The organism is Moraxella sp. CTOTU46934, from assembly GCF_031979465.1.
In the GTDB taxonomy this organism is placed as follows: Bacteria; Pseudomonadota; Gammaproteobacteria; order Pseudomonadales; family Moraxellaceae; genus Faucicola; species Faucicola tetraodonis.
The window spans coordinates 173015-230249 of record NZ_DALZEG010000003.1; the positions used below are offsets into that span (position 1 = coordinate 173015).

Annotated in this window: 48 protein-coding genes and 1 pseudogene (1 of these 49 only partly in view); 14 read left to right on the forward strand and 35 right to left on the reverse strand. The window is 43.7% G+C overall.

The annotated features are described in order from the left end of the window. From aceE to RTN07_RS04485, 6 genes are all read right to left on the reverse strand, one after another. Window positions 1-1676: the 5' portion of a pyruvate dehydrogenase (acetyl-transferring), homodimeric type gene (gene aceE, locus RTN07_RS04460; RefSeq protein WP_312176111.1), read on the reverse strand. Its footprint begins 1138 nt before the window's first position; the window shows 1676 of its 2814 coding nt (coding positions 1-1676); the start codon lies at window positions 1674-1676; its stop codon lies beyond the left edge, outside the window. A 280-nt stretch (window positions 1677-1956) separates the two neighbouring features. After that, window positions 1957-2652 carry a glutathione S-transferase gene (locus RTN07_RS04465; protein WP_312176114.1) on the reverse strand — a complete coding sequence of 232 codons (696 nt, stop codon included), beginning with the start codon at window positions 2650-2652 and terminating at the stop codon, window positions 1957-1959. A 172-nt stretch (window positions 2653-2824) separates the two neighbouring features. Further along, on the reverse strand, window positions 2825-5653 hold the full coding sequence (gene gyrA / locus RTN07_RS04470) for a DNA gyrase subunit A (RefSeq protein ID WP_312176117.1): 2829 nt from the start codon (window positions 5651-5653) through the stop codon (window positions 2825-2827). A 487-nt stretch (window positions 5654-6140) separates the two neighbouring features. Then, window positions 6141-7805: an alpha/beta hydrolase family protein gene (locus RTN07_RS04475; protein ID WP_312176119.1), complete on the reverse strand. Its 1665-nt coding sequence runs from the start codon at window positions 7803-7805 to the stop codon at window positions 6141-6143. A gap of 168 nt (window positions 7806-7973) precedes the next feature. Beyond that, a complete protein-coding gene (gene pssA / locus RTN07_RS04480; protein ID WP_312176120.1) occupies window positions 7974-8903 on the reverse strand; it encodes a CDP-diacylglycerol--serine O-phosphatidyltransferase in 930 nt (309 codons plus the stop codon). Window positions 8904-9031: 128 nt separating this feature from the next. Then, window positions 9032-9919, reverse strand: coding sequence for a 23S rRNA (adenine(2030)-N(6))-methyltransferase RlmJ (locus RTN07_RS04485; protein WP_007116651.1), 888 nt, complete (start codon window positions 9917-9919; stop codon window positions 9032-9034). 132 nt (window positions 9920-10051) lie between these two features. Between RTN07_RS04485 and RTN07_RS04490 the strand changes: the two genes are divergently transcribed. Beyond that, the gene (locus RTN07_RS04490; protein ID WP_312176121.1) at window positions 10052-10666 is read left to right on the forward strand and encodes a 2OG-Fe(II) oxygenase; all 615 of its coding nucleotides are present in this window, start codon (window positions 10052-10054) and stop codon (window positions 10664-10666) included. Here RTN07_RS04490 and RTN07_RS04495 read toward each other — a convergent pair. Continuing rightward, window positions 10652-11266, reverse strand: coding sequence for a LysE/ArgO family amino acid transporter (locus RTN07_RS04495; RefSeq protein WP_227716754.1), 615 nt, complete (start codon window positions 11264-11266; stop codon window positions 10652-10654). The two genes, RTN07_RS04490 and RTN07_RS04495, sit on opposite strands and share 15 nt — an antisense overlap. Before the next feature lie 197 nt (window positions 11267-11463). Between RTN07_RS04495 and dapE the strand changes: the two genes are divergently transcribed. After that, window positions 11464-12702: a succinyl-diaminopimelate desuccinylase gene (dapE, locus tag RTN07_RS04500; protein ID WP_312176124.1), complete on the forward strand. Its 1239-nt coding sequence runs from the start codon at window positions 11464-11466 to the stop codon at window positions 12700-12702. A gap of 250 nt (window positions 12703-12952) precedes the next feature. Here the strand turns inward: dapE and iscX are convergent, their stop codons facing one another. The 6 genes from iscX to RTN07_RS04530 all read right to left on the reverse strand — a co-directional run bounded on the left by iscX (window position 12953) and on the right by RTN07_RS04530 (window position 17966). Beyond that, window positions 12953-13153, reverse strand: coding sequence for a Fe-S cluster assembly protein IscX (gene iscX, locus RTN07_RS04505; RefSeq protein WP_007116656.1), 201 nt, complete (start codon window positions 13151-13153; stop codon window positions 12953-12955). A 12-nt stretch (window positions 13154-13165) separates the two neighbouring features. Continuing rightward, window positions 13166-13678, reverse strand: a complete 513-nt coding sequence (locus RTN07_RS04510; RefSeq protein WP_007116657.1) for an acyl-CoA thioesterase — start codon at window positions 13676-13678, stop codon at window positions 13166-13168. A gap of 88 nt (window positions 13679-13766) precedes the next feature. After that, the gene (locus RTN07_RS04515; protein WP_312176208.1) at window positions 13767-15155 is read right to left on the reverse strand and encodes an NAD(P)(+) transhydrogenase (Re/Si-specific) subunit beta; all 1389 of its coding nucleotides are present in this window, start codon (window positions 15153-15155) and stop codon (window positions 13767-13769) included. A gap of 11 nt (window positions 15156-15166) precedes the next feature. After that, window positions 15167-15529, reverse strand: a complete 363-nt coding sequence (locus RTN07_RS04520; RefSeq protein ID WP_050324454.1) for a proton-translocating transhydrogenase family protein — start codon at window positions 15527-15529, stop codon at window positions 15167-15169. Window positions 15530-15572: 43 nt separating this feature from the next. Next, window positions 15573-16694, reverse strand: coding sequence for a Re/Si-specific NAD(P)(+) transhydrogenase subunit alpha (locus tag RTN07_RS04525; RefSeq protein ID WP_099833975.1), 1122 nt, complete (start codon window positions 16692-16694; stop codon window positions 15573-15575). A gap of 222 nt (window positions 16695-16916) precedes the next feature. Further along, a complete protein-coding gene (locus RTN07_RS04530) occupies window positions 16917-17966 on the reverse strand; it encodes a ribonuclease Z (protein WP_312176129.1) in 1050 nt (349 codons plus the stop codon). 414 nt (window positions 17967-18380) lie between these two features. Here RTN07_RS04530 and RTN07_RS04535 point away from each other — a divergent pair, with 414 nt between their 5' ends. Both RTN07_RS04535 and RTN07_RS04540 read left to right on the forward strand, forming a co-directional pair. Then, window positions 18381-18662, forward strand: a complete 282-nt coding sequence (locus RTN07_RS04535; protein ID WP_312176131.1) for a subtilase-type protease inhibitor — start codon at window positions 18381-18383, stop codon at window positions 18660-18662. Between the two features lie 159 nt (window positions 18663-18821). Beyond that, window positions 18822-20519 (forward strand): sigma 54-interacting transcriptional regulator, encoded by a 1698-nt coding sequence (locus RTN07_RS04540; protein ID WP_312176134.1) that lies wholly within the window; start codon window positions 18822-18824, stop codon window positions 20517-20519. Here RTN07_RS04540 and RTN07_RS04545 read toward each other — a convergent pair. The 7 genes from RTN07_RS04545 to pheA all read right to left on the reverse strand — a co-directional run bounded on the left by RTN07_RS04545 (window position 20516) and on the right by pheA (window position 28144). Then, window positions 20516-21052, reverse strand: coding sequence for a 2-amino-4-hydroxy-6-hydroxymethyldihydropteridine diphosphokinase (locus tag RTN07_RS04545; protein WP_312176136.1), 537 nt, complete (start codon window positions 21050-21052; stop codon window positions 20516-20518). The genes RTN07_RS04540 and RTN07_RS04545 overlap by 4 nt on opposite strands. 40 nt (window positions 21053-21092) lie before the next feature. Then, window positions 21093-21620, reverse strand: a complete 528-nt coding sequence (gene folB / locus RTN07_RS04550) for a dihydroneopterin aldolase (RefSeq protein ID WP_312176138.1) — start codon at window positions 21618-21620, stop codon at window positions 21093-21095. An 11-nt stretch (window positions 21621-21631) separates the two neighbouring features. After that, window positions 21632-22615, reverse strand: coding sequence for an EamA family transporter RarD (gene rarD, locus RTN07_RS04555; protein WP_312176141.1), 984 nt, complete (start codon window positions 22613-22615; stop codon window positions 21632-21634). 125 nt (window positions 22616-22740) lie between these two features. Next, window positions 22741-24975, reverse strand: coding sequence for a bifunctional prephenate dehydrogenase/3-phosphoshikimate 1-carboxyvinyltransferase (locus tag RTN07_RS04560; RefSeq protein WP_312176144.1), 2235 nt, complete (start codon window positions 24973-24975; stop codon window positions 22741-22743). Beyond that, the gene (locus RTN07_RS04565; protein ID WP_312176146.1) at window positions 24976-25890 is read right to left on the reverse strand and encodes a DMT family transporter; all 915 of its coding nucleotides are present in this window, start codon (window positions 25888-25890) and stop codon (window positions 24976-24978) included. A 4-nt stretch (window positions 25891-25894) separates the two neighbouring features. Beyond that, window positions 25895-26980 (reverse strand): histidinol-phosphate transaminase, encoded by a 1086-nt coding sequence (gene hisC / locus RTN07_RS04570; RefSeq protein WP_312176149.1) that lies wholly within the window; start codon window positions 26978-26980, stop codon window positions 25895-25897. A 54-nt stretch (window positions 26981-27034) separates the two neighbouring features. Continuing rightward, complete coding sequence (gene pheA / locus RTN07_RS04575) at window positions 27035-28144, reverse strand: prephenate dehydratase (protein ID WP_312176152.1); 1110 nt, start codon at window positions 28142-28144, stop codon at window positions 27035-27037. Between the two features lie 407 nt (window positions 28145-28551). On the opposite strand from pheA, the gene RTN07_RS04580 reads away from it, so the two are divergent. Next, window positions 28552-29490, forward strand: coding sequence for a transaldolase (locus RTN07_RS04580; protein ID WP_312176155.1), 939 nt, complete (start codon window positions 28552-28554; stop codon window positions 29488-29490). A gap of 115 nt (window positions 29491-29605) precedes the next feature. Here RTN07_RS04580 and RTN07_RS04585 read toward each other — a convergent pair whose 3' ends face one another. Further along, complete coding sequence (locus RTN07_RS04585) at window positions 29606-30142, reverse strand: adenine phosphoribosyltransferase (protein WP_099808028.1); 537 nt, start codon at window positions 30140-30142, stop codon at window positions 29606-29608. Window positions 30143-30510: 368 nt separating this feature from the next. Between RTN07_RS04585 and rubA the strand changes: the two genes are divergently transcribed. The 3 genes from rubA to RTN07_RS04600 all read left to right on the forward strand — a co-directional run bounded on the left by rubA (window position 30511) and on the right by RTN07_RS04600 (window position 33202). Next, complete coding sequence (gene rubA / locus RTN07_RS04590) at window positions 30511-30675, forward strand: rubredoxin RubA (protein ID WP_036589380.1); 165 nt, start codon at window positions 30511-30513, stop codon at window positions 30673-30675. 20 nt (window positions 30676-30695) lie between these two features. After that, window positions 30696-32147, forward strand: a complete 1452-nt coding sequence (locus RTN07_RS04595) for an FAD-dependent oxidoreductase (protein WP_312176160.1) — start codon at window positions 30696-30698, stop codon at window positions 32145-32147. A gap of 92 nt (window positions 32148-32239) precedes the next feature. Next, on the forward strand, window positions 32240-33202 hold the full coding sequence (locus RTN07_RS04600) for an alpha/beta fold hydrolase (RefSeq protein ID WP_409455542.1): 963 nt from the start codon (window positions 32240-32242) through the stop codon (window positions 33200-33202). 4 nt (window positions 33203-33206) lie between these two features. Here the strand turns inward: RTN07_RS04600 and RTN07_RS04605 are convergent, their stop codons facing one another. The 4 genes from RTN07_RS04605 to RTN07_RS04620 form a co-directional block, all read right to left on the reverse strand. Further along, window positions 33207-34871 carry an ABC1 kinase family protein gene (locus RTN07_RS04605; protein WP_312176166.1) on the reverse strand — a complete coding sequence of 555 codons (1665 nt, stop codon included), beginning with the start codon at window positions 34869-34871 and terminating at the stop codon, window positions 33207-33209. 132 nt (window positions 34872-35003) lie between these two features. After that, window positions 35004-35642 carry a ubiquinone biosynthesis accessory factor UbiJ gene (locus tag RTN07_RS04610; RefSeq protein ID WP_312176167.1) on the reverse strand — a complete coding sequence of 213 codons (639 nt, stop codon included), beginning with the start codon at window positions 35640-35642 and terminating at the stop codon, window positions 35004-35006. 55 nt (window positions 35643-35697) lie between these two features. Next, window positions 35698-36729 (reverse strand): bifunctional demethylmenaquinone methyltransferase/2-methoxy-6-polyprenyl-1,4-benzoquinol methylase UbiE, encoded by a 1032-nt coding sequence (ubiE, locus tag RTN07_RS04615; RefSeq protein ID WP_312176170.1) that lies wholly within the window; start codon window positions 36727-36729, stop codon window positions 35698-35700. An 86-nt stretch (window positions 36730-36815) separates the two neighbouring features. Then, on the reverse strand, window positions 36816-37514 hold the full coding sequence (locus tag RTN07_RS04620) for a DUF8198 family protein (RefSeq protein ID WP_312176173.1): 699 nt from the start codon (window positions 37512-37514) through the stop codon (window positions 36816-36818). 222 nt (window positions 37515-37736) lie between these two features. Here RTN07_RS04620 and RTN07_RS04625 point away from each other — a divergent pair, with 222 nt between their 5' ends. Further along, the gene (locus RTN07_RS04625; RefSeq protein WP_282849472.1) at window positions 37737-39392 is read left to right on the forward strand and encodes an ATPase; all 1656 of its coding nucleotides are present in this window, start codon (window positions 37737-37739) and stop codon (window positions 39390-39392) included. A 193-nt stretch (window positions 39393-39585) separates the two neighbouring features. Further along, entirely contained in the window at window positions 39586-41454 is a 1869-nt protein-coding gene (locus RTN07_RS04630; protein WP_312176176.1) for a SurA N-terminal domain-containing protein, read from the forward strand. Window positions 41455-41589: 135 nt separating this feature from the next. Here the strand turns inward: RTN07_RS04630 and fdx are convergent, their stop codons facing one another. The 8 genes and pseudogenes from fdx to RTN07_RS04670 all read right to left on the reverse strand — a co-directional run bounded on the left by fdx (window position 41590) and on the right by RTN07_RS04670 (window position 48365). After that, window positions 41590-41928: an ISC system 2Fe-2S type ferredoxin gene (gene fdx, locus RTN07_RS04635; RefSeq protein ID WP_036597564.1), complete on the reverse strand. Its 339-nt coding sequence runs from the start codon at window positions 41926-41928 to the stop codon at window positions 41590-41592. Window positions 41929-41967: 39 nt separating this feature from the next. After that, the gene (gene hscA, locus RTN07_RS04640; RefSeq protein ID WP_312176178.1) at window positions 41968-43917 is read right to left on the reverse strand and encodes a Fe-S protein assembly chaperone HscA; all 1950 of its coding nucleotides are present in this window, start codon (window positions 43915-43917) and stop codon (window positions 41968-41970) included. Window positions 43918-44095: 178 nt separating this feature from the next. Beyond that, window positions 44096-44728, reverse strand: a complete 633-nt coding sequence (locus RTN07_RS04645; protein WP_312176180.1) for a Fe-S protein assembly co-chaperone HscB — start codon at window positions 44726-44728, stop codon at window positions 44096-44098. A 52-nt stretch (window positions 44729-44780) separates the two neighbouring features. After that, window positions 44781-45101 (reverse strand): iron-sulfur cluster assembly protein IscA, encoded by a 321-nt coding sequence (iscA, locus tag RTN07_RS04650; protein ID WP_050324431.1) that lies wholly within the window; start codon window positions 45099-45101, stop codon window positions 44781-44783. Between the two features lie 108 nt (window positions 45102-45209). Then, window positions 45210-45593: a Fe-S cluster assembly scaffold IscU gene (gene iscU, locus RTN07_RS04655; RefSeq protein ID WP_188875562.1), complete on the reverse strand. Its 384-nt coding sequence runs from the start codon at window positions 45591-45593 to the stop codon at window positions 45210-45212. A 101-nt stretch (window positions 45594-45694) separates the two neighbouring features. After that, a complete protein-coding gene (locus RTN07_RS04660; protein WP_312176183.1) occupies window positions 45695-46912 on the reverse strand; it encodes an IscS subfamily cysteine desulfurase in 1218 nt (405 codons plus the stop codon). Window positions 46913-47064: 152 nt separating this feature from the next. Next, window positions 47065-47496, reverse strand: a pseudogene (locus RTN07_RS04665) (Rrf2 family transcriptional regulator); the annotation flags it as partial. A gap of 206 nt (window positions 47497-47702) precedes the next feature. Further along, window positions 47703-48365, reverse strand: coding sequence for a hypothetical protein (locus RTN07_RS04670; protein WP_312176186.1), 663 nt, complete (start codon window positions 48363-48365; stop codon window positions 47703-47705). 449 nt (window positions 48366-48814) lie between these two features. Here RTN07_RS04670 and RTN07_RS04675 point away from each other — a divergent pair, with 449 nt between their 5' ends. Then, window positions 48815-49087, forward strand: coding sequence for an HU family DNA-binding protein (locus RTN07_RS04675; protein ID WP_007116691.1), 273 nt, complete (start codon window positions 48815-48817; stop codon window positions 49085-49087). Between the two features lie 167 nt (window positions 49088-49254). Here the strand turns inward: RTN07_RS04675 and RTN07_RS04680 are convergent, their stop codons facing one another. Both RTN07_RS04680 and RTN07_RS04685 read right to left on the reverse strand, forming a co-directional pair. Further along, a complete protein-coding gene (locus RTN07_RS04680; protein WP_312176187.1) occupies window positions 49255-52311 on the reverse strand; it encodes a lytic transglycosylase in 3057 nt (1018 codons plus the stop codon). A gap of 227 nt (window positions 52312-52538) precedes the next feature. Continuing rightward, entirely contained in the window at window positions 52539-53048 is a 510-nt protein-coding gene (locus RTN07_RS04685) for a hypothetical protein (protein ID WP_312176191.1), read from the reverse strand. A 346-nt stretch (window positions 53049-53394) separates the two neighbouring features. Here RTN07_RS04685 and yajC point away from each other — a divergent pair, with 346 nt between their 5' ends. From yajC to secF, 3 genes are all read left to right on the forward strand, one after another. Continuing rightward, the gene (gene yajC / locus RTN07_RS04690) at window positions 53395-53739 is read left to right on the forward strand and encodes a preprotein translocase subunit YajC (RefSeq protein ID WP_081454568.1); all 345 of its coding nucleotides are present in this window, start codon (window positions 53395-53397) and stop codon (window positions 53737-53739) included. Window positions 53740-53893: 154 nt separating this feature from the next. Further along, complete coding sequence (secD, locus tag RTN07_RS04695) at window positions 53894-55789, forward strand: protein translocase subunit SecD (protein ID WP_312176195.1); 1896 nt, start codon at window positions 53894-53896, stop codon at window positions 55787-55789. Window positions 55790-55799: 10 nt separating this feature from the next. Then, a complete protein-coding gene (gene secF, locus RTN07_RS04700; protein WP_312176198.1) occupies window positions 55800-57050 on the forward strand; it encodes a protein translocase subunit SecF in 1251 nt (416 codons plus the stop codon). The last annotated feature ends 185 nt before the right edge of the window (window positions 57051-57235 follow it).

The window sequence follows — 57235 nt, forward strand, 5'->3', positions numbered from 1 at the left end:
TTGGCTTCTTTATAACCCATCAAGGCTTCATGGTCTTCAGGGGTATAATTTTGGCCCGAGGCCGAGTAGATACCCAATTGGCGGAACATACCTTCAAGACCAAAAGTACGGGCTTCATCAGGCACAATCGGCACCACACGCTCTTGCAGCGCTTTATTTTTTAGCAGTGCCGCTAGCAAGCGTACAAATACCATGGTGGTAGATTGTTCTTTGCCTGCACTACCTTGTAGTAATTTGTCAAAAATCTCCAATCCTGGTACATCCAGTGGAATATGACCACTACGGCGATTGGGCAAATGTCCGCCCAGTGCTTGACGGCGACCTTTCAGATATTGGATTTCAGCAGAATTTTCATCAGGACGATAAAACGGCAATTCTTCAAGCTGAGTATCGGTAAATGGCAAATCAAAACGATCACGGAAGTATTTTAATGAGTCAATTTCGAGTTTTTTGATTTGGTGGGTTTTGTTGACCGCTTGGCTTTGGTTAGATAAGCCATAACCTTTGACGGTTTTAACCAAAATCACTGTCGGCTGACCTTTGGCTTTCATGGCTTCACTAAATGCGGCATACACCTTCATCGGGTCGTGACCACCACGGTCTAAATTTTGGATTTCTTGGTCAGTCCAATCTTTGACCATCTCAGCAAGTTCTGGGTATTTACCAAAGAAATAATCACGGACAAATTTACCATCACGCGCTTTATACACTTGGTATTCACCATCGAGGGTCTCAAGCATACGGTGTTTGAGCGCGCCTGTATGGTCTTTATCTAGAAGCGTATCCCATTTACCACCCCAAATGACTTTAATTACCCGCCAGCCTGCACCGCGAAACACAGATTCAAGCTCTTGGATGATTTTACCGTTACCACGTACCGGACCATCTAGACGCTGTAAGTTACAGTTAATCACCCAAATCAGATTTTCTAGGTTCTCGCGACCGGCTAGTGAGATAGCACCTAAGCTCTCTGGCTCATCGGTTTCACCATCGCCCAAGAATGCCCAAATCTTGCGACCTTCTTTTGGAATCAAGCCACGATTTTCAAGATATTGGTGCACATGCGCATGATAAATTGACATAATGGGGCCTAAACCCATCGAAACGGTTGGGAACTGCCAATAGTCAGGCATCAAATAAGGGTGTGGGTAGCTAGATAGCCCCTTGCCGCCTACTTCACGGCGAAAATTCGTCAGCTGCTCTTCAGTCAATCGACCTTCTAAAAATGAGCGAGCATACATCCCTGGCGAACCGTGACCTTGATAATAAATCATATCACCGCCAAAGCTTTCACTCGCTGCGCGCCAAAAATGGTTAAAACCTGTTTCGTATAACGTTGCGCTTGAGGCAAACGTCGCTAAATGACCGCCTAAGTCGTCGTCATTTTTGTTGGCACGCATCACCATCGCCACCGCATTGTAACGAATGATAGCGCGAATTTTACGCTCTAGGGTTAAATCACCGGGATACGAGGGTTGATCTTCTACAGGAATAGTGTTGATATAAGCGGTGTCAAGGCGATTAACGCGTAACCCTTCTTGTACCGCCTTATCATAGATGGCTTTTAGTAAAAAAGTGGCACGTTTTTTTCCCACTGACTTGATCACCGAATCAAAGGCGTCAAGCCATTCTTGGGTTTCTTGACTATCAGGGTCTTTAAAATACTGATATTGCATTTTTCGTTCCTTCTGGCAATGGCATCCATCCATGGAAATAACCTAGAATGGAGCTAGGTTGTAAACGACTCAAAGTATTCAACTATTACACACAAAACATTGTTATAAATAGCGATAGCAATATTTTACATGAAAACAATATTTATGTATTTTCGCTAATTTTTAATAGGTATTTAGCTATGAAATAAAGGTGAAAAAAACAACTGTTTTTTCTGACCGCCTAGTAAATTTATCGACAAGGTAAAGCAATAAAAGCGTTAAGTCGCTTGACAGTCAACCATCAACACTTATCAACCGCTTTATGATAAGCTGGGCGAGCTTGGCATTTTTTTAGCCAATTGTGAATATTGGCGTATTTTGCCTCTAAACTATGGGTTTCATGCATGGCGTTTATGGCAAATTCAAGCTGTATATCAGCGCCGCTAAATTGGTTGCCAGCCAGCCATTCATTATTTCCCAAATGCTTATCTAGCATTTTGAGCTGTTCGGTTAATGAATGATTCAGGTAAGATTTGTCTATCCCCGATTTGAGTAATTTTGCCACTTGTTTGATACCTATCGGTGATTTTTCTATCATGGTAGCAAATATTAGTCGGATAATAAGCAAGGGCATCAACGAGCTTTCGGTAAAATGCAGCCAATATCGATACTGCTCATACGCCTCACTGCCATAATCTGGGCGAAATTTTTTATTCACCACCAGTTGTGAGATTGGCTGTGCATCTTGCTGGTCGGTTGGATGGTCATAGTTGTCAATCAAATACTCAATGATATTGGCTGATTCAATCAGCGTTTTTCCATTATCTTGCAGGATAGGTGCCTTACCCATCGGGTGAATTTTTTGCAAAGACTTGGGCGCCAAACCATGATGGCGCTCGTACTTAGTCAACTGATAAGGCAGTTCTAATTCCTCTAATAGCCAAAGAATTCGGAATGAACGTGATTTTTCAAGGTGATGTAGATGCAGTTTTGACATGGGTATACTCGTCTTTTAATGTAATAGGATTGTTGGAACAAAGTAACTTTAAATTTTATAAGGCTTTAAACTTGCTGGCTGTTGCGAAATTGTAGAATTGATCGAAAAAAACCAGCTTATTGATTGATAAGCTGGTTTGATAAAGCGAGGTTATAAATAGCAAGGCTACAAATTAGTCATCTAGCTGTTGTGCATCGGCTTCTAGTAAACCATCTTGCTGCAAGGCTTCAGACAACTCGATGTTTTGTAAATCAGCGCTGTGCAAATCCGCACTGTTTTGTAACTTAGTACCATCTTGCGCGATATTGTCAGCTAATTCTGACGCTACAATATCTTCGTCCAGCTCGTCTTCACTACCGCCTTCAACCAAAGCGATGGAAACCAATGATTCATCTTGTGAAATACGAATCAGGGTGACGCCTTGCGCATTACGACCTGTTTGCGCGATTTGTCCGACAGGTGTACGCACCAGCGTGCCTGCATCAGAAATCAGCACAATATCATCGGCATCGGTTACCGCTAATGCCTGCACCAGCTCGCCATTACGCGCCGTGGTTTTGATGGCGATAATGCCTTTACCGCCACGACCTTTGACAGGGAAATCAGAGACAGGTGTGCGTTTGCCAAAGCCACGCTCACAAGCACATAAAATCTCGCCTTGCTGCGGCGCAACAACCAACGACACCACACGGCTAACCGCAACGACACTGTCATTGTCTTGGTCATCTTGGCTATCGTCTTCAAGCTCGGTGTCCTCGTCTTCTATACCTTGATTGGCCAGTAGCGTCACCCGCATACCGCGTACCCCTTTTGCGGTACGACCCATCGCACGGATTTTACTTTCATTAAAGCGAATCGCTTTACCTTCATTGGAAAATAACATGATGTCTTGCTCGCCATCGGTAATGGCAACGCCAATTAAGTTATCGCCGTCGTTAAGTTCAACAGCGCGAAGTCCGTTGGCGCGAAGGTTTTTAAATTGTGACAATTGGACGCGTTTTACCATACCCGATGCGGTTGCAAAGAACACATAGCTATTGTCATTTTGCTTGTCGTCTTCGGTCACAGGCAAGATGGCGGTGACTTTTTCATCGGCATCCAATGCAATTAGATTGACCATCGGACGGCCACGCGAACCACGGCTGGCAATAGGCACTTCAAACACTTGTAACCCAAACACACGGCCCCGATCGGTAAAAATCATCACGTTGTTGTGCGTCGATGTGACCACCATATGGTCAATGACGTCATCTGCTTTCATGGCAGTGGCTGACTTTCCTTTACCCCCGCGTTTTTGGGCGATGTAGTCACTGATAGGCTGGGTTTTGGCATAACCGGTGCGTGAAACAGTCAACACAACGGTCTGTTCAGGAATCAAATCTGCACGACTAAAGTCACTGCGGCTATCGACGATTTGGGTTTTGCGTGCATCGCCAAAATCCTCACGGATTTGGATTAATTCGTCTTTGATGACTTGCATTAATTGGTCAAAGTTATCCAAAATGCTTTGTAATTGCGCAATGAGTGCCAAGATTTCTTTGAATTCTTGCTGTAGCTTGTCTTGCTCTAGCCCTGTTAAACGGTGCAGCTGCATATCCAAAATAGCATTGACTTGGTCAGGCGATAGACGATAATGTTGGTTGTCATCAATCAGGCCATATGGGGCGTTTAGGTCTTCGCCTTCAATCACATCAGGGCGAATCGAATGACTGCCTGCTGCCTCTAACATGGCAATCACGCCACCTGACTGCCAAGTATTGGTTAGTAAGTTATCGCGGGCTTCTTGGCGGTTTGCCGATGCCTTGATAGTGTCAATAATACCATCAATGTTGGCAAGAGCAATGGTAAGACCTTCGAGCAAATGACCACGCGCCTGCGCTTTTCTGAGTTCAAAAATAGTACGGCGAGTGACGACTTCTTGGCGGTGACGCACAAAGGCGGCAATTAAATCACGCAACGTCATGATTTTAGGTTGACCTTCATCTAAGGCAACCATGTTAATGCTAAAACTCGATTCTAAAGGCGTCTGGATAAATAAATTGTTAACGATGACTTCCGCGTTTTCACCGCGTCTTAAGTCAATGGCGATACGCATGCCATCTTTATCTGACTCATCACGAATCTCGCTAATGCCTTCAAGTTTTTTATCGCGTACCAATTCTGCGATTTTTTCAATCAATTTTGCTTTATTGGTTTGATACGGAATCTCGGTAAATACAATACGTTCACGTTCTTTATTGGCGCCCGTTTCACTCATCGGTTCGATGTGATATTTGCCGCGCAAATGCAGGCGACCTTTACCGGTGCGATAAGCATCGACAATGCCTGAGCGACCATAAATAATACCGCCTGTTGGGAAATCAGGACCGGTGATATGCTGCATGAGCATTTCACCAGAGATGTGCGGGTCATCGGCATAGGCCAAACAGGCATTAATCACTTCCGTCAAATTATGTGGCGCCATATTGGTCGCCATACCCACCGCAATCCCTGTGGCACCATTGACGAGCAAATTTGGAATACGGGCTGGCATGACGCTTGGCATTTGCTCCGAGCCATCATAGTTTGGCTCCCAATCCACAGTGTCTTTATCCAAATCACCCAGCATTTGGTGGGTCAGTTTTTGCATGCGCACTTCGGTATAACGCATCGCTGCGGCGGGGTCGTCATCCACTGAACCAAAATTACCTTGACCATCGATGAGCATATAGCGCATTGAGAACGGCTGCGCCAAGCGCACAATTGCGTCATAAACTGCAGTATCGCCATGCGGGTGGTATTTACCGATAACATCACCGACCACACGCGCCGATTTTTTGTAAGGTTTGTTAAAGTCGTTTGATAATTCATGCATCGCGTATAACACACGGCGATGAACAGGTTTCAGCCCATCACGCACATCAGGTAAAGCACGGGAGACAATTACGCTCATGGCATAGTCGAGATAAGATTGTTTTAATTCATCGACGATGCCAATGGGGCTAACGGAATCGGTGGACATGCACGCTCCTTTTATCAAGCTACTTAAATATACGAGTCATCTTATTTATTTTACTTTTCAAGGCGATAGCTAAGTTAACAACCATGCGTTTAAAAGCAATGCGCAATTTTGACCAAAAGTTGCAAAAAAACCCAATCAAAACTTTTAGAAAAGTAACACAGATGACTTAATATTTTTAGGATAGTAAAAAGGAATAATTATAGCATAAAACGCATGATTTAGCAGTTAACCCACCGCCAAATGTCGACGGTAACATCAAAATATCATGCTTTAATGGGTGTTATTTTACCCCCATGGCAAACTGCCCAAACTTTACCAGTTATTTTTACAAGCTATAAAATAATCAGATTAAATCTGAGGCTCGATATCAAACTGTCTAATGACAAAGCCTGTTGATAAACAGGCTTTGTTAAATGGGTATCAGTTAAGTGCGTGTTGGTTAATTGGCTATAGCTTCAGGCTATCGCAAATTCAGAACTGGCTAAACTTAGAACTGGCTAAACAATGTCTGTGCCACACCCATACAATACGGCGTGACTAAACCATGATATTGCATAGCGACGGCTTGTGATGGATTGCCCCCGTTGGCGGCAGCAATCGCGGCAATATTTTGCACTTTGCTAGCAAATCCTGCCTGCATTTTTTCTGATTGAGACTGGATGCTATTATTGTTGACGGTATCAAAACCTAACGTTTGATAAACCGGTTTTTGACGCGTGGCGCGATTGGTGACATCGATATCAATAATTCCCAACTTGGTCGCGCTAGTTTTATTAGTATCTGTGTCCCATAGCGTTTTCATCAAGCTAGTATTTACGTCAAAGAACACCATCGGATCTTGGTTACCACCACACATAATGACAGGCATTGTTGGTAAATAGCCACGCAAGTCATTGGCTTTCAACGCTTTACGCAGGGGATGTTCAGGCAGTGTGGCAGGCACTGGGCTATAGTTGGTATAGCCTTGTAAATAAGGCACTGCCCAATCGACATTTTTTTGGGCATCCGCCAAGTACCCTAATCGGTAGTCATTTTTGACTAAATACTGCGTCGTATCAAAACCAAAACTAAATGCTGGGTCAGACGGTGATAACGCATCCAGCGTTGAATTTCCCGTTGGGGCTTTTTGAAACATCGCTGAGGCAGGCAATTTACCACTTAAAACGAGCTGCATATCAGTCATGCTGGCGCTAGGCAGTAGCGAGGGGATTTCATCAGCATTGGCTGGCGCGAACATGTCACTGGGTTTGGCATAAATATTGCCATACTGCTCTTGATAGTTGCGAGCCATCAGCGGGGCAAAAAACGTCGCACCGAGCATAACTTTGCCACCAAATACCACATCACCAAAGGCTTCCATAGCATAGGGTCCAGAAATTGGCAGTGCTGCTGTCACAGGCTCTTTGAGCGTTTCAAGATAGCGCGTGGTTGCCATGGTGACATAGCCACCTTGAGAATAACCTGTGATAAACAATTTGCCATTGTCAGCGACATTGGTTGCACTGCCTGTGCGGCGTACCACTTCCCTGCCTGCTTTTAACGCATCTGCCATCTCGTGTGACTGCTGCTGGGCATTGAGGTACGGATGATAAGCTAGGCTTGATTTGTCATAACCTGCATAATTGGGTGAGATAACCACATAGCCTTGCCCTGCAAACAAAGCCGCTAACAATGTCGCCGCCGGTCCTGCTTCATTATTGGCATTACCGACTTCTGCAAAATTATAGGCTTTGGTCGTTGCCGTACCGTGGGCATTGAGTACAATGGGTCGATTGCCGCTACAGCTTGCATCCGTGCCTGTTGGAATAAACACAGCACCCGTCGCATCGGTCTTATTACCTTTGACATCGACGGTATCATATTGCATGTATTCAACACGCACACCGCACTTGGGCGTGGCTGCAACTTGGCTAAAATCGGGATCTGTGGTATTAAATAACTGGGTTAAGGCGCTGGGGGTGAGATTTTTGGTCGTTAATGGATCTTTGATTAAATTACCTGTGGGCAGTGAAGCAACGCCTGTTTTGGCAGGTGGCGTTGTCGCGGAATCATTATCGCTACCACAAGCGGCTAAGGTTGAAGCCAGCCACACCGAGATAAAAATTTTGGTTAGGTTAAAAGCAGGGTGGATTAAATCAGACTGACGGTGCATCTCATACTCCTTATGAGGAAATTAATGGTTCATATCCTTGAACAACGCATCATATTACCCAAAAAAAACGGGCATGAAAGCGATACACTCATCATGCCAGTTTTTATACTATTTGAACATCCGTTTCTAAAAAAAATTACTACTGAAACAAAAAAACCTAAAGTAGCTCTAAACAGGTTTGCGTTTAAGCTTGCTCCAAACCGCAGTTACTGGGCCCGATAAGGCGTAAATCACGCTAATCGCGAGCAATCCTGCAGGAATATTATACAGTACGATACCGAGCGCAAACACAATCAAAATCAATACCACAAACGGGACACGCTTTTTATCAAATTCTTTAAAGCTATAGTATTTTAAATTACTCACCATCAAAAAGCCGGCTATCACCACCCAAATGGCTGCCAAGATTTGAAAAGCGGGACTGGTCGCAGGCAATTCAACTTGCCAATCCATATGTACCATCACAAACGTCGTGACTAAAATAGCGGCTAACGGACTTGCTACCCCGACAAAGTATTTTTTATCAACGACACCAATTTGTACATTAAAACGCGCCAGTCTCAGCGCGGCACAGGCAGCATACACAAAGGCGCAAGCGATACCAATACGCCCCAACGGCTCTAACGCATAATGATAAATCAATAACGCAGGCGCCAGTCCAAACGCGATGCAGTCGGCTAGCGAATCTAGCTGCTCGCCAAAGGGACTTTGTGCATTGAACAGCCTTGCAGCCCGACCATCTAACCCATCTAGCAATGCCGAGATAAAAATCGCCACACAGGCACGCATATAATGCCCTTCCCCCAACGCGCTTTGGGTAATCGAATAAAATGCCGCAAGCAGCGACAATAGCGTAAATGAATTGGGAATTAAATAAACGCCTTTTTGCGCAATCGTTTTGTCAGCGACACGCGCATTTTCAATGACTTCAAAGGTGAGCCCATCGTAGTCATCGGTTTCTGCCAATTCACGGTTACGCTGATGCTCAAGCTGAATTGGATTGATATCCTTAGTGTGCTGTTGCGGCTGTTGCAGCTGTTGTAATGCGTCGATGGGTGCCTTGATAAGGGTTGGTTGGTTATTATTATCGTTATTCATTGATTATCCTTGCAGGTTGTCTCTTGCAGGTCGTCTATAATAAATCGTCTGTTGCTAGGTGCATCGAGCTCGGTAAAAAATTGCAAATTTAGCGGGTTTTGTGACCAGTTAACCCGCCAAGTGTGAAATTATTCGCCAACCAACCATTGTACTTTGGTGCGCTGCTCCACACTCATTTGTGGGCTTTCAGGATGCTGCAAAATTGGCTGTAGATATTGCAAAATTTCTTCGGCTTTAGCATCAAATTGCCAAGGTGGGTTAATCACCAACATGCCTGTCCCATTTAAACCCATCGGCAAATCGGGTGGGAAAATATTCAGCTCAAGCACTAACTGACGACGGATTTCGGTGCGTTTCATTTTTTTATAAAACAGCTCAACCGCATCGTTGTTTTTGATGGGGTACCAAAGAGCCAACACCCCGGTTGACCATTTTTTATGCGCTTTGACCAACAAATCTACCAATGCGCTAAAATCACGGTGTTCCTGTTCAAAGGGGGGATCGATTAAAATCAACCCGCGTTTTTCTTGGGGTGGTAACACCGCCAAAATCCCTTCATAGGCGTTGCGATGTTGCACGCCAATGGGCAATTGGTGCAGTTGGTAGTTGAGCGCATCAAACTCGCTTGCTTTCCATTCAAACGCTTCGGCGCGATTGTTAATCTCTGGGTGCGCGTCTTGTTGTTTTTCGATGTGATGGGCAATAAACCAAGGCGAACCTGGATATACATGCTTGTCGTAGAATTTTTTGGCGTAGCCAATATCTTGTAGATAGGTTTGCACCGCCTGTGGTGCTTGGCTGTTATCTTGCGCTAGCAGTTTGGTAATGCCATGGATGGCTTCGCCCGTTTTTTTGGCTTCATCACTGGCAAGTGAATATAAACCACGCCCACCATACGCATCCAAAATATAATAAGGTTTTGGCTTGGCGCTCATCATCTCAAGTAATTGGAGTAATAAAACGTGTTTTACCACATCAGCGAAGTTGCCCGCGTGGTAGCTGTGTTGATAATTCATAATAAATTTTTCGTAAACAAATTAGCAGGTATGGTAGCATAGCTATCAAAAATTGGCGAAGTTTTTGCTAGAAGTTTTTGCTAAAAATTGCCCAGTTAAATGTTAAACAATGCTGGAGGAAACACAGCGCACATGCCAGAGTTGAATTTTATCCCGCCCAACTGGTTTGAAAAAATAAACGATACACAGCTTGACGGTCTGGTTAATGACGGGTTTATCGTGCTAGATGACTGTTTTGACGTCAATTTTTTTCAGGCGTTACAAAAAGAGAGTGGCTTGATTGACTATCAAGCTGCCAATTTGACGCAGGGTGAGCGAATCACTAGCATTCGCGGGGATAGCACCCGCTGGATTGATGAGCGCTGTCCGATTGGTATGCAGTATCTACAAGCGATTAATGAGCTTGCGCAATTTTTTAATCAAACCTTATACACAGGCATTCGCCGTAGTGAAGCCCATTATGCCCGCTACCCTGCAGGGTTTGGTTATCAGTGGCATTCAGACAATCCGCAAGGACGTGATGAACGTGTGTTATCGGCAGTTTTTTATCTCAATGAGAGTTGGGGCGCGCACGATGGCGGTGAAATTGTCGTCATCGACCAAAATGACACACAGCAACAATTACAGCCGCAAGGTAACAGATTGGTGATTTTTAATAGTAACTTAGTCCATCAAGTCGCAATCACCCATCGTGAACGCTTCTCCATTGCCACTTGGATGAGAAAAGATGGGCTAATTAGCCAGTAATAAACTTGCCGCAATCCCCCACATCACAACCCCGATGAGGATATCAAGAATTTTCCAAGACAGTGGTTTGGCAAATAGCGGCTGCAGCACACGCGCACCATAACCCAAACTAAAAAAGAAGATAAACGAAGATAAAATTGCACCCAACGCAAACGCCAGTTTATCGGTAACCTGTGACGCAATCGTCCCAAGCAAAATCACCGTATCTAAATACACATGGGGATTGAGCCAAGTAAATGCCAAGCACATGGCAATTACTTGTTTTAAATTACCAACGTCTTCACCCTGCGCCACGAGCGATTGGTTTGATTGATAAGCCGCAATAAAACTTCGGGCACCATACACAATTAAAAACAACGCCCCTGCGTATTTGGCGATGGTAATAATCAGTGGAAATTGCGAAATCAGCTTGCCAAAACCAAACACACCACCCGTAATCAACACCGCATCGGATAACGCGCAAATCAAACACACGATGAACACAAATTGTTGTTTTAGCCCTTGTTTAAGCACAAACGCATTCTGCGCACCAATCGCCAAAATTAGGGAAAAGCACACGCTCATGCCCATGAAAAAAGTAGAGATATTCATCGGTACCATATGTCCCCAGTAACATTCGCAAACAACACAAAAAAGCCCAGTAAGAAAAAAAGCGCAGTGAGAAAAAAAGCGTATTGTAGCCAAAATGCTGAGCGATTGCGAACAATGCGACCCGCTAAGGCGCTAATTTATGCTAATATGCAGCGCAAATAAGCGAGATTTTTGAGAGATTTTTAAGAGATTTTAAGGAAACGAGAATGACTGATTATGCCAGTAACGCGACTGATTTAGACCACCTTCAAGCGCAGACCTTAGCACTGAGTTTACAGCTGATGCGCGAGCCATCAGTGACGCCGACTGACTTTGACTGTCAAAATATACTGGCTGAGCGGCTTAACCACCTCGGCTTTGATTGTGAGTTTTTATACTTTGGTGAAAAGGGCGCAACAGGACGCGAAGCAGAAGTCAAAAACTTATGGGCAATTCGTCAAGGTCGTGGGCAGGCGCAGGCGCCCGTATTATGTTTTGCAGGACATACCGATGTCGTGCCCACGGGCGATGTCAGCCAATGGACCTATCCGCCATTTGAACCTACTATCAAAGATGGCATACTGTATGGGCGTGGTGCTGCAGACATGAAAACAGCGATTGCGGCATTTACTGTCGCTGTTGAAAACTTTGTCGCCAAGCACCCCAATCATCACGGCTCAATTGCTTTCTTAATTACCGCTGATGAAGAAGGTCCTTCGGTCAACGGTACAATCAAAGTGGTGGAAACATTGCAATCTCGCAACCAGCCAATAACTTATTGCTTGATTGGCGAACCCTCTAGTACTCACACCTTGGGTGATATCATCAAAAATGGTCGCCGTGGCTCGCTTGGCGCCGTTGTGACGGTGACCGGCAAACAAGGCCATGTTGCCTACCCGCATTTGGCAGTTAACCCCATTCATTATGCTTTGCCAGCACTATCCGAGCTTTGTAGCCAAACTTGGGACAATGGCAATGCGTATTTTCCTGCCACCACCCTGCAAATCTCCAACCTTCATGCAGGCACTGGGGCTAACAATGTGATTCCTGCAACTTTAAGCGCCGAGTTTAATTTTCGTTTTTCCACTGAGACCAACGATGAGAAACTTAAAGCAACTACCCATGCGATTTTTGACAAGCATTTTCAAGACGGTGCAGCCAGTTATCACATCAATTGGAAACTATCGGGCAACCCATTTTTGACGCCACAAGGCAACCTCGTGGGCGCCTGTCAATCCGCGATTAAAGCCGTGACAGGGACAGATACAGAGCTTTCAACCACAGGCGGCACCTCAGATGGTCGTTTTATCGCAACCTTGAATGTTGACAATAGGTCGCCTGAAGTGGTTGAGCTTGGCGTGCGTAATGCAACCATTCACCAGATTGATGAGTGTGTAGAGGTTGAAGATTTGGGTAAACTTGCCGCAATTTATGAGCAAATATTACAAAACTTGCTGTTAGACTGAATACTATTAACCCAAATACTGCATGCTAACAACCCAGTGATACGGCTAATTTTGCTGGGATGGCAATCTTCGTGGGCGTGGCAACTGATTATTTACCCAAGCCAAATGATTATTCACCCAAGTCAAATGACATCAAAGACCGTTACTTTTTGGCTGACGCATTAAGCAAGTGCGGGTCATTTTTCATGGGTAAATTAATTTAGCTGCTGCTCATTAACAATCTAGTATGAAGAAGAACCTAGCATTCAGCTTAGTCTAGTTCGTCTAACCAAGCCATTTGAATCGCTTCTAGTTGTTTTTCGGTCGATTTGGTTGGGTCATCGCCAAATTCTTCTAACTGCGTCACATACCGATGCAAATCAGTAAAACGAATATATTGCACGTCTTCATCAGGGTATTTTTCAGAAAGTTGAATGGCAATTTCTAATGTGTCGTTCCATTTAAGGGACATATTTTTCTCCAGTTACTTGATGGGGGTGAGTTTTTTGATTTCGTTAAGATTGTCTTGCCAGGTTTTGATGACAGGGTGAGTTTGTTCATCTTGCTGTACAATGACACTGGTCGGTTGCACTTGCTGGTCTAGCATCAATACAATTTTGGTCAGTGCCACCACATTTAAGTCATTTTTCACCCAAAACTCGTGGCGAAAATACAGGTATTTTTTATCCCAAGCCAGTAGTTGACTGCGAAGCGTCAATTTATCAAACAAAAAGCTTTCTTTGATGTAGGTTAATTGTTGCGATGCAATCACCCAACCTAGCTTGTCCGTTGGGCGTTGCTGCATCAGCCACTGTTGGATATTAAGCTCAATAAAGCTTAAGTAGCGATAATTAGGCACATGGTGACGAAACCCCATATCATGTGGCAAAATCCGATAGTGGCGGATAATCGCATCGCTATAGCTTGGTTTAGATGACTTTGCTTTATCGGATTTTAGCATCAAGCATAAGATAAGATAACGAAGTAATAAATTCATGAATTTTCCTTGTGATATCCGCCTAATTATAGCAAATAAAAAACCCTGACTAAACTGATTAGTCAGGGTTGATTGAAGTCAAAAAAACTTAGTGACCTGTACCATTGATATGGCGAATCATGTCTTCCACCACTTTTTTGGCATCGCCAAAGATCATCATGGTTTTGTCCATGTAGAACAAGCTATTATCAAGACCTGCGTAGCCGGCACTCATTGAGCGTTTGATGACCATCACTGTTTGCGCTTTGTTTGCTTCAAGAATTGGCATACCAAAGATGGGTGAGTTTGGATCGTCTTTTGCCGCTGGGTTGACCACGTCATTGGCACCGATAATCAGCACAACGTCAGTACCTGCAAAGTCGGAGTTGATTTCATCCATTTCTAAGATGTCTTCATACGGTACATCTGCTTCAGCCAATAGTACGTTCATATGACCTGGCATACGACCTGCCACAGGGTGAATCGCAAAACGCACGTCCACACCTGCTTCTTTTAGCATTTCATAAAGCTCTTTTACCGCATTTTGGGCACGGCCTTGCGCCATACCATAACCTGGCACAATGACCACACTGCTAGAGTTTTCCATCATAAAGGCGGCATCTTCAGGTGAGCCTGTACGGTAAGTTTTGGGTCCGGTATCTTCTTGTGTCGCAGCGGCTGAGCTGCTTGACATACCGCCAAACAATACGTTCAGCAGTGAACGGTTCATGGCTTTACACATAATGTAGGACAAAATCGCCCCAGATGAACCGACCAGCGACCCTGCGATAATCAGCATTGAGTTGCCTAGGGTAAAACCGATACCGGCTGCCGCCCACCCAGAAAATGAGTTAAGCAAAGATACCACCACAGGCATATCACCGCCGCCAATCGGCGCAATCCACATCCAGCCAAAAATAATAGCCAAAATGGTCATCGCATAAAACGCTGGCATCGATTGGGTGGTAAAATACATAATACCAAATGCTAACATCGCGATGAACAATAGCGCTTGGACAGGTTTTACCCAAGTGCCTTTAAGCGTCTTTGCCCAGCTTTTTGCCGCCAATTTACCAAAAGCAAACATTGACGCTGAGAAGGTAATCGCACCAATAAAACAGCCCACAAACAACTCAAACCGCGCGATGGTGCTATGCTCGACGCCGGTATGCAACACGCTCGCCAGTGCAATGGCAACTGCCGATAGACCGACTAAAGAGTGCATCAAAGCCACGGTTTCTGGCATTTGCGTCATGGCGACAGTGCGTGCTTTCCAAGTACCAACCACAGCGCCTAGCACCATCGCGCCAACAATTAATACAAATACCGGACTGGGTGCTAAAAAAAAGGTAGTGATAATAGCAATCGCCATACCTATCATACCGAATCGGTTACCACGGATGGCGGTTTTTGGGCTTGATAAACCCCGTAAGGTTAAAATAAATAGCACCGCACCAATCAAATAAAACCAATCCGCATGTTGGGCGACCCAATTCAAATTCTCATTCATCAAGCATTTCCTTCTTTGTTTGGCTCAGCTTTGGCTTTTTTATCTTTTGATTTAAACATCGCTAGCATACGTTCCGTCACCGAAAAACCACCAAAAATATTGATGCTGGCTAGAAATACCGCAAACGCACCCAAAAGACTTGTTGGGGTAAACATATTGCCATCGATGCTGACGGTCTGCAGCATGGCACCGACGATAACGATACTGGATAAGGCATTGGTCACCGCCATCAGTGGGGTATGCAGTGCAGGTGTTACCCCCCAAACCACGTAATAACCCACAAAAATAGCCAAAACAAAGATACTAAAGATTGCCACAAATGGGGTGGCAGATGTCGCAGACGCTAATAGGGTCAATAACATAAAACCTCCTAACCTCGATAGGTAAAATTAAATGAAAATTAGGTTAGCGACTGGCTAACAATACTTGACCTTGGCTAGTAACCAGCAAGGCTTTTTGGATTTCATCTTCTGGATTAAGCGCAAACACTTTATTGTCATCCATCAAGGTTGCAAAAAAGTTATACAAATTGTTGGCATACAATGCCGATGACTGCGCCGCCAAGGTCGATGGAATATTGGGCACACCCATGATAGTGACACCGTTTGGGGTGATGATATTTTGTCCGACCACTGAGCCTTCTACGTTGCCGCCTGTTTCTACGGCCATATCGAGTAAAATTGAGCCAGATTTCATTTTATCGATGGTAGCTTGGTGTATCAAACGCGGGGCATTGCGACCAGGAATTTGAGCCGTGGTAATCACAATATCTGCTTGACTGACCGCTTTATCGACAACCGCGGCTTGGTCTTTGATATATTGCTCAGACGGTGTCCAGGCATAGCCGCCTGTGTCTTTGGCTTTGGCTTTTTCCTCATCGCTCATAGGGACATCAAGCCATTTACCACCGACTGACTCCACTTGATCACGCACGGTGGGACGTAAGTCACTGGCTTCCACAACGGCTCCCAAACGACGAGCGGTGGCAATCGCTTGTAGACCCGCGACGCCCACGCCTAGGATGACAATACGCGCAGGTTTCACCGTACCTGCCGATGTCATAAACATGGGGAAAGGACGACCAAACTGGTTAGCAGCCAAAATCACCGCTTTATAACCTGCCAAGTTGGCTTGGGATGACAGCACATCCATGTTCTGTGCTCGCGACAAAGTTCGCGGCAATAGCTCCATGGCATACACTTTGGCATGGCGATTGGCATAGTCCTGCAAATTGGCATTGCGATACGGATTCATCATGCCGATAACAATTGCTTCTTGTTTTAGCTGGTTGATTTTTTCAATCGGTAAGCTATTGACCGTGAGCACCACATCACTTGTTGAGATCGCATCATCAACAATTTGCGCCCCTGCTTGTTCCAACGCATCATTGGTAATAAACGAACCTTTACCCGCATCACGTTCGACCACAATACTGTGACCCAACTTGATGAACTTTTTGATGGTATCGGGGGTAATCGCAATCCGATTTTCATATAATGCAGTTTCCTTTGGTACACCAATTTGCATACACTCTCCTCAAGCGGTTCGGTTGAATTCTCAATCCACAACTGACGATTGGCTAAGACAGTTATAAATTAAAAAAATGATAATTAAATTACCATAAATATAATTAATTATGCAAAACAATTCTAGGCGGAATAACAAGTAAATTTGACTAGTGCGTATAAAAAAAAGTTATCAATAAAACTTTTTACAAAATTTTCTTTTAATAAGATAGCTTTTTGGGGGTTAGTTTATTCGTATATTGCGTTTTTTAACATTGCCATGGTCGATTTCAAATTCATCAAAATCTTGGGCAAGCCAAAAATTACCTTGATAACTGGTAGCCACTTCTGCCCGAATATCTGACATATTCAAAGTTTTACTGCTAGGTTTATCAAAAGGTTGAAAACGCGCGCTAAAATGGGTCAAAATCAGGTTTTTTAACTGTGATAGCTGCGCAAATTCGGCAACTTGCTTGGCGGTTGAATGCATGGGGTCAAAATAGTTAGGGGCTACTTTTCGTTTATCAGCGATTGCTTGGGTATAAGTCGCCTCGTGTACTAGCACATCGGTATTTGATATAGCATCGGCTAATAGCTCAGGTGAGTCATTGTCGCCTGCGACTATCAGCACGGTTTTATGCAGCGTGGTGGTGACAAAATCCGCAGATTTTAGCAAGGTGTTATCATCTAGATTGACGTCAATACCGTACTTAAGTTTGCCCCATAGCCGTTTATCTAGCACGTTAAGCTTGGTGAGTTTTTGGGTTAATAAGGTTTTTTTGGACAGGCGCTGGGTGAATTTAAAGGCATGGCTAGGGATACGGTGTGATAGCGCAATCACGTCAACTTGTAGCTGATGGTCATCTGTCAAATCCAGGATGATGGGTGGGTAACTATCCCCCTGCACTCTATTGTCAATGGCGATAAAATTAATGTCAAAATTTATCATCAGCGCTGTCGTGGCTTGCACGGCGGCAAGATAATCGGCAATGGCTTGTGGGGCAATGACGGTTAGCGGGTGCTTGCGTCCACTCATCGCCATACTAGCCAATAACCCTGGCAAGCCATAACAGTGGTCGCCATGCACATGGGTGATACAAATCAACGCTAGCTGCATCACGGACAACGGGGTTTTGAGTAGTTGATGCTGTGTGGCTTCCCCACAGTCCACCAATAGCCAAGGGACATTTTTTACTCTGCTATAAGGATTGATGAGTGATACAGCAAGCGCGGTGACGTTGCGGTGTTTGGTGGGTATCCCTGCAGATGTGCCCAAAAAAGTGAGTGTTAACATGATTGCCTCATTGTCAAACGTATTACCTATCTTTATATTGAATTTTTCATAAATTTAACTATAAAATGCGCTAACAAATTTGACAACAACTTTTGACTGGGCTATGACATTGACTTCAACGCATCCTTTTAATCCTTAGCTTTTACCTCTTATGCTGTGTCTGACCAAATGGGCAAGTCTGTTTTAACCATCAGCCTTGTACTTGTCGATAGGCGGATTTGGGGCGTGCTTGGTTAATGGTCCAACGGCTGACGGCGGGCTGCCTGCTTAAGTTTTAAAGATTTGGTAACAGATAATAGCAATAATAATTTGGCAAGTGGGTTATTATTGGGGATGATTTCACTGAGTTTTGGTATACTCAATGCTGCTTGTATCACCTCTTATATCACCTACTGAACACAATAAGGAAATGCTATGTTCAAGTTTTTTACCCCACTCTGTTTCTCATTAAGTTTATTTGGCTGCCAAGCTGTTAGCTCAGATCAGCAAAACCACACAACCATGCCTCAGCCCATCAAGAAACCTGAGATGATGTGCACCATGCAATATGATCCTGTCTGCGTCAAAACTATCAATAATGGCATCGTCCGCTATCAAACCTATGGCAACGCTTGTATGGCAAATAATGGCGGCAATGCTATGGACAAGACTATGAGCGTCACCAAAGGTGCTTGTGAGTCAGAGACTAGCAAGTGAATGAGTTAGTAAGTGACTGAGCTAACAAATAGCTGGGCTATCATAAGTTAGCCCGCTATAACGTCTGCACTAGCTTGTTTTGCCATAGCTGACTGACGATAAAACAAGCGAAGAGCTATAATCCCTCTAATTACTTTGTGTTAAAGGTTTTGCATCTGTATGGCATTAGCGCTGATTATTGATGATGAAGTAGATTTGTGTCGCTTGATGCAGATGACACTCAAAAAAATGGGCATTGAATCCAAAGTCGCCTATGACTATGCCACCGGCATCAGCCATCTTCAAGCGTATAATTTTGATTTTTGCTTAACCGATCTTAAACTTCCTGATGGCACAGGACTAGATATCGTTAAATTTATCAGTAAAAATTATGCCAAAACCCCCGTGGCAGTGATTACCGCCCACGGTAGCATGGATTTGGCGATTGAAGCGTTAAAATTGGGCGCCTTTGATTTTGTCAACAAGCCACTTGAGCTATCACGGCTACGCCAACTGGTCGAAAACGCCTTAAAAGTAGCAGAAAATACCCATAAACTTAATTGTAAAGAAGTCTATGATCCTTTTAGCAATCGCTTAATCGGACAATCTAACGCCATTACCCAGCTCAAAACCACCATCCAAAAATTGGCGCGTAGCCAAGCGCCCGTATTCCTGTGGGGGGAATCGGGCACCGGTAAAGAAGTCGTTGCCAAGCTCATTCATGATTTAAGCCCACGCTGCTCTGCCAATTTTGTGCCTGTTAACTGCGGCGCCATCCCATCAGAGTTGATGGAAAGCGAGTTTTTTGGGCACAAAAAAGGCAGCTTTACTGGCGCTACCGCAGACAAAGAAGGGTTATTCCAACAAGCAAATGGCGGTACGCTATTTTTGGATGAAGTAGCGGATTTGCCGATTTCCATGCAAGTCAAATTATTACGCGCGATACAAGAAAAGAAAATCCGCCCCATTGGGAGCACCCAAGAGATTGCCGTGGATGTGCGCCTTTTATCCGCTACCCATAAAAATTTGGCTAAGCTTGTCGAAACGGGTGAATTTAGACAAGATTTATATTATCGCATCAACGTGATTGAAGTAAAATTACCCAGTCTCAATGAACGGCGTGATGATATTTTACTGTTAGCCAATCATTTTATTTCTTTGATTGCAGACGATTGGGGACTAGCGCAGCCACTGACATTATCGAATGAAGCCGCGGTTCAATTGACAAACCATCGCTTTGCCGGCAACGTACGTGAATTAAGAAATATCTTAGAGCGGGCGATTACCCTAGCTGATGATAATGTGATTGAAGCCCATCATTTGAATTTGCCATTATCAGCCGCCAACGTATCGCCTGACACTCCTAGAATCCATGAAATCCATGAAATCACAGAAACCCCCAATCAATCCGTCTTATCAACACCGAGTAAACCGAGCACGCCAAAAGTTGCGCCCTTAGCTGAAGCTAAATCCGCTTCCAACAGCCCCATCAATACTTCCTATATCAGCAACTTGTTTGCAAGTGGTTATAAAGTCAAACCCAATATTCAACTTACGCCCACACCGACCCAATCCACCCATGATGCGTTAACCCATGCATCGTTAACTTTAGATGCGCCGATAGGGGCTATCAATACGCCTAATTTAGCCCAGCCCTCTGCTGAAGAAGGTCAACTGCCTGCCGAAGGGCTTGAAGAATATTTGATGAATCAAGAACGCAAAGTCATTATCGCAGCGCTCAACTGCAGTGGTTGGAATCGCACCCAAGCTGCTAAACTGTTAAATACAACGTTTCGCTCACTGCGCTACCGTATGAAAAAATTGGGCATTGATAGTGACAATGATATTAATAGTGATAGTGACAGCGATGAGGATTAAAAACATCGGATAAAGGACAAATCGATATTTTTTGATAAATCTACTATCCCTACGTGGTCATAACAAGCTAGTGGAAAACGCCGGCGGATGCCTAACCACTGGTTTTCGGATTGGGCGAATAGCATGAATCGATTGCCTTTTTCATCGAGGCTTTGGTCGATATTGTCAATTTGATGCAGGCATTTTACCGCAATGATATCAATGTCTAACGTGACAGCGGGTTTTTGGTACAGAAATCTGTCTTGTTGCTGTTCAAACTTCTTGGTGAGTTGTAACCACTGCCAATAATCCATTGGCTGCGCAAATGCTAAATAAGCCACTTGGTTAAAATAAACTGGTGTATTGGATGTTTGCTTGTTTAAATTGTTATCACTACAAGTATCTTCACTACTATGAATCGCGCTGAGGGTCAAAGTGCCAAAGTTTTGCAGCCAGTCTTTGGCTTTTTGTAAATAATAAAGTTGTTTGACATTACTGGCTAACGACAAAACACAGGCTTCGATGACTATCACATCACGCGGTGGTACACTCATACTCAAATGCTCAAATAAACATATTTTTTGCTTAGGCTAATTAATTTGGCTGAAAACGGGTAATTTTAACCCCGACACTATCGGCTTGTTTGATGGCGGTTGGTTTGTGAATCGTCACTGTGACTTTTTCTGGGGCAAATTCTGCCAAAATCATCTCAGCGACCAATTGCGCTAACCGCTCTAATAGCGCCACTTTATTGGCAATGCTCACTTCAGCCACGCGCTCACTGACACTTTTATAATTGATGGCATCTTGAATATTATCAGTCTGCGACGCTTGGTATTGACAGCCCACCATTTCAATATCAAAAATCAATGGTTGGGTTATTTGCTGCTCCCACTCATACACGCCAATCACGGCATCGACTTTGAGTCCCTTCACAAATACCGTATCTGTTGAATTGCCCGTCAGCTTGATTGGCTGATTGTTGGACTTTTCGTTTGCAATTGCGTGTAAGGCATCCGCCGCTGAATATAGTGATTCATGCATGGTTTTTTGTGTAGGGGCTTGCGTGGTGCTGTGGGGCGTTTCAAGCTTAGTTTGTTGGGTGGTTTCTGGTGTGGTCATTTTTACTCTCGTTAGGTATTTCGTTGTTTGATTAAATCATAGCTAAAAAATACCAACCCTGTCCAAATAAAGGCAAAGGTAATCAATTTATAAATGTTAAAAGGCTCATGATACAAAAATATCGCCAATAAAAAAATCATGGACGGGGTCAAATAATTTAAAAAGCTCAATAAACTAAAGTTGACCATTTTGGTAGCTTTATTAAACATCAATAGCGGTATCAAGGTCACTGGCCCTGCAAGCATCAATAAAAAAATTGATGGCGACAGCCAAAAATCTAACTGACTACTAGCAACATCATGCATAGCAAACCAGCCAATAAAGACCGGCACCAATAATGCCGTTTCGATAAACATCGCAGACAGCGCGTCAAGCGGGGTATGGCGATGCATCAAACCATACACAGAAAAGCTACTCGCTAACAATAACGATACCCACGGCAATTTACCCAGCACGACCAGCTGAATCGCCACGCCTATCGCTGCCAAAATCACTGCCATCCATTGCAAAGGACGCAGTTTTTCTTTGATGACCACTAGCGATAGTAAAATACCCATCAACGGACCAATATAATAGCCCAAACTGGCTTCCAAAATCTGATCATGATTGACCGCCCACACATACACCAGCCAATTGATTGAGATAATCGCCCCCGAAACGGCAGTATAAAGTAGCCATTTTGGGTTGGCTTGAATCACTTTCACCCAGTGCCAGTTTTTAGTCACTATCATGATCAGTAAAATCGTGACAAACGTCCAAATAATTCGATGCCCAATGATTTCAATCGCATCATAATCTTTGAGTAGCTTAAAATACAGGGGGAAAAACCCCCAAATCAAAAAAGCAGCCAGTGCGGTCAATACCCCTTTGGGGGTGGTCACTACGGTTGGTTTTTCATGGTCAGTAATATCAACGGCACGGGTTGGAATGTCACTATTGATGATATCAATGGTTTGGCTTTGGGGGATTTGATTTTCGGGTATTTGATTTTTCATTAACACAACAATAAATTTTATTTTTTATAAAAAAGTAAAAACTAAGAAAGTCATAGTCTATCTTAGTTTTCATGTCATCCATGTAAAGACTTGCGAAAGTGATACAAGTTTAGCTCACGTATGGTTTAGTCAGTCACCACTTTAACTTGTAATCCTGCACTATTGACCAGTTCAGCAAAGTTAGGGAAGCTGGTATTGACCGTTTCGGTACCATGAATGGTAATCGTATCACTTGCGCGCAAACTTGCCACAGTAAAACTCATGGCAATGCGATGGTCATGGTGACATTCAATCTCACCGCCCCCAAACACCTGTGCCACATCACCGCGACCTTCAATTTCAATGCCATCATCGAGTACAGTACATGCAATTCCTAAGGTTTTTAGCCCATCTGCCATGACTTGAATACGGTCAGATTCTTTAACGCGTAACTCAGCTGCGCCATGTAGCACGGTTTTACCCGTGGCACAACTTGCTGCCACAAACAGCACAGGGAATTCATCAATGGCGAGCGGCACCAAGTGCTCAGGAATCTCAATACCTTGCAATTTTGAAGATTTCACCACGATATCGGCAACTGGCTCACCGCCGACGGTGGTTTCATTGGTCAATGTCAAATCAGCACCCATCAGCTTTAAGATATCAATCACGCCGGTGCGCGTGGGATTGATGCCCACTTTTTTGATGGTCACATTGCCTTGTTGGGCGATGGCGCCTGCCACCATAAAAAATGCCGCGGATGAGATATCAGCAGGCACTGCGATATCACATGCCGTTAATTCGCCGCCCCCTGTCACACTAATTTGATTGCCATTGTGCACTTTTGATACTGTTACAGGATAACCAAATGCCGTCAGCATGCGCTCGGTGTGATCGCGCGTCACTTCTGGCTCAATCACCGTGGTAGTGCCTTGTGCCCATAGCCCTGCTAGCAGCAAACAGGATTTCACCTGCGCTGATGCCATCGGCATTTCATAGCTGATACCTGTCAAAGTTTGATTGCCGGTGATGCTAATCGGCGGCGTGCCTTTTTCGCCCGTGGTTTGGATTTTGGCACCCATGTCACGCAGAGGCTTGGCGACCCGTTCCATGGGACGCTTGGATAAACTCGGGTCGCCCGTCATCACCGAATCAAATTTTTGTGCTGATAAAATACCTGATAACAAGCGCATACTGGTGCCTGAATTACCCATGTATAGCGGATCATGCGAGGGTTTTAACCCATGTAATCCAACCCCATGAATCACTACCCTGCCCTGGTTGGGACCTTCAATCACTACGCCCATATCACGAAAGGCCTGCAAAGTAGCGAGTGCGTCTTCACCTTCCAAAAACCCTGTCACCGTGGTGGTGCCTTTGGCTAACGAACCAAACATAATCGAACGGTGAGAAATAGACTTGTCACCTGCAACGGTGTGACTGCCTTCAAATTGTTGGGCTGGGGCGATAACGTAAGTTTGCTTCATGGCTTGTTTTTCCAAATAAGGCGTTTTATTTAACATATGTCCAAAATGTTGTCGAGCAGCTTGGGCTTGGGTCAATATACCTAGCATCTGCTCAGAATCATTGTTCTCAATAATTGCTTTCAACTGACTTAATTGCTCACTAAATTCATCAATGGCATCGAGTAGCGCGGTTTTATTGGCATAAAAAATATCATGCCACATGGTTGGGTCGCTGGCGGCGATACGGGTAAAATCCCGAAAACCACCCGCCGCGAAACGAAAAATATCCATATTGTCATTATGCTTGGCTAGTTGCGCGACTAGATTGTAGGCTAGCAAGTGGGGTAAATGACTGGTACGCGCGAGCACCTTATCATGATAATCCGCTGACATGGTCACCACTTCTGCGCCAGTCTGTGCCCATAGCGCAATCACTTTTTTAACCGCTTGTTTGCTCGTGGTATCGAGGGGCGTTAAGATGATTTTGTGGTTATCAAATAGTTTGGCATTACGCGCATCAATCCCTGATTTTTCTGCGCCGGCAATCGGATGGGCGGGCACAAAACCTTTGGGCATATCGTCACCAAACACCGCGCTGGCGTCTGCAATGATATTGCCTTTGGTACTGCCCACATCCATGATGATGGTTTTATCGGTAATAAAGGGTTTGATTTGTTCAAAAATTTTTTTGACCGCCTTTACCGGCGTGGCTATCACCACCAAGTCTGACCCTTGCACCGCAAGGGCAGCATCATCAAACCCTGCATCAAGCAGTCCGTAGTTGATACCTTTATCAATGGTTGATTGTGAACGGCTGACCGCCACAATTGATTTGACCAATTTTTTATCACGCATGGCTTGTGCCAAACTTGCGCCGATGAGCCCTAGCCCAATAAAACACACTTTTTCAAACATTTAACTTACCGATTTTTTATAATTTGCTAAAAAGACTGCGAGCGCAATCAAAATCCCACCCAACATAGTGGTGATGGTGATTGTTTCGCCCAATAAAACCACACCCAACAATACCGCAATGAGCGGAATAAAATAAATATACAGCGAGGTTTTCACCACGCCCAAATGCTTATTGGCATTGGTCCACAACACAAAACACAAGGCAGAAGCGATACCACCTAAAAACAGTAAATTTGCCAGATTAATGGGTGTAAACGCGTGAAGGTTGATAAAGCCTTCACCTGTCACAAGCATATACAGCGACGCGGTGATTATGCCATACAAAAACACTTTACGCATGCGTACCATCGGGTTGAGCGCATCGTTAATTGCACTGTTAGCAAAGCCAAAAAATGACCACGCCAACCCACTTAATATCGCTAAAATATTACCTAGCATGCCATTGGTTAAACTCATCGGCTGATTAGCCAGTACTAATGCCACGCCAACCAACGCCATCAAACAGGCTATCAATAGCAACTTGCTAAAGGCATGGGTTTTAATGATAAAACTGGCAATCAGCACCGTAAACAAGGGGGATGCTGTGACTAGCAGCGCCGCATTACTGCTATAGGTATATAGCAATGCGGTATTTTCTAGCAAAAAATACAAGGTGATACCGCACAGCCCCGACAAAAAATACAACACTTCGTTTTTTACGCTGCTAAAGGTTCGCAGTCTAGGTGACATGGCAAACAATAACCCATAGGCAAATAACGACCGATACAGCAAAATCTGAATGGGTGACATATCCGCCAGCAGCACCTTAGTGCTTGCTAATGTTGTTCCCCAAACAATGACCACAAATAACGCTAAAAAATGCCAAAATACTTCACGATTTTTTTCTAACTTTTTTTCTAACCTTTTTTCTAACATCGGCTCAGCTCAATACCTGCGCCAACGTATCTAAAAAACGGTTAATTTCTTCAGGCAAACCCACACTCACGCGTATCCAGGCTGGCAGACCGTAGCCAACCATCGGTCGCACTACCACGCCTTGCTCAATCAAAGTTTGGTAGATGTCCATGCCATCGCCGACATTAACCATCACAAAGTTGGTCGCTGATTTGACATAGACGACACCTAAGCTATCCAAGCCATCATATAAGGCTTGTTTTTGCTCATGGTTAAACGCCAAATATTGGTTAATAAAATGTTGGTCTTTAATCGCTGCTGTGGCGGCGGCATGCGCCAACGTACTGGTATTAAACGACTGACGCGTATAATTTAAAATCTCGGCAATGCTTGCGCTGCTTACGGCATAACCAATGCGCAGGGCTGCCAGTCCATAAGCTTTGGAAAAGCTACGTAGCACAATGACATTGTCATACTCTTGGGTCAAATCTACACAGCTGAGCGTTGGCACAAATTCGATGTAAGCTTCATCAATCACCACCAACACCTCCGATGGCACTTTTTTGATAAATTTAATCAGGTCATCTTTGACGAGCACGGTGCCTGTGGGGTTGTTGGGATTGGTGATAATCACCATTTTACAATTGGCAGTTTGATTGACCGTCTCAAGCATCGCAGGCAAATCATGAGCAAAATTTTTGGCAGCGACTTGTTGGGTTCGCTCACTAATACCCAAAGACGCCAACTCGTAATCCGAAAACGCGTATTGAGAATACACAATCACATCATCGCTATCGGCAAAGCTTGCGGTAATGTTATTGAGTAATTCATTAGAGCCATTACCCAGCACAATTTGTTTTGTTTCGCAGCCCAAAAAATCGGCTAACGCTTGTTTAAGCCCCTGCCCTGCACCATCGGGATAACGCGATAATTCCCCCAGTTTTGACGTGATTGCCAAGGTCACGTGTGGCGAGCAGCCCGTTGGGTTTTCATTGCTCGCCAATTTGACGATGTCACCCAAGCCATACTCACGGGTCAGCTCTTCATTGGATTTGTCCATTTCATAAGCTTTTAACTGCTCAATACTGTGATTGACCGATTGGATCGTCATATCAAAACCTTTAGTTGATGATTGATACTGATAAAATTTTATTGCCAAAAACGGTTAAATCACCGCTTTTGGATAAGCGCCTAATACCCGTAAATCTTTGACTTGCGGGCGAATCTCAGCGAGGGCGGCTTGCATATTGGCATCGTCAATATGACCGAGCATATCAATAAAGAACACATAAGCCCATTTGTTTGGACGCTCTGGGCGGGTTTCGATACTGGTCATCGATACCCCATGTTTTGCTAGCGGCTGCAATATTTGAATCAGCGCGCCCGCCTGATCTTTGGCTGCCACTAAAATCGAGGTTTTATCTTGACCTGACGGCGCTACTGCTTCGCGGCCAATGATTAAAAAACGTGTGGTATTGGACGGGGTATCTTCGATGTTTTCAAATAGTTTGTGCAAATTATATTCGCTTGCTGCCACTTCCCCTGCAATGGCGGCTGAGTGCCACTCATTTTTGATACGCCGCGCCGCTTCACCATTGCTAGAGACTGCCACACGCTCGACATTAGGATAATGGGTATCTAGCCATTGGCGGCATTGGGCGAGTGCTTGGCTGTGGGCATAAATTTTTGAAATTGCGCCCACTTTGGTATGCTCACCCACCAAAAACTGATGATGCACCGGTAATTCTACCTCACCAATGATTTTCAGATCGGAGGATAAGAAGCCATCAAGGGTATGATTGACCACGCCTTCTGACGAATTTTCCACAGGGACGACGCCATACATGGCAGAGCCGGCTTCCACTTCACGAAACACATCAGCAATCGTTGATAGCGGCACTGTCGTGGCGGCTTTGCCAAAATGCTTCAGCGCTGCCATGTGGGTAAAGGTACCTGCAGGGCCCAAATACGCAATTTTTTGTGGCGCTTCTAAGTCCAAACACACCGACATAATCTCACGGAACAAACGCGCCATCTTATCCGCTGGTAGTACCCCGCCCATAGATTCGTTGCGCGCCATCACCTTTTTTAGCACCTGTGCTTCTCGCTCTGGGCGATAAAAAATCGGATTGTCCTCTTGCGTCTTTTTGGCTTTGGCTACTTGCACCGCATAGCCTGCTCGCTCGTTGATTAATCGCTGGATTTTTTCGTCCACTTCATCGATTTTTTGGCGAAGTCCAATTAATTCATCATTGCTCATCGTTTGTTCATTCATAAAATTACAACTCAACAGTCAACACTGACCTGCGCGATAGGATTGAGGGTCGTAAATCACAGGCAGCCTAGCTTGAAATATACCTTGAAATATATAAAGTTACCAAATGGCTTTATACCAGAAATTGCCTAATACTAGCACAAATCACGCCTGTTAATCGAGTTTCGCTCGGCGCTTTTTCATCACAAATAGTGATATAGACACAATATTTTTGGCATATCCTAAAAAAAATTGGATTTTTCTGCTTGATGCTTAACAAATACTTGCAAAATAGAAAAAAAACTAGCGATTGTCACAATGTTTGTGATAGCTTTTGACATAGGTTAAACAACATTGAATGAAACCATACCATTTTGTCCCTGATAGGTTATCAGTGACACGCAGCAATTTGACATTTAGGAAAGTACATGACTAGCAGCTTAAACCAACTAAAAATGATGACAACCATTGTGGCAGATACTGGGGATTTGCAAGCGATTGCCCGCTTAAAACCAGTCGATGCGACCACCAACCCAAGCTTGATTACCAAGGCATTGTCAACGCCGCAAATGCAGCCTATTTTAATTGAGACATTAAAAAAACACCCCAATGATATCGATGCGGTGATTGATGAGCTCACCATTTATATCGGCACCGAAATTTTAAAACTGATTGATGGTCGTGTTTCCACTGAAGTTGACGCAAGGTTGTCTTATGATACCGATGGCACAATTGTCAAAGCGCAGCAATTTATCAAAGCGTATGAAGCCGCCGGGATTGATAAAAAACGCGTACTCATCAAAATCGCTGGCACCTGGGAAGGCATTCAAGCCGCCAAAGCGCTAGAGCAACAAGGTATTCATTGTAATGTGACGCTGCTATTTGGCTTGCACCAAGCCAAAGCCTGTGCCGATGCCGATGTTACCTTGATTTCGCCATTTGTCGGACGGATTTTGGATTGGCAGAAAAAAGATGAAGGACTCGATAGCATCGAAATCAGCCGTGATAAAGGCGTGAACTCAGTCAAAACTATCTATCATTACTTCAAACAGCATGGCTACACCACCCAAATCATGGGCGCGAGTTTTCGCAGTATTGAGCAAATATTGGCATTGGCAGGTTGTGACTTATTAACGATTGCGCCTGATTTGCTAGACCAACTTGCCACGATGGATGTCAAAGTCGAGCGTCAGCTATTTCCCGACATGAAATTTGTTGACCTAAAAAAAGAAACCCTCGATGAGACCCAATTTACCGAACAACATGCGCTTGATCCTATTAGCCAAGCGTTATTATCTGCTGGTATTGAAGGCTTTATCCAAGCTCGAGAAGCGTTAGAGCAAACCTTGAGAGGCTTGGTTAACTAAGCGTTGTTAATTAAAGCTTTATTCATTAAAACTTTGATGGATAAAGCTTGGTTCATTAAATTTTCATTAGCGGCTAATCATATCCTTTAATCATGATTAGCCCCATGCCATCCCACTAGCCTTTAGCTTGCAACACGGTATAAAGTGGTATAGCAAGCGGTTGATGCAAATTCACCAAATCAAGCAGTACAAGTGCGCCTAATACTTGATGTCCTGCGGATTCACAAAGTTCCACCGCAGCGCTCAAAGTACCGCCTGTCGCCAATATATCGTCCACCAACAACACATTCGCGGGCGCAAGTCCCGCCTGCATCTCTAAAGTATCACTACCATACTCTAGCGCATAGCTTTTATTCGCCACAGGCGGTGGCAGCTTGCCTTCTTTGCGTACCAATACCATGCCTTTGCCTGTTCGACCCGCCAACAGACTAGCAAAAATAAACCCCCGCGCTTCAATGGCGCCAAAGCAATCGACTGCATCAAACACTGGCTGTGGTATCGCTGCCAGTAACGCATCGATTACCGCATTGATGTGAGCGCGCAATAATGGCGTGATATCATAAAACGCAATGCCTTGTTTGGGAAAATCAGGTACCACTCTGATGATTTGCCAAAATGGGTGTGGTGAATCAGGGGAGATAGTCGATTGCATAGGATTGACCAAATTCAGAAAAAATAAGGGTTAAGTAAAAAATTAAGTAAAAATTGCTAAAGCGTGCCTCATTCTAGCAATTTTTTCAGGCTGAACCAATCAGCATTATGGATGGCGTAAAGTATTTACTTTAACCATGATGAATAGGCTAGGCTTGGGCGAACTGGTTTAAAGATTTGCGATATGGGGTTGAATGTTGCCTGTCATTGGCTTGCTTGTTTCAGTGCATACTTGTAAACTATCGCAAGTTAAATTTTTAGGTGATTGCGTAAGTTTTGCATGGTTAACATACTGCTCGGCATTGTAATTGCAATTTTTATCCTTATCTTCAATAGCAAAAGTTACCACTAATATAGGGAAAGTTATCAATGAAAAAATATCAATGTATCGTGTGTGGTTGGGTGTATGATGAGGCACTGGGTTGCCCAGAAGAAGGCATCCTTCCGGGCACACGCTGGGAAGATATTCCCGAAGATTGGACTTGCCCTGAATGTGGGGTTAGCAAAGTGGACTTTGAAATGATTGAACTATAATAAATAAATAGGGTTTTATCATGCAATCAACTAACAATGTCGATAGTGCGAGTGTCGATAGTGCCAGTGACAATAGTATAAGCTTAGACAGTATCAGTTCAAATGATGCGCCTATTGCGCAACTGTCAAATACACAACCACAACCTGTAATCATTATTGGCTCAGGCATGGCGGGCTATACGCTAGCGCGTGAGCTCAGAAAGCTAACGACTAGCTTACCTATCGTCATGGTGTGTCAAGACAGTGGTGATAGCTATGCTAAGCCAACCTTGTCAAATGCCTATGCGCAAAACAAACTTGCTGATAGCATCGCCAATGCGAGCGCGGCAAAAATGGCGGAAACGTTAAACCTGACCCTTTTAAATTTTCATCAAGTCACTGATATTAATACCGATGAACAAGTCATTGTGGTTCGCTCGTTAGTCAATGAAGCGTCTCAAACAACGCTTGCTTATCGAGATTTGGTATTGGCGACAGGCGCGCATTCTAGACTGTTACCCAATCTAGCGGTCAATCATCAAACCATTTTTGCCGTCAATCATTTAGATGAATATAAAAGCTTTCAGCAGCGTCTAAACACCCTAAAATCTCAAAAATCAGCGCCCATTAAGGTAGCGATTATTGGTGCAGGGTTGATTGGTTGTGAATTTGCCAATGATTTGATTGGTCAAAATCCAGCTAACCCGACCGCTGACATCACAGTGGCAGTGTTTGATAAAGCGGCACGCCCACTGGCTCAGCAACTCCCTAGCGAAGCGGGTATCATGCTACAAGACGCTTTGACTCAGTCAGGGGTGACATTTTATTTAGGCACTGATATCACCAGTATCACGACAAACCTTAATAAAAATATTACTACAAATATTAATACAAGCGATAATGCAACTGTGACCATCTCATTTGACAGGGATAAGCAATCACAAACTTTTGAAGCGGATATTGTTTTGATAGCGATTGGTTTGGTGGCTAATACTGAGCTTGCTGCATCAGCGAACATTGCCATAGCATCGTCACAGCACATCAATCCTACAATAACCCATTTGCCAAGAACCGTGCAGCAAGGCATCAAGGTCGATGCGTACCTAGCCACATCAGCCAAGCATATTTATGCCATTGGCGATTGTGCCAACGTGATGGGCAGCTATATGCCCTATGTCATGCCATTGATGAACCAAGCCAAAGCGTTGGCAAAAACCCTGGCTGAACCCCACATGGCACCGACTAAAGTGGCGTATCCTGCCATGCCAGTGGCTATCAAAACACCTAGTTTACCTTTGGTGGTATTACCTGTATCGGGGCAGTACAGTGATGATCAACTGTATTGGCAAACGACCCAAACCACTGATGGAATGGTCATGACCGCCCACCCAAAAGATGACTCTAATAGCATTTTAGGATTTGTATTAGCCGGTAAAGAAGCAGCAAAACAGCGCTTAACGTTAACCAAGCAAGTGGCGGATTGGCTGTCTTAGTAACTATATTAGTTGCCACGCTCGTGCAACGAGTCATCTAATGCGGCAAGTTCATTCAACAACCTACTAGCAGATTGATATTTTTGGAATAAATTATGGATTTAGCCAAATTTAATTTTGAACCCTCAGTGATTACGGACTTTATGCAAAGTGCCATAATTGATATCGGTGATGAATTACAACTGTGTGTTGAAGTTGGTGGCAATCCTGATCATCCGCCCTTGCTACTGATTATGGGCTTAGGCTCGCAGTTGGTGTTTTGGCCAGATAGTTTTGTCAAAGGCTTGATTGACGCAGGCTTTTTTGTGATTCGTTTTGACAATCGCGATATCGGGCTATCCTCAAAAATCGCCCGACCCTTCCCCCGTTTTCCCATCAACAATGTCAAAATGATGCTGCGTATGCAAGTGGGTTTGACGAACCGTCATTTTCCTGTGGCGTATAACTTATTTGACATGGTCGAAGATACCCGCCGCTTGCTTGATAAGCTTGAGCTAAAAAATGTGTATGTGGTGGGGGCATCTATGGGCGGGATGATTGCGCAAATTTTGGCTGCCAAATACCCAAAACGCGTGTCGACACTGGGTCTCATGTTTACCAGTAACAACAAGCCATTTTTACCACCCACCAAGCCAAAGCAGCTGCAAACCCTACTGTCACATCCCAAAACCACCCAAATTGATGACGTGGTCGCATACGGCGTGTGGTGTATGCAGCGTATCGGCTCACCCAAACATGTGGATGAAGAGGAAGTAGAACGGCTCATTCGTTTGCGGTTTGAACGTAGTTATCACCCACGTGGCGCGCTTCAGCAGCTGCAAGCGATATTAGCCACTGGCTCTATTGTTAAATTCGACCAAAAAATCAAACAGCCAACCATTATCATTCATGGGGAAAAAGATGGGCTGGTGCCATCGGCGCATGGTCGAGCGATTGCCAAAGCGATTGCGCACAGTGAGTTTCATTTGATAAAGGATATGGGACATGATTTGGCAAAACCCTTTATCCCTACGATTGTTAAACTGCTAGCCGATCATTATATGAAGCATGCTTAACTCGCTAATTTAATAACCGCCACAATACAAACAGCACGGCCATCACATAAAAAATTGGTGCAAGCCAGCTACTGATTTGCCAGACGGCATGACTGGCAATCATTTGCGCGATAAACAACGCACCCACAAACCCAAGCACCGCAAGCCAATCCTGCTGACGACTTTTGAGCATATCTGAGCGAATTTGCTGTATTTCACGCAGCTGCTGATCTTGGTGGCCACCCAGATTTGCCAGACTTTGCAAACTGTTATCCAGCAATTGTGGCATGTCATTGAGACTCAGTAACAGTTCAGGTAATTGCTTGCGTAGCTCGCCAATTTTTTGCATCGGGTCAAATTGCTGCTTCACCCAGCCTGTCAAAATCGGTTTGGCGAGCGACCAGATATCAAGCTCAGGGTATAAATCCCTTCCTAAACCTTCCACATGCACTAGCGTTTTAAGCAGTAGCATTAATTGCGGCGGTATATCCAAATGATAACGACGCGCAATATCAAGCACCGACATTAGCACGCCTGCAAAATCAATGTCATTGATTGGCTTACTAATCATCGGTGACACGGTGCGGCGCATATCGCGCATGAGTGCGTATTTATCGGTATTGGGTGGAATCCAGCCTGCCCGCGCAATGATATCCACTAGACCGGTAAAGTTATTGTTCATCACCGATAATAAAAGCCTTGCTACAATCATTTGGTCAGCTTTAGACAGCTCGCCCACGATTGAGCAATCAAGAGCGATGTAACGGGGATTGGGATTTGGGGTATCGGCGGGCAGCGTTTCAACAAACACATTGCCTGGGTGCATATCGGCATGGAAGAAATTATCCCTAAATACTTGGGTGAAAAAAATCGTTAATCCTTTTGCCGCAAGTGCCGCCCTATCATATCCAAGCGCATCAAATACTTGGGTTTGCGAAATCGGCACCCCAACAATGCGCTCCATAATCATGATGTTTTTGCTCGCTTGATACACTTCAGGCACATACATCATCGATGAACCCAAAAAGTTGTTGCGCATTTGGGTGGTATTGGCAGCTTCAAGGGTTAAATCAAGCTCATTGAGCAAGACTTGCCGATAATCTTCAACAATATCGATAATATGTACGGCACGCGCCGCTTCAATCCGTGCTGACGCCCACCCTGACAAATCTCGCAATAATTCAAAATCCTCAATAATCTGTTCACGGATGGTTGGGCGAACGACTTTAACCACCACTTCACGCCCATCATGCAGGCGTGCGGTGTGTACTTGGGCGATGGATGCCGCCGCTAACGGTGTGCCATCAAATCTAGCAAATAGCTGATTGATAGGTTGCCCCAAACCGCCTTTTTTTGTCGATTGTTCAATTTGCTCGATAACCGTATCGACACTAAAGGGTTTTACCCTGTCTTGCAGATGCACCAACTGCTCAATAATCTCAGGGGTGACCAAATCACGACGGGTGGAAAGCAGCTGCCCTAATTTTAAAAACAGCGTGCCCATCTCTTCAAGCGCCAGCCTAACCCCGTCTGGATGCGGTTTTTGAAAATAGCTGGCAGGGTGCATACGGATAAGCTTGGCAATGGGCTCAAGCTGCGGCGTCTCTTCAATAGGCAGATGCGTATCAACACGATAATGAGCGGCAATGCGCCACAGTTGTAAAAGACGTTTGCGATGATTTAGTAACACGTTGGCAACTCGTTAGAAAGCTTATCAATGGTGGGAATTCTAGCATGATATAAGCAATTTTTTAATGGTTAAAAAAAAGACGGGGATTTAACCCGTCATTTTGATTGTGCAAAAGCAACTTTTGCAATAAATTTACTTTTGCAATAAAGCCGCTTGCTGTTGCTTGATGGCATCGAGTCTGGCTTGTTCACGTTCAATATCCGCCCGCAGTTTTAGTAGCTGTTGTTTTAACTCATGCCTTACATTGTTATCAGTATCTGCACCGTTTTTCCACTCTCTGATATTGGCAATATCGGCAAACATCTCTTTGGCAGGTACAGCGATTGTGCCTTTTAGGTTGGCTAATAGATTAGACAATTGACTTGCCATCGGTAGACCAATCAGAGGTTGCAGTTTACCAATGATATCAGGGTCAAACCCAGCGACTAATTGTTTGACTTGCATCAGCACTTTATAATCGCCCTCAATCGGCAGATTGCCTTGTGGCTCGCCCATCAAATTGAGCAAATGCACAGGGTTGTCCACTTTGACAACACAATCAGGTTTGCTTACCACATTGCTACCTTTAGGTTCAAAAACATCAACCGTCACAGGTTCAAAGCGGATATGGTCATCATTAAAAATCGTATCAAATTCAATGGCGGGCTCTGCCATCACTAGGCGCAAAACTTTACCCGATAACGGTTGTAGCCCTGCTTGGGTGATGGGGTCAGTGGCAATCGCTAAATTAACCACTTTTTCAATCCCTGCGAGTAGTAATACAGTAAACATCTGATTCTCTTTTAGTATATAAATTTCAGTGAGCTATTATATTTTTCGCCATCAGTTACTTTTTAAACCCACGATGCACCGCCACGATACCGCCTGTTAGGTTGTTATAGTCACAATTGACAAAGCCTGCGTCTTCCATCATGCCTTTTAGGGTGCGTTGGTCTGGGTGCATACGGATAGACTCTGCCAAATACTGATAGCTTTCGCTATCATTCGCCACCAATTTACCCATGAGTGGCAATGCGGTAAACGAATACAAATCATAGACTTTACCAAATGGCTCAAACACCGGTTTTGAAAATTCCAAAATCAGCAAGCGACCACCTTTTTTGAGCACCCGATACATTGAGCGCAGTGCCGCGTCTTTGTCGGTGACGTTGCGTAGCCCAAAGCTAATTGTCACCAAATCAAAACTTTCATCATCAAATGGCGCCAGCGTCTCAGCATTGGCTAGTACAAAGTCGACGTTACTACAGCCTGCATTGAGCAGACGCTCACGACCGACCTCTAGCATCGCTTCATTGATATCGGACAATACCACATGACCTGTGCGACCCACCTCTTTACTAAAGGCTTTTGCCAAGTCACCTGTGCCGCCTGCGATATCTAGCACCCGTTGACCTGCACGCACGCCCGTTAGGCTGATGGCATAGCGTTTCCACAGACGATGAATACCGAGTGACATTAAATCATTCATGATGTCGTATTTTTTGGCAACAGAGGTAAACACTTCTGCTACTTTTTGTTGTTTTTCAGCTTTTTTGACGGTTTTGTAGCCAAAATGGGTTTCTTCATTACCATCAGTGGCTTCGGTATGCGGATTGTAGATAGCTGATTTATCAAAACTGCTAGTTGATTGCGCTGACGACTCATTGGGGATAGCGTCATTTGGGGTAGCGGATGCAGGGCGAGTGAGCTGCTGACCTTGCGGCACGGATTCTGGCAAATCAGCTGTGCCAGTAAATTGACGGTTGATAGTGGTGTCAGCTGTCAGTGACTGTTGTACTTGGCTATTGAGTTTGTCATTGGCTTGGATGCTGTCTTTTACCAAGCTGTCTTGGATTGAATTATGGTTATTGTCGTTCATGTGGTTTCCTAGTGAGGTCATCGCCAATCAAAAATTGGCAAAGTTAAAAGCGCAAAGGTACTACAATTTTTTTTTCTATTTTATCACTAAACATCAAAAGGATGTTCTTTGCCAGCATGCACATTGGTAATGATTTGCAACTCTTTTTCACAAAATGGCTCAATAAAGGCGCCAATACTTTTAATCGGTTTGATGGCAGCAAAACCTTCAGCGATAAAGTCATATAACGGCTGAAAGCCTTTTTTGTACGCTGTGCCTTTGGCGAGTGAAAATGCTTTTTGTAAGATAAATGATTTAAGATATTTATCCGTGCGATAGCACATTTGCTTGAGGTCAGCCATCTGCTGGCGTCTTGCCGACTCTGCATTCACGGACCGATAGGCTTTAATCATGGATGGCTCATCCACGGATAAATGATTTTCTTGTAAATACTGAGCAAGCTGCAGATCAAGCTTAATGGCGTTAATCGCTTCGATGATACCGGCTGCCCCTGTGCTCACGGCATTGGCAGGGATAAATTTTTCTAGTTTTTCAGCCTTTTGCACCATGCGCTCTAGCTGTTCAGCGAGCACGTTGAATTTTTCGCCCCCATATAGTTGGTCAATTAAAAATTCCCCCATCGCATGGTTGTTGGCGCTGGCAAATAAAGCTTGGTGGGTTTTATGAATACGACCGCGTTGCCAGGCTTGTACTTCCCTCAGTTTTTGCGCTAACTGGGTATCGCTGTGGTATGGAAGGGCGCGGAATTGTTTTAAATCTTGTTCTAATTGGCTTAAGCTGCTCATAGGGCCTCGATTTTTTTGCAAAATTTTTAAATTCAAAACAGAGAAACTGCAGTTTATCCATTGTATAAACCCACAGTAAAATGAAGTTCTGTGCCGCATTACCTTAATGTAAATCCAGCAAAAATACAAATCGTAAATTGTTCAACTGTGCTTTAACTGCTATCTTTTAGAAAAATAAAAACTTCATCCCTATCATTTCGGGTATTCCCCTAAGCAGGACACATGGCAATACACAGCACCAGCAATTCCAAAAACAACGATATAGCCGCTTCTAAACCCACCGATAAAGTAACCAAACTTGAAAAAAACACCTCATCTTTAACGCTTGAAGACCAATTAAGTTTTGACCTGATTACCGCGCAAACCACCCTACGCGAGCAACGGGCTGGCAAAAACTCGCGCGGGCTACTAATCTTGGTGAATGGTATGGAAAATTCAGGCAAAGGCGAAGCGGTCAAAGCGCTAACCGAATGGATGGACGCACGCTATATCAAGGTTCACGCCACCATGGGACAGCATCCTAGCCGCTACCAACCTATTTGGCAACGTCACACATGGCAACTGCCTAGAAAGGGTGAGATTGCGGTGTATTTTGGCAACTGGTACGCTGACTTGATTCGTTATGTGTTTGACTGTGGCGATGATATAGATGAACAGCGCTTACAGCAAATGATTGAAGACATTGAGGCGTTTGAACAAGATTTGGTCAATAACAACACCGATATCGTCAAGTGCTTGTTTTGGGTCGATAATAAAACGCTAAAAAAACGCTTGACCGATGAAGAGCCTGACCCTGAGCAGTTGTACCATTTAGATTGGTTTCGAAAAAAAGACGTGAAACGTTTCAAACGCTTTAGCAGCAGACTGATGGGGTTACAATCAAGCTGGCACCACATAGATGGACAGGATATTGATGCCTCAAACATCCAATTTGCGAATGTTGTATTAGCAGCGCTGCAAACCATGAACCAACTAGCTGCAGCCGATGATGACCAAGACAACCGAGCAAAAACTGATAAATCGGTTCACCTTAAAACGGACGAAAATCCTGTTAAACCCAACCCGCTGCCTTTTAAACCCACCCCTCTGATTAATGAGTTGGTTAGCGTCCAATCCCAAGCATTAGCAAAAGCAGACTATAAAAAACAACTACATAGCAAACAACATATACTCGCTGAACTGATTCGTGAGCGAGGTCAGCGCCATATCATCTTTGTCTTTGAAGGTATGGATGCGGCAGGCAAAGGCGGTGCGATACGCCGCATCATTGCCCCACTCGACCCGCGTGAATTTACCATCCACGCTATCTCTGCACCAACCGAAGATGAATTAAAACACGCCTATCTGTGGCGTTTTTGGACGCGCCTGCCCCATGATGAAATGGCAGATGTGGATATAGTGTATTTATCGCAAAAATTCAAACGCAATAAATGCGTCGCCTTACTTAAACAACGCCTGCATAATAGCCGAGTGACCATTTTTGACCGTAGTTGGTATGGTCGGGTACTCGTTGAGCGTATTGAAGGCTTTGCAAAAGAGGCAGACTGGCAACGTGCTTATGGCGAAATCAATCGCTTTGAAAACGACTTGGTACAGAGCAATGCCATTGTGGTCAAGTTTTGGCTCGCTATCAGTGAAGAAGAAGAACTTAAACGCTTTAAGGCGCGTGAAGAGACGCCCAATAAGCAGTTTAAAATTACCGATGACGATTGGCGTAACCGCGCCAAATGGCATGAGTACGTGCAAGCCGCTTCCGACATGATTCATTTGACTCACCATAAAAAACGCCCTTGGTATGTGATTGCTACCGATGATAAATATACCGCGAGACTCAAAATCCTTGATGCTATTATTTCCGAGCTATCGAAAAATTTATAAAGCGCTATCTAAAAATTTATAAATTGTTAACAGTGTGCCTTTTTACTATTTTGCTATATCTTAAAACTGTCTACCCAACTTGATGAAAGATAATGATTTTGGTGGACAGTTCCCCTATAATATCGTGTTTGATTTGATTATTTAGCCTGATTAGTTATCCTTAATAAATCCATCTAAACTGCAAGTGAGCAATATGGAATCTTTACGCAATTTTTTGAAAGGTTGGATGGGCAAAGCCTTGCTCGTTCTTTTTTTACTTCCTTTAGCCATCACAGGATTTGAGTCGATTGTCCGTAGCGGAGATGACCCCAATGCTGTCGCCAAAGTTGCAGAGTTAAATATCGATAATGCTACCTTGCAAACCATGATTAACAATCGTCGCGAAACGTTGCTTGAGCAAGTGAATGGCGATGCAAGCCTACTTAATAGCGATAAATTACGTGAGCAGATGCTGCACAATTTGATTGACCGTTATTTGATTATCAACCAAGCCAACCAGCTTGGTTTTACTGTGTCAGATGCCACCATCACCCAAATGTTGATGGCAGAAAAAACCTTTCAAGATGCCAGCGGAAAATTTTCTAATGAGTTGTTTGCTAGCTATTTAACCAGTCGCGGCATGACCAAAGAGCAGTTATTTGATTCGGTCCGTCAAGACTTGTTAGTGACTGCCTTTAGCCGCGGTATTATTAATACAGGGATTTTTGCGCAAGGGAGTATTGATAAACTTATGTCAATGCAGTCTGAGTCGCGCCCTGTGCAAGTGCTACGTTTGGACTGGCACAGCTTTGCGCCGCAGGTGCAAGTGACACCGCAAGAGATTGCAAGTTACTATCAAAAAAACCAAGCGACACTTAAATCTAGTGACATGGTGGATTTAACTTATTTAGAACTCAATAAAAATGCCCTGCCTGTTGCTGCCCCAACGGCGCAGGAATTGCAGCAACAGTATCAAAGCTATTTGAAAAATAGCAACAACCAGACCGAATACGAATTAGCCATGATTTTGATGAGTGGCAGTCAAGCACAAGCCACCTTAACCTCATTAAAAAGTAAACTTGATGCCAATCAAGCGGATTTTGCGGCGCTTGCCAAACAGTACTCGCAAGATGAAGGCAGTAAAAACGATGGCGGCAATATCGGTCCGATTACCCAATCGATGTTCCCCAATGATTATGACACCATCATGACCCAAATCAAGACCCTAAAAGTCGGTCAAGTCACGAGCCCCATCAAAACCAACTATGGCTATCATTTATTCAAATTGGTAAAAATCAATGGTCAAACCCCACCAACCATTGAAAGCTTGACGCCTGTCTTAACCGAACAAATTATGGCGCAAAAACGTGAAGCCGCCTATCAAGATTTGATTGGTAAAATCAATAATGACGCAGTTGCTGGTGCTACTATCACCGAGCTTGCCAATCGCTATAAATTAACCGCCAAATCGATTAAAAATTATCCTAAAACCAATAACTCGTCTGCACTGAGTCAACCTGCTATTGTAGCGGCAGCATTTGAGCCACTGGCGCTGCAAGAAGGCAGTGTATCAGTCGGCATAGATGTCTCTGATAAAGTGGTATGGTTACAATCAACCAATCACCGCACTAGCAAACTCATGACACAAGCAGAAGCCGAGCCGGTTATTAAAGCCAAACTTATTGAAGAGAAAGCAAAAAGTTTAGCATTGGCAGAGGCCAATGCCATCGCTGCCAAAGTCAAACAAGCCAATTCAATTGCGGCGGCGGGTGCCCCATTCCAAGATTTGGGGATTGTGACTCGTCAAGACAGCAAACTGACCGATGACGAGCGTGGTGTGGCATTTAGTCAACCTGCTGTTAACAATCAACTAGCGGTCATGACGCGGCCTACTGTATCGGGTGCAAGTTTGATTGTTGGTGGGGTTATTAGCAATGACAACGCGCAAATCACACCCGAAGTCAAACAACAAACTGCCCAAATCGTGCGCGAAAATATCGGTCAGTCCCAGTTTGAGGATTATTTAGCCTACTTAAAATCCATCACTGAGGTTACGGTTAAACCGCAGACTGCTGCGCCATAATATGCTGTGAATACATATGCGCTGCTGAATGAGTCAGCGCTTTGCTCTAGCAATAACGAGTGTTTAGCGATACGTAGCGCTATAAAAAAAAGGCTTACTAACCATGATTAGTAAGCCTTTTTTTATTGGTTGGTATTAATGATTTTCAGAGGCGTGATTGATGGTATATTTTGGAATTTCAATCGTCAAATCTTGATCTTCGATGATGACTTGGCAAGACAATCTTGAATCTGGCTCTAGACCCCAAGCACGATCTAGCAAATCAGCTTCGATATCATCCATTTCCTCTAAACTATTAAACCCTTTTCGCACGATAACATGGCAAGTAGTACAAGCTTTTGACATATCACAAGCATGCTCAATTTTCACGCCTTTTTCTAGCAAACCACGGCATAGATTATCGCCTTCATTGAGTTCAATCTCTGCGCCAGTAGGGCAAATTTGGTGATGCGGTAATACAGTAATTTTTGGCATAGCAATCTCTTAACAATTAATAGTCTTATGTATTCAAAATTAATTTGACCAATCCGCGGTTGAAGTGCCTTTCATGGTTTCATTGACCGCTTGGTTCATGATAAGTGCAGCAAAATCATCACTATGAACTTTTAGCTGCGCGCTCGCTGTTTCTAACTGGGCTTGTTCAGCAGCATCAATCGCCTGTTGAACATCAGCCATCGAGGTTTGCAGCGTATTTTTCTGCGCATCGCTTAACAAAAAGCCAAATTCTTCAAGCGCAGATGCTAGCGCCAATAATTCTCGTTTTGCTTCTACCTGACTTTCAATCAAGCTGCGCTGCAGTCGATCTTGCATGGCAAAATCAAAGCCTGCTTTGAGCAGTTTTTCCTGCTCATCTTCTGACAACCCGTAAGACGGCTTGACTTGAATTTGGCTTGCTTTGCCCGTTGTCAACTCTTTAGCCCCGACTGTTAACTGACCATTGGCATCAATTTGAAAAGTGACTTCGATACGCGCCAACCCTGCTTTCATCGCTGGAATGTCAGTCAGTTTAAACTGCCCTAACGAGCGATTGTCAGCCACCGTATCGCGTTCACCTTGTACCACATGGATAATCATACCATTTTGGTTATCTTGATAGGTTGTGAATACCTGTTTACGCGTCACAGGAATGGGCGTGTTACGCGGAATAATCACTTCAGTGAGACCGCCCATGGTCTCAAGCCCCAAGGATAAAGGCGTGACATCAAGCAGTAACACCGTATTTTGCTGTTGTCCGATTAATTGGTCGGCATATTTGGCTGCGCCTAATGCGACGACTTCATCTGGATTGATGCGTGACAGTGGCGGCTGATTAAACGTTTCTGCCACGATTTGCTGAATCAATGGCATTCGTGTCGAACCACCTACCAATACCACTTCATTAAGCTGGGACGTTTCAAGTCCAGCATCACGTAGTACTTGCGCACAAACCGCTAATGTACGGTCAGTCACAGGCTGGATGATTTGACGAAGATTGCTTTGAGTTAACACAATATCAAAATTTTGACCGCTGATTGAAAGCTCGGCAGTCACTTGGTCTGCTTTTGACAACTGCTCTTTAAGCGTGCGAGCCTGTACGTTTAGCAGCTGTTTTTGATGGTTATCAATGTTTGATGGATTCAAGCCTGTTTGTTGAATCAGCCAATTAGCAATCAAACGGTCAATATCATCGCCGCCCAGTGCGCTATTACCGCCCGTTGCCAGCACTTCATACACACCGTGATTGAGCTTTAACACTGATACGTCAAACGTGCCCCCGCCCAAATCATAAATGAGATGATAAGCTTCGTCTTGTGCTTGGTTCAGCCCATACGCCATCGCAGCAGCCGTCGGCTCGTTTAATAAGCGAATCACATGAATGCCTGCCAATTTAGCCGCATCCTTAGTCGCTTGGCGCTGTGCTTCATCAAAATAAGCCGGCACCGTAATCACCGCGCCCACAATACTATTGTCAGGTAACGCCAATTTTGCCCGATCATACAGATGTTTTAACAGGATACTTGATACTTCAACAGGGTTTTTCGCACCTTGTGGGGTTTGGATACTTGGCATGACATCGACATCACCGACTAATTCGTAAGGATGATTAAACTTAATATCCTTGATGCTTCGACCCATAAACCGTTTGACCGAGCGTACAGTATGATTGGGTGCTTGTTCTGCCATTGCTTCAGCATGACTACCTACCAAAGTTTCTGGATTGCCATTGTTATCTAAGCCAAAATACACCACCGAGGGCAAAAGCTTTTGGCAATCGATACCTTTTACCTGATTAGCACTTTGACTGTCGTCATTGTCATTGGCGTTAGATTGACACTCACTAACTTTATCGCCAATCACTTGTGGCTCACCTGAACGCACTACCGCTACCAGTGAGCGCGTGGTTCCTAAATCAATTCCTAAAGCAAAACGATGCGCATGGGGCTTGGCACTTTGATTGGGTTCAGCGATTTGTAATAACGACATAAATTGGACCAATTAAAAAATAGAAAAAATAATTTGAAAATAAAACCAGCTTAGTTTATATCTTTAGCTTAGTTTGTATCTTTATAGAAAGTCAAAACGGATGGTATTATAAATTAAAAATATGATAAACCAAATAAAACTTAACCAATGCTAGGACGACTTACTCTTTAATAATGAATTACACATACAAATCGTCATCATTATCAAAATTTTGCTTGGCTAATTCATCGGTGGTTTTTGCCACATCTGCTTGCAGTTTAACCAAAAACTGTAGTTTTTGAATGATATCTATCGCTTGCTTGGTTAAGGCATCATCATTGGCCTCAGCTGCATCTGAGTTATCAATTTTTTGATAAACTTCGTCAAAAGCAAGCTGATAATTACTTAGCCATTCGGTAAGTTTTTTGCTAAGCAAGGTAATACTTTGGCTATCGGCATCGTCTAAATCGATGCGAAATGACATGGCATCGTCTAAAAAGTCCAAATCACGAATCGGCTGATTAATAGATTGTGAAATGCCTTTGAGTGCCAATAAATGTGTCGCGCGCGAATCGGGGTTTTTAAGCGTATTATAAGCTTCATTAATAATAGCAGACGCTTGCTCAGGCTTTAGTGAGGATAATTTGGCGATTGATTCACGCAAAAAACCATCGGTATTAGCAGATAGCAAAAGGTTTTGCTCAGCTACAGACGCATCAAGATTAGTATCAGGATGGAACTTAGATTGAAGCTGGCGAAGGGTCTGCTGAAGCTTGGCTATATCAATTTGATAGTGTTGGGGTACATTCATCAACTCAAAATAATTAACCATTTTCAATTTCCCCTACCGAGCCATCAATATACTGACAAAAAAATATTAAAAACTAAACGGTGAAAGATTCACCACAGCCACACTCACCTTTTTGGTTTGGATTACTAAATTTAAAGCCTTCATTGAGACCTTCTTTGACAAAATCCATTTTCAAACCATTAAGATAAACCAAGCTTTTTGGATCGACAAATACACTAACCCCGTTGCTTTCAAAACGTTGGTCGTTAGGGTCTGGCTCATCGACAAATTCCAGCACATACGCTAAGCCAGAACAACCTGCGGTTCGGATACCTACGCGGATACCTTCGCCATGACCACGGTTTTGTAAAAAATCGCGTACATGTTCAGCTGCATCGTTTGATAATTCAATCACTTTACTACCCCATCTACTAATTTCAATCTTTAAGCGACTCACTTTAAGTAACTGAGCCAAAGTCTTATTGAGGATGAATCAATAAGACTGTGACAATCGTGAAATCAATCAAGCTTCAGATTTGGATTTATAATCTTCAATCGCTGCTTTAATGGCGTCTTCTGCCAGCACTGAGCAGTGCACTTTAACCGGTGGCAATGCCAGCTCCTCTGCGATATCTTTGTTTTTAATTGCGCTAGCTTCATCCAGGGTTTTGCCTTTAAGCCACTCTGTCACCAATGAGCTTGAGGCAATGGCTGAACCACAACCATAGGTTTTAAAGCGCGCATCTTCAATGATACCGTTATCACCCACTTGGATTTGCAGGCGCATCACATCTCCACACGCTGGGGCACCGACCATACCGGTACCGACATTTTTGGCATCTTTATCTAAGTTTCCCACATTTCGTGGATTTTCATAATGGTCAAGCACTTTATCACTGTAGGCCATTTCATTTTCCTTTTGGCTGGTTACGTTAAACGTAACTGACTAATCTTTACTTATTAATTTGATTGAATAAATTTTTAATGGAAATTAATTTTTAATTCAAATTAATGTTCATTCCATTCCACACTATTTAAATCAACGCCTTCTTTATACATATCCCAAAGCGGTGATAAAGCGCGTAATTTTTCAACCGCGGTTCGCATCTCAGCAATCGCATGGTCAACATCTTCTTCGGTGGTATAACGTCCCAAACTAAAACGAATTGAACTGTGAGCAAGCTCATCTGATAATCCAATCGCACGTAATACGTAGGAAGGCTCAAGCGTCGCTGATGTACAAGCAGAACCAGACGACACGGCAAAATCTTTCAATGACATCATCAACGATTCGCCTTCTACAAAGTTAAAGCTGATGTTGACGATATTTGGGATGCTGTGATTGATGTCACCATTAAGATAAACCTCATCAAGCTCTTTTAAGCCATCCCACAGACGTTGGCGCAGTTTTGTCAGTCTGGCTTCATCTTCTGCCATACGTTTGCCCGCAATGGCAAAGGCTTCACCCATTCCTACAATCTGATGCGTTGCCAAAGTACCTGAACGCATACCACGCTCATGACCACCACCTTGCATTTGTGATTTTAGACGCACACGTGGTTTACGTCGAACATATAGCGCACCAATACCTTTAGGACCATAAATTTTATGCCCAGAAAAACTCATCAAATCAACTTTTAATTGCTCTAAATCAATCGGGGTTTTACCGGCTGCCTGTGCCGCATCGACATGAAAAATAATACCTTTTTCACGTGTGATTTCACCAATCGCCGCAACATCTGTTAAAGTGCCAAGTTCGTTGTTAACCATCATTAGGGTCACTAAAATAGTATCTTCACGAATAGCGTCTTTAACTTGGTCAACCGTAATCAGACCTGTCTTTGGCTGTGGGTCTAAATAGGTGATTTCAAAACCTTCTGTTTCTAATTCACGGCAGACGTCTAGCACGGCTTTATGTTCAATTTTACTGGTAATAATGTGTTTGCCTTTACCACTATAAAACTGTGCCACCCCTTTAATCGCTAAATTGTCTGACTCAGTAGCACCTGAAGTAAATACAATTTCACGTGGATCGGCGTTGATTAACTCCGCGATTTGCTCGCGTGCGGTTTCAACTGCTTCTTCCGCTTGCCAACCAAACCCATGTGAACGTGAGGCAGGATTACCAAACACGCCATCAAAGGTCATGTATTTCATCATCTTTTGGGCGACTTGCTCATCAATTGGTGTAGTCGCGGCATAATCTAAATAGACTAATTTATTCATGCTAACAAATTCTCCCCGGAATTTTGTTGTAAGGTTTTGCTGTTGTTACTAACTTTATTGCTGATTTTCTTTGATCGTTGCGATACGGGTGCCTCTGTCATTGGGTTTACCGCAGACTGATTTTTATCCTGCATGTCTTCAACCATTAAAATTTGACGCTCAGAAATTTCACGGATAATTTGACGGTTGATGAGCGTATCTAGTGTCACGGTGGACAAATAGTTTTCAATTTGCTCTGACAAGCCATTCCATAAATCATGGGTTAAACACATAGCGCCATCTTGGCAGTTACCTTTACCTTCGCAAGCTCTGGCATCAACCGACTCATCAACTGCTGAAATAATACTCATAATTGAGATTTCATTGATGGGTTTGGCAATATGGTAACCACCTGATGCCCCACGAGTGCTTACCACCAAACCTTTTTTACGCAGCTTTGAAAACAACTGCTCAAGATAAGAAATAGAAATCTCTTGACGTTTTGCGATATCAGACAATGACACAGCCAATTCATGTTTTTGCTCTTGCAATGCCAAATCTAGCAGCGCCGTCACTGCATAGCGTCCTCGGGTTGTCAATCGCATAATAGCCCCACTTAAGTTAAAAATTTAAATCTGTTCAAGCATCGTAAATTGTGAAAACGCGTTTTATGGTTGGTAGGACTATTATATGAAAATCCGAGTCTTTTAGTCAAGATTAATTCTTACTAAAACGCTCGGATTTATTTATTTCTCAGATTTATTTGTTTAATGATAAGCGACTTTAATCAAAGCAATGCAGGCAATAGTTGTTATTTTACTACCCAACCAATCGCACAAATGATGAATAATACAAAAAATGCAATTGCCGCGCGTTTCATCCATTTATTTTTACTTTTTAATTCTACAATTTGTGCTTCAAGCGCTGTGTTTTGTAGGGCTGCGGCATTAACTTGGCTATTGAGTGCCTCGACTTGTTGTTTATAGTCAGCATCGGTTTTGATAGGTTTTTTGACTTTTTGCTTGTCTTTATCACCTTTGACTGCTTTTGTGATGACTTGTAATAGCTGATTGATACCAATTTGATGTAAAAAAGCCTTCACCTCTGCCATCTTTTGTGCTTCGCCGCGGATTTGTAGCTGCTCGATGGCTTTGGGCTGGTTGGTAAATAAATTCTGGGCGATTTGCCAAGTAAAGCCATTGATGGTCACATCGACCTGCTGAGAAGGCTGTAATTGACTGTCTAACAAAATGCCGTTAACGGTAAAAGTCACATAAAAAGTGACGCTTGGGATATAAGCGTGAATACGAACGACGGTATTGGTAGTGGCTAAAGGATAAACAGTCTTACGAAGATCTGCATCAAAACGTAGCAACAGGGTCAGCAAGGTTTCAATAATCACTAATACCACATTGAGCGCTGTCGTGGCTATATTGCTTGGGGCATTGGTCGAAGTTTGAAAATTATCGTTCATTAAATTTCCACAAAATTAATCAAATATGGGTTTTGTAATTTGTCGATAGTGTAACTTCAAAAGGTTGTTAATAACATTAATTATTGTAAGTCTGGTATAAAACAATGCTAGTCGTTCAATATTCATATTGGCTGCTAATAAAAGCATAATGGCTAGATTGATTTTAGCCATATGGTTTTATATAACAAGTTTTAGCGATTTTTGTTGAAAAAAAATGTTATCGTTTGGTGTGCTAACCACTATATTTTGCAAAAACACGTTAATCAATGCTTAATTCCACAGAAATTATGCTTAAACTGCTTGTGAAGCCGTTGGAGTTTACTTATAATCGAATCATAATTACTTATGCAGCACTTGATACTTAAGGCTTTGAGCCTAATTAATTGCCAAGCGTGTGCTTTGTATATATAACGTTTATTTTCATCCCTAAAAATTTGAAGGATATTCTTATGAATAAGTCAGAATTAGTTGATAGCATTGCTAAAAAAAGTGGTCTTTCTAAAGCCCAATCAACTGAAGCATTAAATGCCTTTATTGCAACGATTGGCGAAGCAATGAAAGCCAATGATACCGTGTCACTGGTTGGCTTTGGTACGTTTAGCGTGAAAGAACGCCAAGCACGTACAGGTCGTAACCCACAGACTAAAGAAGAAATTCAAATTCCAGCAAGCAAAGTGCCAAGCTTTAAAGCAGGTAAAAGTTTAAAAGATATGGTTAACTAATTAACCCTATATCTAAAAAAGGCGTATTTTTAATTAAATACGCTTTTTTATTGCCTATTATTTCCTTGCTAAGTATAAAAACTAAACTATAAAAACTGGGCAAAAACTTAAGTAAAAAACCACTATTTTTACATAGTGGTTTTCTTATTTTATAAACTATAGTTAACCTATTTTGGCACCGTAATGATTTGACCCACTTTTAGCGAGGCCGTTGGTGACAAGTTATTTAAGCTAGCCAGTTCTTTAGGGCTGATGCCAAAGCGTCCTGCCAAAGAAATTAAGCCTTCGCCTGCTTTGACTTTATAGGTTGTTGTGGTTTTCGGGATTTTGATGTTTTGACCAATCAATAACGACTCATTACCTTTTAAGTTATTTAAAGCGGCAAGTTCGCTTTTGGAAACGCCATATTTTGCACTCAAGTTTGTCAGGCTATCACCAGATTTTACTTGGTAGCTTTGCGTATCACCACGGCTATATTTGCTTACTGGTTTTGACGCTGGCTTGTTATCATCCTCTGATTGGGCGTCTTTGGCTGCTTTGGTCTCTTTTTTTGTTTCTTTTTTGCTCTCTGGTTTTGCAGAGTCCTGCTTGCTCATCGGTTCGCGGGTCGCTGTCACACTAGCCACCGTACCCAATCCTGCTTGAGGAATAACCAGTTTTTGCCCTTGAATTAAGTTGGCTGTGGGTTTTAGATAATTGGCTTTCGCCAAGTCTGCTACCGTTAAATCAAAGTTATTGGCGACACTACCTAAACTATCACCTGGACGTACTGCGTAGGTAATCGATTTGCCAGCTAGCGCATATTTGACCTTTTCAACTGTGACAGGCACGATGATGACTTGTCCTTTTTGCACACGATAATTGGTGTTAAAACCGTTGACATCGGCAATGTCTTTGGGCGATACGGACAGTCGATCAGCGATACCCGACAAGGTATCACCCGTCTGAACCGTATAACGACTTGATACCGGTTGCACTTCAGCTCTAGCAGGGGCAGGCTTTTGCGCTGCGGGCTGTGCCACTGGCGGCTCTGGCATTTTGTCTGGAATTAACCACAAGTTTTGGTTGGTACGCACTTGATAAGTGACTGGTAAATTATTGAATTTTGCTAACTCACTGACATTTAGATCAAACTTGTCGGCGATGCCTGTCAAGGTATCCCCCGCTTGCACGATATAGCTATTGGCTTTACGTTTTGGCGCTTCTGCTACTTTGGGTTCGATAGGCTTGGCGTTGTATAAGTAAAGTGTTGAACCTGCTAGCAAGGCAGCATTTGGGTCAATTTGGTTCCATTCAGCGATATCTCGCCAATTTACACCCATGCGACTGGCGATATTTGCCAAGGTGTCGCCAGCTTTGACTTGATAGGTGCTGCGTGTGCCACTTGGACGTTTTTTGGCAGCTTGCTTGCTAACTGTGACAGCTTTGCTTTCACTGGTGGTATTGGATTTGCTCGTGGTCGCTTGCGCCGTGTTTGGGGCTTTGCCATTTAAGCTCGACGCTTGGGTAATTTTGACCTCTTTTGGCAACACCACTGGCGGTTCTTCGTAACTGAGTTTTTTGGTTTCGCCTTTGGCTTCTAGCACAGATTGCTGGGTCTGAATAGCATTGAGCTTGATATTACCATCGGTAGGGTTAATCGCTTGCTCTACTTGGGGTGCGGTTTTTTCAATTTCTTTAGCAATCAAGTTACGCTCTTGATTGGATAAAGGCGGCTCTTGCACCACGGTGTTGTTGGCAGTAACAACGGCTGAAGTGGTTGGTAATGTATTGGTAGACTGCATTTCAGCGGTCACTATTTTTTGCTCAGTGGCGGTAATCGGTGGTTCTTTGATTACTGTATTGCGGCTTTGGATGCTTGACGTACTAGGAATGGGGGCGATATAAGTCGTGGTTTGGTTTTTAACCATACTAGTTGCCATCGCCGCCAAATCGCTGCTAGACGATGGCAAGTTAACTGTTTCTTTTTTGCTATAGGCTTGTTTGGCGGCACTGAGTGAATCACCCTGACTTGTGGTTGTATTTCGGGTTTGGTTGCCAGAGTTTGTGGTCGGTGTGTTATAAGTCGGTGTAACAGTTTTAGGCGTGACATAGCTATTGTTTGCCAAATAACCTTGTTGACTCATATAACCATTACCGCGTAATTGGGTGATTTTACGGTCAACTGACTCATTGAGATCATTGGGAATCAAAATACGGCTTGGGCCCGACATATCTACCGTACCTGCAATCAACGCAGGATTTAGGGCGCGCAGTTCATCGTAGCTTACGCCTGTCAGACTGCCAATTTCATACAAGCTCACGCCAACATTGGCAGGGACACTTCTAAAATGCTGACGGTTCGCAATTGCGGGTAAATACACATTGTAGGTACTCGGATTTTTGACGATTTGCGCCACAGCCAAAAACCGAGGGACATAGTTCATCGTTTCAGTAGGTAATTTGAGCGACCAATAATCCGTTGGTAGACCACGTGCTGCATTATAATTAATCGCGGATTGGACACGGCCTGGACCGGCATTGTACGCTGCCAATGCCAACTCCCAACTCCCAAACTGGTTATACAAAGCCGTCAAAAAGTCATAAGCGGCACGGGTTGACTCAATCACATCGCGTCGACCATCAAAGGTGCTGGTTTGATTCAACCCATAAATACGGCCTGTACTTGGAATAAACTGCCATAACCCTGCAGCAGACGCGTTACTATTGGCATTGGGGTCATAAGAGCTTTCAATCACAGGCAATAATGCCAGTTCTGTTGGGATATTGCGACGTTCAGCTTCGCGCACTGTGTAGTATAAATAGCGGCTAGCACGCGCTGTTAAGCGGTTTAGATAGTCTTGGCGGCTAATAAACCAACTTTTTTGCGCTTCAATACGCGGATCGTACACATTGGAGTTCATACGAAAATTGACGCGCAGCCTATCCCACAAATTACCATAGCGCTGAACCAACAAAGCGTTATTCTCTACCATGGTCATGTCGGTGGCTTCAAGCAGGCCTTCCAGTTCATCCAAACTATCCATATCCAGTAGCGCCGCATTTTCTTGCGCGCTACGCACCGTGCTTTTGCTGTGACTGGATGATCCAATCATGGGTTTACCGGCTGGACTGGTGGTGCTGGTGGTTGGCGCACTGCTACAGGCTGCCAAAATAATAGAGGAAATAGCTAAACTTAACGGTTTGATAGTTTTTTTTGATGAATGGCTTATCGAAAGCAACATGATAATTCCTAGCTCTTTTTTGCAATTTAGATGTAGGACATATATCCATCTCATAGCGTAAAACTATGAAAGAATATAAGCTAAAATTTGACATTATAAATAAAAAAACGGCTGTGATTTCAAGCCAGTGAAATTAAATATTGGCTGAAATTATACTAGAATCCATAAAAAAAGTGGCACAAAACTTTTGTACCACCCTGTTTAACACCACTTTTAATACCACTAAATTAGTGCTTTTCAATCACAAGCTGGCTAATCGCCCTGGACAATAACACTGAGTTACCGCTTTCAACGAAGGTAATACGTGAAGTTGTTACTAAACGTGTCGTTACGTTATTTTCGACGATGACTTCCGTCGTTATCGCATCTGCCTTGGCATGGTTACCGCTAGATACCACATTGTTTAATTGTATATCATAGCCATATCGCGTTGCTTTTGACCAGTTGTTTTGCAAGAGGTTTAGATAATTGCTTTTATTTAAGGTGGTGGTTTTTCCTTTACGCGACACAGATATCAAGGCATCATCAGCCACTAGGCTTGCAACGCGCGAAATGCTCTTAGCATTTGCTGCAGCCGCCATCGCCGCACCGTAATTATCGATATCACGCTGGGTGATTTCAGCATTTGCCAGCGTTGGGGCGGTTAACGAAGTCGCCATGACTAACCCTAACCATAATTTTGACCTTACTTGCTTTCGGATTTTATCAATCGGTTGAAAATTTAACGTGATAGTCATGAGATTTTCCTTCAATTGGTAACACCCAATTGTTTGACCCTAAAAGAAATAATTTGTTACAACTAAGCATAGCATAACCATTAACTTTATTGTTACTTCATTGTTAATAATCAAGCATAAAATAGTGAATAATACTGATAAAATCCTGTGACCATATTATCCAAAATTATCCAAAATCGCTGGATTTTCTACTCACCGTTCATCTTCCTAGCGCTGAATTATTTCAGCAAACAAGGGTTAATCATTTATTAATTTGGCTAAATCGGTTATCATTACAGGTTGTTTTTATCACTGTTTTATGACTAAATCTCAATTTAAGGGTATTTTAACTATGCTACTTACCGCTATTTTAGCATTTATCCAATCTGCCCATGCGGAAGGTGCGGCGGCAGCACCTACTGGAACGGGTGCTTCCACCATTATGCAAATGCTATTACCATTGGCTTTTTTTGCTATTTTTTACTTCATTATTATCCGACCACAAAGCCGTCGTAACAAAGAGCATCGTCAAATGATTGATGCCATTAAAGAAGGCAATGAAGTGGTATTTGCCGGTGGCTTGATGGGAAAAATCAAAAAGCTTCAAGGTGAATATGCGGTTGTTGCATTAAATACTACCCAAGAGGTGATGGTGCAACGAGCCTCAATCATTTCGGTATTGCCTGTGGGTACCATTGATAGTCTTAAATAATTGCTGATGCAGCTCACCTGTCAGGTTGGCGACCTAGCATTCTGTTAAGTTGCCAACTGGCTATTATGATATTGTACTGTCTTGTTGATCGCGGTTAATAGCCCTAGTAGAACAACTAGTTACCTAAAAAAATCAAGTTTAAGAAGTCAAGATTATGCACTACCCTGCTTGGAAATACTTTTTAATCGGCATTGTGCTGCTACTGAGCACCCTGTATGCCCTACCAAACCTTTACCCAGACAAGCCCGCCGTTCAAATCACGGGGGCTTCCGCTAGTACTACATTGACCAATGATGTGCTAAAACAAGCGGAAACCATCCTAAATGCCGCCAATATCCCAACCAAAAACAACAGTTTTGATGGTAAATCAGCTTTGTTAAAAATTGGTGATGAGTCGACTGAAACGCAGCTTAAAGCGCAACAAGTGCTAAAAGAAAAACTTGGTGACAATTATGTTGTGGCGTTGAACTTGGCACAAACCACACCAGCATGGCTACGTAATATTGGCGGCAATCCTATTAAATTAGGGTTGGACTTGCGTGGTGGTGTACGGTTTGTACTAGAAGTCGATATGAGCAAAACCGTCTCTCAGCGTTTGGAAAACTTAGCCCGAGATATCCGTACAGAGCTACGCAACCAAAAAATTGCCGTGACCAATTTACAAGCAGGGCAAAATAATCTGACTTTAAACTTTGTCGATAATGCCGCGCGTGATCAAGCTATTAATGTGTTACGTAGTCGCTTTGGGACAAATTACGAGTTACAGCCGCTCATCAATGCGGCGGGTCCAGCGATTAACATGACTTTGACCCAGTCGACGATTTCACAAATCTCTCAAGATGCGGTCACCCAAAACTTGACGACTTTGCGTAACCGTATTAATGAGCTAGGCGTGGCTGAAGCCGTGGTGCAATCACAAGGTGCTAATCGTATTGTGGTAGAATTACCGGGGGTACAAGATACTGCAGAAGCCAAAAGGGTCATTGGTCGTACCGCCAATCTCGAATTTCGTATGGTTTCTGACCAAAATAATACTTTCCAAGCCAATCCATCTGGGGTATTGCCTGCAGGCACTGAAGCCTACTCATTTGGTGAAGTCGACAGCCCACAAAAAACCTTATTGGAACGTCAAGCTGTGGTCACCGGTCGAAACGTACAGGATGCCCAAGCAGGGATGGATCAAAATGGTCGCCCCCAAGTGAATATCACGCTGGATAACGCGGGTGGTCGTTTGATGCAAAACACCACAGCAAAATCAGTGGGCAAACAAATGGCGGTGCTGTTTATTGAAAATAAGCAGCGTGTCACCTTCCAGCCAGACCCAGTGACGGGTCAAAATAAAGAAGTAAGAACACCTTACGCAGAAAGCCATATTATCAATCAAGCGACCATTCAAGGCGTCTTTGGCTCAACTTTCCAAATCACGGGCTTAGATAGTAATGCAGAAGCCTCAGAGCTGGCTTTGTTACTTCGTGCAGGTGCGCTAGCGGCGCCCATGTATTTTGTTGAAGAACGTACTATTGGTCCATCATTGGGACAAGATAACATCCAAAAAGGTATGTTCTCTACCCAAGTCGGCTACTTACTCGTGTTCTTATTTATGATTATTTTTTATCGTTTATTTGGTTTGATTGCCAATATTGCGTTAATTTTTAACTTAATGATGATTTTAGCCATCATGTCATTGATTGGTTCTGCCCTGACATTGCCGGGTATCGCAGGTATCGTGTTAACCATCGGGATGGCGGTGGATGCCAACGTGCTGATATTTGAACGCATCCGCGAAGAGCTTGCCAACGGCGCCAGACCAAAATCTGCGATTGTGGCAGGTTTTAACCGCGCATTTACCAGTATTTTTGATGCACAGCTGACTACCTTGATTGTCGCATTTATTTTATTTGCGATTGGTACAGGTCCGATTAAAGGTTTTGCTGTCACCTTAGCCATTGGTATTGCCAGCTCTATCTTCACCTCAGTGACCGTCACGCGTGCACTGGTACAGTTAGCTTATGGCTACCGCAAAACTGTCAAACGCCTAAGTATTGGTTAAGGAGCGAATAATGAATGATGACAAGTTAGAGGATCTAGACGGTTTAGATGGCTCAGAACCCATTAACCCCGAGCAAAAACTCTCAGAGCTCGGCGTACGTCGTAGTGATGAAATAGCATCAAATACCCAGCACCGCAAAACGCCGCGCCGTAATGGTAAAGGGGTGAATAAAAATTTGGTCAAGCAACCTGCCAACTCCTCCGATACAACAACCCAAAACGCTGGATTAGCAGTGGCGAACACTGCCAGTGCTGAATTTTCGGCAGAGGATTTTGGCGGTGAAAAATTCTTTGCCGGTCGGCGTATCATTGATTTTTTAAAGGTAGCTAAACCTTTTGCCATATTATCTGCCATCTTAACGATTCTGGCTTTGGTCGCTATTTTAACCAAAGGTTTAAATCTAGGCTTAGATTTTACTGGCGGTGTGTCAGCCACGGTTGTTTATGAACAACCGGTACAACAAGCCCAAGTTCAGTCAGCCTTAACGAGCCATAAAATCAATGACAGTGTGGTGCAATATTTGGGCAGTAACAAAGAAATTCTGGTACGCCTGCCGCCGCAAAAACAAATCGAAGGGTTATCAAACTCTCTCGATACTGCGTTAGATTTACCCAATAACAATGCTAACATCAAGAACATTGACGTGGTTGGCAGTCAAGTAGGTAATGAGATTTATATCAGCTCCTTGGGGGCAACGGCACTGGCATTACTGTGTATGTTTATTTACGTGATGGTGCGCTTCCAAGCCAAATTAGCCTTAGGCGCGGTGTTGGCGTTATTTCATGATAGTATTATCACCGTGGGTATTTTCGCATTTTTTGGCTGGCCATTTGATTTGACCGTGCTTGCCGCGGTGTTATCATTGATTGGTTACTCGATTAACGATACCATCGTCGTCTTTGACCGTATCCGTGAGAATTTTCGCCGTGTCCGTGGTGCTAGCCCAGCGCAAATTGTCAATTTATCGCTCACTGAAACGCTACGTCGTACTATTATGACCATTTCAACAGTGTTGCTGGTGGTGGTCGCGATGCTGCTGCTTGGCGGCGAAAGCTTACATTGGTTCTCTGTAGCATTGCTCATTGGCTTGATTTTAGGTACTTTCTCATCGGTGTATATTGCCAGTGCGATTCCACTGTGGCTCGGTATGTCGCGCAAAGACTTTATTGTCGAAGTCAAACCAGAATTTGTTGAGGACGAAGTGGTTTTTGAAGACCGCAATGCGCCTATCTATGACAACAAAGTATTAGATAATCAATAAATGGTTTAAGCGGCAAAAATACCCTACTTGCTAGGGTATTTTTATGGCTAAAATTTAAACAAGAATAGCAATGATGACAAATGAATTGTAAGCATCCGACCATCCCATCTACCACCATTCTAAAAAATACGAGATAGTGCCCACTAAAAAATGAAGTGGGCACTAGAATGGCACAAATAGACATA

Bases quoted from the DNA above. Each gene is read 5' to 3' on its own strand.
- RTN07_RS04545 (WP_312176136.1), bottom strand. From the start codon at position 21,052: ATGAGTGTACCACCGCGTGATGTGATAGTCATCGAAGCCTGTGTTTTG.
- fdx (WP_036597564.1), bottom strand. From the start codon at position 41,928: ATGCCAAAAATTACTGTATTACCGCATCACCAAATTTGCCCTACTGGC.
- RTN07_RS04585 (WP_099808028.1), bottom strand. From the start codon at position 30,142: ATGCAATCGACTATCTCCCCTGATTCACCACACCCATTTTGGCAAATC.
- RTN07_RS04560 (WP_312176144.1), bottom strand. From the start codon at position 24,975: ATGTTTGAAAAAGTGTGTTTTATTGGGCTAGGGCTCATCGGCGCAAGT.
- RTN07_RS04490 (WP_312176121.1), top strand. From the start codon at position 10,052: ATGCCAGAGTTGAATTTTATCCCGCCCAACTGGTTTGAAAAAATAAAC.
- RTN07_RS04630 (WP_312176176.1), top strand. From the start codon at position 39,586: ATGGAATCTTTACGCAATTTTTTGAAAGGTTGGATGGGCAAAGCCTTG.
- secD (WP_312176195.1), top strand. From the start codon at position 53,894: ATGCACTACCCTGCTTGGAAATACTTTTTAATCGGCATTGTGCTGCTA.
- iscU (WP_188875562.1), bottom strand. From the start codon at position 45,593: ATGGCCTACAGTGATAAAGTGCTTGACCATTATGAAAATCCACGAAAT.
- RTN07_RS04495 (WP_227716754.1), bottom strand. From the start codon at position 11,266: ATGGTACCGATGAATATCTCTACTTTTTTCATGGGCATGAGCGTGTGC.
- RTN07_RS04660 (WP_312176183.1), bottom strand. From the start codon at position 46,912: ATGAATAAATTAGTCTATTTAGATTATGCCGCGACTACACCAATTGAT.
- RTN07_RS04685 (WP_312176191.1), bottom strand. From the start codon at position 53,048: ATGACTATCACGTTAAATTTTCAACCGATTGATAAAATCCGAAAGCAA.
- rubA (WP_036589380.1), top strand. From the start codon at position 30,511: ATGAAAAAATATCAATGTATCGTGTGTGGTTGGGTGTATGATGAGGCA.
- RTN07_RS04610 (WP_312176167.1), bottom strand. From the start codon at position 35,642: ATGTTTACTGTATTACTACTCGCAGGGATTGAAAAAGTGGTTAATTTA.
- folB (WP_312176138.1), bottom strand. From the start codon at position 21,620: ATGACCACACCAGAAACCACCCAACAAACTAAGCTTGAAACGCCCCAC.
- RTN07_RS04520 (WP_050324454.1), bottom strand. From the start codon at position 15,529: ATGTTATTGACCCTATTAGCGTCTGCGACATCTGCCACCCCATTTGTG.
- RTN07_RS04675 (WP_007116691.1), top strand. From the start codon at position 48,815: ATGAATAAGTCAGAATTAGTTGATAGCATTGCTAAAAAAAGTGGTCTT.
- RTN07_RS04465 (WP_312176114.1), bottom strand. From the start codon at position 2,652: ATGTCAAAACTGCATCTACATCACCTTGAAAAATCACGTTCATTCCGA.
- RTN07_RS04510 (WP_007116657.1), bottom strand. From the start codon at position 13,678: ATGAATTTATTACTTCGTTATCTTATCTTATGCTTGATGCTAAAATCC.
- ubiE (WP_312176170.1), bottom strand. From the start codon at position 36,729: ATGAACGACAATAACCATAATTCAATCCAAGACAGCTTGGTAAAAGAC.
- dapE (WP_312176124.1), top strand. From the start codon at position 11,464: ATGACTGATTATGCCAGTAACGCGACTGATTTAGACCACCTTCAAGCG.
- iscX (WP_007116656.1), bottom strand. From the start codon at position 13,153: ATGTCCCTTAAATGGAACGACACATTAGAAATTGCCATTCAACTTTCT.
- RTN07_RS04595 (WP_312176160.1), top strand. From the start codon at position 30,696: ATGCAATCAACTAACAATGTCGATAGTGCGAGTGTCGATAGTGCCAGT.
- RTN07_RS04485 (WP_007116651.1), bottom strand. From the start codon at position 9,919: ATGAATTATCAACACAGCTACCACGCGGGCAACTTCGCTGATGTGGTA.
- RTN07_RS04530 (WP_312176129.1), bottom strand. From the start codon at position 17,966: ATGTTAACACTCACTTTTTTGGGCACATCTGCAGGGATACCCACCAAA.
- RTN07_RS04525 (WP_099833975.1), bottom strand. From the start codon at position 16,694: ATGCAAATTGGTGTACCAAAGGAAACTGCATTATATGAAAATCGGATT.
- RTN07_RS04670 (WP_312176186.1), bottom strand. From the start codon at position 48,365: ATGAACGATAATTTTCAAACTTCGACCAATGCCCCAAGCAATATAGCC.
- RTN07_RS04535 (WP_312176131.1), top strand. From the start codon at position 18,381: ATGTTCAAGTTTTTTACCCCACTCTGTTTCTCATTAAGTTTATTTGGC.
- RTN07_RS04645 (WP_312176180.1), bottom strand. From the start codon at position 44,728: ATGGTTAATTATTTTGAGTTGATGAATGTACCCCAACACTATCAAATT.
- secF (WP_312176198.1), top strand. From the start codon at position 55,800: ATGAATGATGACAAGTTAGAGGATCTAGACGGTTTAGATGGCTCAGAA.
- RTN07_RS04680 (WP_312176187.1), bottom strand. From the start codon at position 52,311: ATGTTGCTTTCGATAAGCCATTCATCAAAAAAAACTATCAAACCGTTA.
- RTN07_RS04540 (WP_312176134.1), top strand. From the start codon at position 18,822: ATGGCATTAGCGCTGATTATTGATGATGAAGTAGATTTGTGTCGCTTG.
- RTN07_RS04565 (WP_312176146.1), bottom strand. From the start codon at position 25,890: ATGTTAGAAAAAAGGTTAGAAAAAAAGTTAGAAAAAAATCGTGAAGTA.
- hisC (WP_312176149.1), bottom strand. From the start codon at position 26,980: ATGACGATCCAATCGGTCAATCACAGTATTGAGCAGTTAAAAGCTTAT.
- RTN07_RS04580 (WP_312176155.1), top strand. From the start codon at position 28,552: ATGACTAGCAGCTTAAACCAACTAAAAATGATGACAACCATTGTGGCA.
- hscA (WP_312176178.1), bottom strand. From the start codon at position 43,917: ATGTCGTTATTACAAATCGCTGAACCCAATCAAAGTGCCAAGCCCCAT.
- RTN07_RS04625 (WP_282849472.1), top strand. From the start codon at position 37,737: ATGGCAATACACAGCACCAGCAATTCCAAAAACAACGATATAGCCGCT.
- gyrA (WP_312176117.1), bottom strand. From the start codon at position 5,653: ATGTCCACCGATTCCGTTAGCCCCATTGGCATCGTCGATGAATTAAAA.
- rarD (WP_312176141.1), bottom strand. From the start codon at position 22,615: ATGAAAAATCAAATACCCGAAAATCAAATCCCCCAAAGCCAAACCATT.
- pheA (WP_312176152.1), bottom strand. From the start codon at position 28,144: ATGAATGAACAAACGATGAGCAATGATGAATTAATTGGACTTCGCCAA.
- pssA (WP_312176120.1), bottom strand. From the start codon at position 8,903: ATGAATAACGATAATAATAACCAACCAACCCTTATCAAGGCACCCATC.
- RTN07_RS04475 (WP_312176119.1), bottom strand. From the start codon at position 7,805: ATGCACCGTCAGTCTGATTTAATCCACCCTGCTTTTAACCTAACCAAA.
- RTN07_RS04620 (WP_312176173.1), bottom strand. From the start codon at position 37,514: ATGAGCAGCTTAAGCCAATTAGAACAAGATTTAAAACAATTCCGCGCC.